The sequence below is a fragment of the Sphingobacterium kitahiroshimense genome, assembly GCF_025961315.1.
GTDB lineage: Bacteria > Bacteroidota > Bacteroidia > Sphingobacteriales > Sphingobacteriaceae > Sphingobacterium > Sphingobacterium anhuiense.
This window is the reverse complement of sequence record NZ_JAOQNK010000001.1, coordinates 5,248,108-5,305,778: the sequence shown is the minus strand read 5'-3', so window position 1 is coordinate 5,305,778 and position 57,671 is coordinate 5,248,108. Positions and strand designations below refer to the sequence as shown.

General features: G+C 37.0%; 49 protein-coding genes (2 of these 49 only partly in view). 13 read left to right on the top strand and 36 right to left on the bottom strand.

Translation table 11 applies throughout. The features are described 5' to 3' along the window. Positions 1–1,417: the 5' portion of a hypothetical protein gene (locus M2265_RS22800; RefSeq protein WP_132770421.1), read on the bottom strand. Its footprint begins 92 nt before the window's first position; only the first 1,417 of its 1,509 coding nucleotides appear in the window; it begins with the start codon at positions 1,415–1,417; its stop codon lies beyond the left edge, outside the window. Between the two features lie 133 nt (positions 1,418–1,550). Between M2265_RS22800 and yiaA the strand changes: the two genes are divergently transcribed. From yiaA to M2265_RS22785, 3 genes are all read left to right on the top strand, one after another. After that, positions 1,551–2,018: an inner membrane protein YiaA gene (yiaA, locus tag M2265_RS22795; RefSeq protein WP_132770422.1), complete on the top strand. Its 468-nt coding sequence runs from the start codon at positions 1,551–1,553 to the stop codon at positions 2,016–2,018. 67 nt (positions 2,019–2,085) lie between these two features. Then, complete coding sequence (locus tag M2265_RS22790) at positions 2,086–2,556, top strand: hypothetical protein (protein WP_132770424.1); 471 nt, start codon at positions 2,086–2,088, stop codon at positions 2,554–2,556. A gap of 245 nt (positions 2,557–2,801) precedes the next feature. Next, positions 2,802–4,601 (top strand): mechanosensitive ion channel family protein, encoded by a 1,800-nt coding sequence (locus M2265_RS22785; RefSeq protein ID WP_132770425.1) that lies wholly within the window; start codon positions 2,802–2,804, stop codon positions 4,599–4,601. Between the two features lie 95 nt (positions 4,602–4,696). Here M2265_RS22785 and M2265_RS22780 read toward each other — a convergent pair whose 3' ends face one another. From M2265_RS22780 to M2265_RS22770, 3 genes are all read right to left on the bottom strand, one after another. After that, positions 4,697–5,221 carry a GNAT family N-acetyltransferase gene (locus M2265_RS22780; protein ID WP_132770427.1) on the bottom strand — a complete coding sequence of 175 codons (525 nt, stop codon included), beginning with the start codon at positions 5,219–5,221 and terminating at the stop codon, positions 4,697–4,699. A gap of 117 nt (positions 5,222–5,338) precedes the next feature. Next, positions 5,339–5,761: a DUF3995 domain-containing protein gene (locus M2265_RS22775; protein ID WP_132770429.1), complete on the bottom strand. Its 423-nt coding sequence runs from the start codon at positions 5,759–5,761 to the stop codon at positions 5,339–5,341. A 37-nt stretch (positions 5,762–5,798) separates the two neighbouring features. Next, a complete protein-coding gene (locus M2265_RS22770; RefSeq protein WP_243655424.1) occupies positions 5,799–7,247 on the bottom strand; it encodes an exonuclease domain-containing protein in 1,449 nt (482 codons plus the stop codon). Positions 7,248–7,449: 202 nt separating this feature from the next. Here M2265_RS22770 and M2265_RS22765 point away from each other — a divergent pair, with 202 nt between their 5' ends. After that, positions 7,450–8,256, top strand: a complete 807-nt coding sequence (locus tag M2265_RS22765; RefSeq protein WP_132770431.1) for an XRE family transcriptional regulator — start codon at positions 7,450–7,452, stop codon at positions 8,254–8,256. On the opposite strand, the gene M2265_RS22760 is transcribed toward M2265_RS22765, so the two are convergent. Both M2265_RS22760 and M2265_RS22755 read right to left on the bottom strand, forming a co-directional pair. Further along, on the bottom strand, positions 8,253–9,026 hold the full coding sequence (locus M2265_RS22760) for a glucose 1-dehydrogenase (protein ID WP_132770433.1): 774 nt from the start codon (positions 9,024–9,026) through the stop codon (positions 8,253–8,255). The two genes, M2265_RS22765 and M2265_RS22760, sit on opposite strands and share 4 nt — an antisense overlap. 123 nt (positions 9,027–9,149) lie before the next feature. Next, positions 9,150–10,397 (bottom strand): PQQ-binding-like beta-propeller repeat protein, encoded by a 1,248-nt coding sequence (locus M2265_RS22755; RefSeq protein WP_132770435.1) that lies wholly within the window; start codon positions 10,395–10,397, stop codon positions 9,150–9,152. Between the two features lie 255 nt (positions 10,398–10,652). On the opposite strand from M2265_RS22755, the gene M2265_RS27060 reads away from it, so the two are divergent. Continuing rightward, positions 10,653–10,886 carry a PLDc N-terminal domain-containing protein gene (locus tag M2265_RS27060; RefSeq protein WP_132770437.1) on the top strand — a complete coding sequence of 78 codons (234 nt, stop codon included), beginning with the start codon at positions 10,653–10,655 and terminating at the stop codon, positions 10,884–10,886. Positions 10,887–10,960: 74 nt separating this feature from the next. Here the strand turns inward: M2265_RS27060 and M2265_RS22750 are convergent, their stop codons facing one another. From M2265_RS22750 to M2265_RS22735, 4 genes are read right to left on the bottom strand one after another with little or no spacing between them, the layout of a single operon-like run. After that, the gene (locus tag M2265_RS22750) at positions 10,961–12,307 is read right to left on the bottom strand and encodes an anaerobic C4-dicarboxylate transporter family protein (RefSeq protein ID WP_132770439.1); all 1,347 of its coding nucleotides are present in this window, start codon (positions 12,305–12,307) and stop codon (positions 10,961–10,963) included. Then, positions 12,304–13,716: an aspartate ammonia-lyase gene (gene aspA, locus M2265_RS22745; RefSeq protein WP_410528392.1), complete on the bottom strand. Its 1,413-nt coding sequence runs from the start codon at positions 13,714–13,716 to the stop codon at positions 12,304–12,306. The genes M2265_RS22750 and aspA overlap by 4 nt, the downstream gene beginning before the upstream one ends. Positions 13,717–13,752: 36 nt before the next feature. Then, the gene (locus M2265_RS22740; protein WP_031287148.1) at positions 13,753–14,799 is read right to left on the bottom strand and encodes a type II asparaginase; all 1,047 of its coding nucleotides are present in this window, start codon (positions 14,797–14,799) and stop codon (positions 13,753–13,755) included. A gap of 19 nt (positions 14,800–14,818) precedes the next feature. Then, a complete protein-coding gene (locus M2265_RS22735) occupies positions 14,819–16,072 on the bottom strand; it encodes a hypothetical protein (RefSeq protein WP_132770443.1) in 1,254 nt (417 codons plus the stop codon). 394 nt (positions 16,073–16,466) lie between these two features. Between M2265_RS22735 and M2265_RS22730 the strand changes: the two genes are divergently transcribed. The 5 genes from M2265_RS22730 to M2265_RS22710 all read left to right on the top strand — a co-directional run bounded on the left by M2265_RS22730 (position 16,467) and on the right by M2265_RS22710 (position 21,859). Further along, a complete protein-coding gene (locus tag M2265_RS22730) occupies positions 16,467–16,904 on the top strand; it encodes a MarR family winged helix-turn-helix transcriptional regulator (RefSeq protein WP_132770445.1) in 438 nt (145 codons plus the stop codon). A gap of 95 nt (positions 16,905–16,999) precedes the next feature. Next, entirely contained in the window at positions 17,000–17,632 is a 633-nt protein-coding gene (locus M2265_RS22725) for an NAD(P)H-dependent oxidoreductase (protein WP_132770447.1), read from the top strand. 198 nt (positions 17,633–17,830) lie between these two features. Further along, positions 17,831–18,775, top strand: coding sequence for a helix-turn-helix domain-containing protein (locus M2265_RS22720; protein ID WP_207902434.1), 945 nt, complete (start codon positions 17,831–17,833; stop codon positions 18,773–18,775). Positions 18,776–19,080: 305 nt separating this feature from the next. Next, entirely contained in the window at positions 19,081–20,577 is a 1,497-nt protein-coding gene (locus M2265_RS22715; RefSeq protein ID WP_132770449.1) for an acyl-CoA dehydrogenase family protein, read from the top strand. 559 nt (positions 20,578–21,136) lie between these two features. Continuing rightward, positions 21,137–21,859, top strand: coding sequence for an outer membrane beta-barrel protein (locus M2265_RS22710; protein WP_132770451.1), 723 nt, complete (start codon positions 21,137–21,139; stop codon positions 21,857–21,859). A gap of 96 nt (positions 21,860–21,955) precedes the next feature. Here the strand turns inward: M2265_RS22710 and M2265_RS22705 are convergent, their stop codons facing one another. The 3 genes from M2265_RS22705 to M2265_RS22695 all read right to left on the bottom strand — a co-directional run bounded on the left by M2265_RS22705 (position 21,956) and on the right by M2265_RS22695 (position 24,568). Next, positions 21,956–22,621 (bottom strand): response regulator, encoded by a 666-nt coding sequence (locus tag M2265_RS22705; protein ID WP_021188241.1) that lies wholly within the window; start codon positions 22,619–22,621, stop codon positions 21,956–21,958. Positions 22,622–22,635: 14 nt separating this feature from the next. Next, positions 22,636–24,321 carry a tetratricopeptide repeat-containing sensor histidine kinase gene (locus tag M2265_RS22700; RefSeq protein WP_132770453.1) on the bottom strand — a complete coding sequence of 562 codons (1,686 nt, stop codon included), beginning with the start codon at positions 24,319–24,321 and terminating at the stop codon, positions 22,636–22,638. Between the two features lie 115 nt (positions 24,322–24,436). Further along, entirely contained in the window at positions 24,437–24,568 is a 132-nt protein-coding gene (locus M2265_RS22695) for a hypothetical protein (protein WP_021188240.1), read from the bottom strand. A gap of 414 nt (positions 24,569–24,982) precedes the next feature. Here M2265_RS22695 and M2265_RS22690 point away from each other — a divergent pair, with 414 nt between their 5' ends. Beyond that, on the top strand, positions 24,983–26,044 hold the full coding sequence (locus tag M2265_RS22690) for a hypothetical protein (RefSeq protein ID WP_132770455.1): 1,062 nt from the start codon (positions 24,983–24,985) through the stop codon (positions 26,042–26,044). A gap of 8 nt (positions 26,045–26,052) precedes the next feature. Here M2265_RS22690 and punC read toward each other — a convergent pair whose 3' ends face one another. From punC to M2265_RS22635, 12 genes are all read right to left on the bottom strand, one after another. Beyond that, the gene (gene punC, locus M2265_RS22685) at positions 26,053–27,261 is read right to left on the bottom strand and encodes a purine nucleoside transporter PunC (protein WP_207902435.1); all 1,209 of its coding nucleotides are present in this window, start codon (positions 27,259–27,261) and stop codon (positions 26,053–26,055) included. A gap of 438 nt (positions 27,262–27,699) precedes the next feature. Continuing rightward, a complete protein-coding gene (locus M2265_RS22680) occupies positions 27,700–28,281 on the bottom strand; it encodes a DUF3267 domain-containing protein (RefSeq protein ID WP_021188237.1) in 582 nt (193 codons plus the stop codon). Positions 28,282–29,218: 937 nt separating this feature from the next. Further along, entirely contained in the window at positions 29,219–32,863 is a 3,645-nt protein-coding gene (locus tag M2265_RS22675) for a M1 family aminopeptidase (protein ID WP_132770457.1), read from the bottom strand. Beyond that, the gene (locus M2265_RS22670; RefSeq protein WP_132770459.1) at positions 32,856–33,740 is read right to left on the bottom strand and encodes an ABC transporter ATP-binding protein; all 885 of its coding nucleotides are present in this window, start codon (positions 33,738–33,740) and stop codon (positions 32,856–32,858) included. Before M2265_RS22670 ends, M2265_RS22675 begins: the two co-directional genes overlap by 8 nt. 537 nt (positions 33,741–34,277) lie before the next feature. Further along, complete coding sequence (locus M2265_RS27055; protein ID WP_413716349.1) at positions 34,278–34,595, bottom strand: type II CAAX prenyl endopeptidase Rce1 family protein; 318 nt, start codon at positions 34,593–34,595, stop codon at positions 34,278–34,280. A gap of 299 nt (positions 34,596–34,894) precedes the next feature. Continuing rightward, positions 34,895–35,521, bottom strand: coding sequence for a CPBP family intramembrane glutamic endopeptidase (locus tag M2265_RS22665; protein ID WP_165905897.1), 627 nt, complete (start codon positions 35,519–35,521; stop codon positions 34,895–34,897). A 70-nt stretch (positions 35,522–35,591) separates the two neighbouring features. Next, positions 35,592–35,765, bottom strand: coding sequence for a hypothetical protein (locus M2265_RS22660; protein ID WP_165905898.1), 174 nt, complete (start codon positions 35,763–35,765; stop codon positions 35,592–35,594). A 20-nt stretch (positions 35,766–35,785) separates the two neighbouring features. Then, positions 35,786–35,959: a hypothetical protein gene (locus M2265_RS22655; protein WP_165905899.1), complete on the bottom strand. Its 174-nt coding sequence runs from the start codon at positions 35,957–35,959 to the stop codon at positions 35,786–35,788. A gap of 91 nt (positions 35,960–36,050) precedes the next feature. Then, on the bottom strand, positions 36,051–36,368 hold the full coding sequence (locus M2265_RS22650) for a hypothetical protein (protein WP_132770465.1): 318 nt from the start codon (positions 36,366–36,368) through the stop codon (positions 36,051–36,053). A 226-nt stretch (positions 36,369–36,594) separates the two neighbouring features. Then, entirely contained in the window at positions 36,595–37,722 is a 1,128-nt protein-coding gene (locus tag M2265_RS22645) for a TolC family protein (protein WP_132770467.1), read from the bottom strand. Further along, positions 37,722–39,884, bottom strand: coding sequence for a peptidase domain-containing ABC transporter (locus M2265_RS22640; protein WP_132770469.1), 2,163 nt, complete (start codon positions 39,882–39,884; stop codon positions 37,722–37,724). Before M2265_RS22640 ends, M2265_RS22645 begins: the two co-directional genes overlap by 1 nt. A gap of 206 nt (positions 39,885–40,090) precedes the next feature. After that, on the bottom strand, positions 40,091–41,185 hold the full coding sequence (locus M2265_RS22635) for an HlyD family secretion protein (protein WP_132770471.1): 1,095 nt from the start codon (positions 41,183–41,185) through the stop codon (positions 40,091–40,093). A 110-nt stretch (positions 41,186–41,295) separates the two neighbouring features. Between M2265_RS22635 and M2265_RS22630 the strand changes: the two genes are divergently transcribed. Further along, entirely contained in the window at positions 41,296–41,946 is a 651-nt protein-coding gene (locus M2265_RS22630) for a rhomboid family intramembrane serine protease (protein WP_132770473.1), read from the top strand. A 4-nt stretch (positions 41,947–41,950) separates the two neighbouring features. On the opposite strand, the gene M2265_RS22625 is transcribed toward M2265_RS22630, so the two are convergent. Then, entirely contained in the window at positions 41,951–42,088 is a 138-nt protein-coding gene (locus M2265_RS22625; protein ID WP_165905900.1) for a hypothetical protein, read from the bottom strand. Between the two features lie 155 nt (positions 42,089–42,243). On the opposite strand from M2265_RS22625, the gene M2265_RS22620 reads away from it, so the two are divergent. Next, on the top strand, positions 42,244–42,552 hold the full coding sequence (locus tag M2265_RS22620; protein WP_132770475.1) for a helix-turn-helix domain-containing protein: 309 nt from the start codon (positions 42,244–42,246) through the stop codon (positions 42,550–42,552). A 707-nt stretch (positions 42,553–43,259) separates the two neighbouring features. On the opposite strand, the gene M2265_RS22615 is transcribed toward M2265_RS22620, so the two are convergent. From M2265_RS22615 to M2265_RS22570, 10 genes are all read right to left on the bottom strand, one after another. After that, a complete protein-coding gene (locus tag M2265_RS22615; RefSeq protein ID WP_132770477.1) occupies positions 43,260–44,546 on the bottom strand; it encodes a hypothetical protein in 1,287 nt (428 codons plus the stop codon). Between the two features lie 96 nt (positions 44,547–44,642). Further along, positions 44,643–45,785 (bottom strand): TlpA disulfide reductase family protein, encoded by a 1,143-nt coding sequence (locus M2265_RS22610; RefSeq protein WP_132770479.1) that lies wholly within the window; start codon positions 45,783–45,785, stop codon positions 44,643–44,645. Between the two features lies 1 nt (position 45,786). Further along, positions 45,787–47,403 carry a S41 family peptidase gene (locus tag M2265_RS22605; RefSeq protein WP_165905901.1) on the bottom strand — a complete coding sequence of 539 codons (1,617 nt, stop codon included), beginning with the start codon at positions 47,401–47,403 and terminating at the stop codon, positions 45,787–45,789. Positions 47,404–47,431: 28 nt separating this feature from the next. Beyond that, positions 47,432–49,435 (bottom strand): TlpA family protein disulfide reductase, encoded by a 2,004-nt coding sequence (locus tag M2265_RS22600; RefSeq protein WP_132770483.1) that lies wholly within the window; start codon positions 49,433–49,435, stop codon positions 47,432–47,434. A 93-nt stretch (positions 49,436–49,528) separates the two neighbouring features. Next, positions 49,529–50,899: a RagB/SusD family nutrient uptake outer membrane protein gene (locus M2265_RS22595; protein WP_132770485.1), complete on the bottom strand. Its 1,371-nt coding sequence runs from the start codon at positions 50,897–50,899 to the stop codon at positions 49,529–49,531. A 10-nt stretch (positions 50,900–50,909) separates the two neighbouring features. Then, entirely contained in the window at positions 50,910–54,476 is a 3,567-nt protein-coding gene (locus tag M2265_RS22590; RefSeq protein ID WP_132770487.1) for a SusC/RagA family TonB-linked outer membrane protein, read from the bottom strand. A gap of 71 nt (positions 54,477–54,547) precedes the next feature. After that, positions 54,548–55,573 (bottom strand): FecR family protein, encoded by a 1,026-nt coding sequence (locus M2265_RS22585; RefSeq protein WP_165905902.1) that lies wholly within the window; start codon positions 55,571–55,573, stop codon positions 54,548–54,550. 197 nt (positions 55,574–55,770) lie between these two features. Further along, positions 55,771–56,364, bottom strand: coding sequence for an RNA polymerase sigma factor (locus tag M2265_RS22580; protein WP_132770491.1), 594 nt, complete (start codon positions 56,362–56,364; stop codon positions 55,771–55,773). A 231-nt stretch (positions 56,365–56,595) separates the two neighbouring features. Further along, positions 56,596–57,003 carry a response regulator transcription factor gene (locus tag M2265_RS22575; protein ID WP_132770493.1) on the bottom strand — a complete coding sequence of 136 codons (408 nt, stop codon included), beginning with the start codon at positions 57,001–57,003 and terminating at the stop codon, positions 56,596–56,598. 175 nt (positions 57,004–57,178) lie between these two features. Then, positions 57,179–57,671, bottom strand: partial view of a Crp/Fnr family transcriptional regulator gene (locus M2265_RS22570; protein ID WP_132770495.1) — the 3' portion only. The gene runs 86 nt beyond the window's last position; only the last 493 of its 579 coding nucleotides appear in the window; the start codon falls outside the window, past its right edge; it ends in the stop codon at positions 57,179–57,181.

Genomic DNA, 57,671 nt, shown 5'->3' with positions numbered 1-57,671 from the left:
TAAAACAAATATGAAAAATATCCGCATGATCTTTATTCTTTAACAGATCGACCGCAGTTTTTTGAAATACAGGATTAAACACGATATCAGGCTTATTGAAATATTTCTCCACAAGACTCGCAAAATGTAATACCCTTTCTTCATGAGTTTCTGTAAGAAAATCACTGTATCGACGTTTGAAACTACTTAACCTTGAAACAGCAAGTTCGATATGCCCGAACTGTGCATGAACCAAAACCTCCATCAGATTTTTACGAATGGTCCAAAGCATACCCATTTTTTTCTCGTACCATTGATCAGTATGCTGAAATAAGGCAAGATGGCGTAAGCAAGATCTGTCATCCTGCAACGATAAAAACATCGTTAAACATATCCTTAAATCTTCTATGTCCTCCTGTTTTGTCTTTTTTGTTGTCATTTCCAAAGCCTTCATCAATACAGCTGTTCCTTCTCCACCCATTCCATTAAAATATAGATTCAGAGCCGATAACAACTGATGCCGTGGATAAAATTGAGATTCATGAAAACGGTGCTGTTCCATTTGGTTCTTCATCTCAGAAAGATACTCCGCACTCTTGTCAAAGCTTCTGTTGCGTAAATGAAAGTTTGCCAAAAAATAAAGGACATGCAACTGATAAAATAAGTGCGATTCATCCGCTTTCTTCTTTCCCTGAATAAAATGTTGGATGCGCTGGATATAACGTTCTATAAAACTATAATCCTGATGAATAGCCGCATATTCATTGGCTATAAAAAGTATCTGATAAATAGACTTATAATTCATTAAATCTTTGACTGCAATCTGATATTTTCGTATGGTCCCGAGCATCAGTGCGGCCAAGTTGACCACTTTACCTTTCAGATTTACCTCACGCATTTCCTGGCGGAGAAAAGCATATGCCAGATTCAATTTTGCCTCCCGTTGCATATGTTGCTGGTTGACCATAAAACGTGTTGTTAAGTCTTCTAAATTTTCTGAAGCTTCACTATGCGCATAATTTATTTTAAGAAGCAATATATCGTTCAATAAATTGTACTGTTCCAGTTTTGTTGCGATTTGCTCGGCCTTCACCAAGCACTTGAAAGCAGTTTTATCCACATCATTTTCCAAAAGAAAACGGCTTACAACGATTAAACGCATCACTTCCGAAGCCTGACTGTTATTGCTTTCAAATGTCTTCTGAGATAGAAATAAAAGTAAGTTATCGTGCAGTCTTTTACGCAAAGCATGGTAAGAATCCCTGCTTTTTGTTTTTTTTAACAGCTTTTCTAAGCCATTTATATCGTCAGTATTTAGCAATTCAAACAATAGAATATTTTTAACATCATGTCGCTTATTCTTCTTGCGCATAAATGCCTTAAAATTCTTTTTATCCTGATCACCAAGTAAATTTATTAATGTCGCAAGCGCATCCATAATAGGTTAATTTTAAAAACAAACCTACTAAAAAATTAATTTATATCATCAGTATTTATAAATATCTCATTTGTGCATCTAGCGACAACAGCGGACATTTGCTTCCATAATAACACATAAAAAAACAAAAATTATGGAACCGCTAAAACACAAAACAGAGGAGAACACTCCACTTACAAAAAACGAAGAAAAAACAAAAAATCCATTTAAACCCACAGGTGCATTCATCGGCGCATCCTGGTTTGCTTTACTAACCGGCTCCATGGGATACTGCATCGGGCTTTGGAACGCTACCATGGAGCTCAATGAAAAAGGATATTATTTCACGATCCTATTATTCGGTTTATTTGCCGTAATCTCCGTACAGAAAAGTGTTCGAGACAGAGCAGAAGGCATTGCCGTAACCGATCTTTATTATGGCCTTAGCTGGTTTGCAACAATTGCTGCAATGGTACTGCTTACCGTAGGGCTCTGGAACGCCGATCTGCTGCTTAGTGAAAAAGGATTTTATGCCATGTCATTCTGCTTAAGTATATTTTCAGCCATCGCTGTACAAAAAAATACCCGCGACGCCAAGATGTTTGAGGAAAACGAATTGTAACTTAGCGGTTGCCACCCGCAGTGACTTGCACAGCAAGCCTGCGGGTTTATTTAATAAATACTGATAAATGAAAAAAAGTAAACTTAAATTATTGAGCAGTACAGCTTTTGTTGCGATGACACTATTTGCATTTACTTTTATTCAAACATATTGGTCGATGGGAAAATTAGCAAATCAAACATCAAGTGGCTGTCTAGACTGTAGTTTCATATACGATGCATGCTTGATTTCTTTATGCAACGCCATTATCCTAACCCTACTATTTCTTTTAATAGCGAAGATCAAGAAAAACCGATATCAAATCGCAGTAGAATTCGTGCTATTGACCAGCTTTTGGTTCTTTTGGAATTACAGTATTTTTGTAGATCGAGAATCCTCCTGGAGTACCTATAGTTTCGATGAAGAAATCTATTATACGGTTTATTTATCCCTATTACCAGTATTGGTAACAGCAACTCTTACCCTCATGACCATCCATCATCAGGTCATTCGTTCAAAATTTAGAGGGCAAAAAAAAGTGACCAGCACCACTCCATAAAAGGTAAATCACTTATTTCGCTTCTATGATCATTAACAAATAATCCGAACGCCCCATGGAACTTAATCATATTCTGGGGCTTCTTTTTTTAAGAAAAGATGCCCAGATCGTACAATGTATCGTTTCATAGCAGAATATCTAAGAGCCGCATTGTGTAATACAAGCAAAATTATCTATGTTTGGTCTACTAAATCTACTATAAGTACATTCGTTATATGGCTTAGAATCAAAAAATAGCTTGCAATATGAAAAGACTTTACATTTGTTTCCTTACTGCTTTATTATGCTTTTCAGCCGTCCTTCAGCTCCCGGCTCAGGAGACAGATTCAGTTAATACAAAAGAACTTGGACTGAGTTCCCTATTAAATGGGATCAGGCAGCAACAGATTAACGACTCTTTAGAACGTGTTAAGCTTCAAAATGAAATCACAAATCTAAAGACACAAAATAGCGCAAAGAAAGAAGACCTAAAACAACAGCTCACTAACTTTGATGAAGAAAATATCATCCGAAATCAGCAGTTAAAAATAAAAGTTGATTCAATCAAAAAAAACACCAAACGTTATGCTGTCGCTCCATTTAACGATACGCTGTTTTACATATACAATAAACTCGGTTCATCTTTAGCAAAAGACCGAGCTGACAATGTCGTCACCCGCATTCAAAACTTATACGAAGATGATTTTGTAAAGGTCGATTCCTTCAAAATTGAAAACAATGAAATCAGTTCAGACATTGTATATAAAGACCTCATTATCACTTCAGTTACTGAGTTAGACGCACTGCTTGAAGGAAAAAGTAAAGAAGAAATCGCAAAACAATATCTAAAAAGTATTCAGGAAACCATTAACCGAGAAAAAGAAGAAAACAGTATTTCAAAATTATTGATCCGCATCGGGCTTATCGCGCTCATCTTTATTGTTTTTTACTTATTGATACTATTGATCAATAAAATTAAAGATTACAGTGTACAGCGGATCATGACCGAACGCACACAGCTGATCAAAGATGTTAAAATCAAGAATTATGTTTTAGTCAGTTCCGTTCAAAAAACCCGCATCCTGATCAATAGCATCAACATGTTACGCTGGGCACTTATCATATTAATGGCCTTTATCATGTTGCCTATTGTATTCAGTGTCTTCCCCTTTACACAAAGTTGGGCCAATAGTTTGATCGGCCTATTTACCAAACCTCTAAAAAAGGCATTTTTAGCGATCTGGGATTATATTCCCAACCTCATCACCGTATTTGTTATCCTATTTGTAATGCGTTATGCCGTCCGATTGGTAAAATACATCTTTACGGAGATTGACAAAGGAAAACTAGAAGTGAATGGTTTCCATCGTGAATTTGCGATGCCGACATTTACCATTGTCCGCTTTCTATTGCAAGCATTTACACTCGTCCTGATATTCCCTTATCTACCAGGATCTAACTCGGATATTTTCAAAGGTATATCCGTATTTATTGGGGTGCTATTCTCATTAGGTTCATCTTCAGCAATATCCAACATTATTGCAGGCCTTGTGATTACCTATATGCGGCCTTTCCGAATCGGAGACCGCATCACGATAGCTGATAAAACTGGCGTCGTGATTGAAAAATCACCGCTTGTAACAAGACTGAGGACCATTAAAAATGAGGAGATAACCATCCCTAATTCATCCATCTTGTCAGGTAACACCGTGAACTATTCCACCTTTTCAGATCAGGGAATTTGTTTTCAGGTCGAATTAACAGTAGGCTATGAAGAACCTTGGGAACGCATCCATGAAATGCTCTTAAACATACCTCCGCGGGTAGCACGGGTCAATACCACACCAGCACCTTTTGTCTTGCAGAAGAAACTGGATGACTTTTATGTCCTCTATGAACTAAATGTTTACATTTCGCAGTCTGCTGAAATCGCACTGGCACAGTCCGAGATCTTTCAGTTGATTCTGAACGATTTTCTAGCCGCAGGCATTGAAATGAATGCCCCTCATATTTTCGCTAAAGTGGACCATACTCCACAATATAAAGCAGGAATAGATCACATCTAAAAGTACGTCAAAACACGTTAATTACACCAAAAAATTACGACCAACTTGGTTTCTCCGAGTTGGTCGCAATCAATATCTATTTTGAGCTTAAGCTTCTATTTTTTATCCTCATCTGCTGCAGGCAAATAAGCAAGTACGTCAAAAACGGTATCCCTAAATACAAAACTGCCAACTTTTGCAATACCCATTTTTTCATGAGCACGTAAAGATGGTATGTTGTCTCTTCTAATAAATAAAATCCCTTCTCGATTTGGCACCTGCTTTATAAGTTCGCTGAACATCAATTGTGACACCCCTTTTCCGCGCAGATCCTGATTTACACAAATTGGACCATACACGTACGAATCTAAAGCGCCACTGTAAGCACTAAACATAGCATCAAGAATCGGTACAGGATGCTTTTTATAGACCATTTTAGATGTAGATAATAAATATCCAACAACTTGATCTTCCGAGATAGCCACTACTTGAGGCATATCTTGCATCATGGCTACAATTTGTTCCCGTCCAAGTCCACCTGACAATGTACCACCTTGTGCAGGCTGGTTTTCAAATTGTAACGCAAGTATTCCATCCAGATCCGCTCCGGATGCGATTTTAATTTTAATATCCACTTTCATCTTATAAAAATGACTACACCTATTCTAACAGACACTTTACTTATATCGTTGCAAAAGTATCCCCAAACCCTTTTACTCAAATATTGAATCCCTTACCTCAAATACTTCTAGCATGTACTAGTCAATGACAAGCAAAATATGGGAAACAAATAGAAAAAAGCATAAAGGATTAAAGAAATAAGTGTCTTTCTTAGCAAAAACAGATTTTCGAAATCTTTTACTAATGCCGACGTATTTAAAATCCCCTATAAATCGAAGTAGAAATATAACAGCAATAGTCCACATACCATAAACAACATAGGAGGGTGCTATTGGTACCTGAACAAGACCATCAAAAACCATATTGAGCACCGCAAACAGGAACAACCCAACAGCGACGATAAAGGTTCCAAACCGACTGGGGGTAAAAACTCTCTTCCCATTCAACTTTGTCGGGATCGTGGCCGCAATTCCTAACTGTCCATTGCATACCCAATACATATGCATCACGGCAAGAAACAAGAAAACAACAATATTTATTTTTGAAAGTATAAACTCCATTCGTTTATTTTTTATTTTAATTCAATAATAAGGATACTTAAAACAAGATCAAAGATTCTTCATCCGAATCTCCAGTTAATTCAGGTAATACGACAGCTTTCTGACAATCGTTCAGATAAGTTACCTTTCTTGGATACTTCGTCATATAGGCATTGATCAGTTGTATCATGTAGTGATTGCCGGGATATCGCTGTAAACTAGAACGGATATCTTCCATCGACTCGAATTGTACGTATTCATCCAGATAGCCCATGGCATAAAAATTCCCTTGCTCTACCCAGACATAACTTTTCTCATCTGGTGTTCTTCCTTTATCAACGATTACAAAGGTAGGTTGCTGCTCCAAAAGATGATCGACAGCCAATTCCACTTGCGCATTATGTTTTTCAACTTCCGGCAAATCCGGTTCATCCGGAAAACACCTACTTGCATAAGGTATTTCTGTAGCACCAAATGTACACATACGATGATCGAGCTCAAAGTTAACCATCAACTGCCGCAAGACCTGTACCCCATCATATTCCAGATTAAATACCTGAATACATTGACAGTGCTTTTTCAATTTACCGACCGCAAGATACAGATAGCCATTCTGTGCTTCATATTTAAACAAACCAAATTTAGGCTCAAAACGTTTCAATGCACGATTATAGGCCGGCCATAGTTTCTTTATTTCTGTACATTCCAGTAATAGCGCCATGAGTTCCGTCGCGCACACCTCAAATGTGATATGATAGATCTCCCTTAAAAAATGCTGTCTTTGTTTATTGATATTATGTCCCGTAAAATGAGATGCAACACGCTTCTTTAGGTTTATGGCTTTTCCAACATAGATAACCTTTCCGTATTGGTTCATAAAATAATAGACGCCCGGATGCTGCGGTAAGGCTTCAAAATCCTCTGGTGCCAAATTAGGCGGGAGTCGTTGATCCGGAGCCGCTTTCTTCAGCATTTCATCCACCACACCTTCAGTATCCCACTGCAGTAAAGAAGAAAACAATATGGCCGTTGCTTCTGCATCTCCGCCGGCACGATGACGATTTGAAATAGGAATAGCTAAACTGTCGCAAAGCTTTCCTAAACTGTAAGATCGAAAACCCGGTTTTATTTTACGGCTCAGTCGTACTGTACATAGTTTTCGTGCCGTCCATTTATACCCCTGTTCTTCCAGTTGATGACGAATAAATGAATAATCAAAGTTGACATTATGAGCAACAAAAATACGCCCATCCAGCATATCGAAAACCTTTTGCGCAATATCACCAAATACAGGCGCATCTGCCACCAGCTCGTTATCAATTCCCGTCAGTGCAAAAATAGCCAATGGAATATGCTGTTCCGGATTAATCAACGATTCCCATCGATCAATGACTTTCTCTCCGTCATGAATCACAATCGCAATTTCTGTCATACGGCTGCCCCGGGCATTTCCACCCGTAGTTTCAATATCCACGATGGCATACGTTATGTTTTTCAACTTGTTCACCTCAATCAATTTAACAAAGTTTGCAACTCATTATTCTATATCTTACAGGAACTAACTAACTTCCGATCAACTTTGCGTAATTTTTCTATTTACAAAAATAAATCCAAATCGTCAGGTGTCACCATAATGCCCTATAAAAAATCAATACTTTACACTACATTTGTTTCCAATAGAAACAATTCAATGTTTCTAATAATAGCAAATGGAAAATAAAGAACCAAAAATATTTTTTACCAATAACCTAAAGTTCCTCCGGGAGCGTAAAAAAGTCAGTCAGGCAGTACTCTCCGAAGCCATCAATGTAACACGGGTAAAACTTGCACTTATTGAAATTGGCAAAACAAAAGCAATGGAACCACATTTTATGTTATCCATCTCCAATTATTTTAAGATCAGTTTAGATACCTTAATGACCGTTGACATCAGTAAGCTAGGTGAGTTAAAGATTCGCGATCTAGAAGCTGGGAACGATATTTATATCAAAGGCGGAAATCTTAGAGTTCTGGCCATCAGTGTTGACAAATCCGATCAGGAACATGTTGACTATGTGCCCATAATAGGACGAGCTGGCTATGTATCTGGAGGGTATGCTGATCCGGACTATATTTCAGAGCTACCGAAATATCATATTCCCAATCTTTCTAAGCACCGAACCTATCGTACCTTTCCTGTAGTTGGAGACTCCATGTTGCCCTTTCCTCAAAATATGGATATAACAGGAAAATTTATTGAAGACTGGAGCCAAATAAAACCCGAATCACTCGCGCTTGTAGTCTTAAAGGGGCAGGATATTATATTCAAAGCCATCACACTGCTTCGAGACGGAGTATTACAGTGTCGTTCTTTAAATCCTATTTACGAATTGTATACCGTTCCACTTGAAGAAATTTTAGAAATATGGGAGTTTCATAGTTACCATACAACAGAATTGCCCGAAACAACAGCAACTATTGCAACAGTACTCCAAAGTTTAGATGACATAAAAAAAATGATTATTCAGAAACCCTAATCCAGGGTCTGCACCCCGCCCCCATTTACAAATAGTACCTGTCCGCTTGTCCAGCTGGAAATCGGAGCCGCAAAATAAAGCACCGCACCAGCAATATCTTCTGGCTCCCCCAAGCGTTGCAAGGGTGTATGCTTCAGCATACTGCGTTCTATTTCCGGCGTCAGCACTGTACTCAGTGCATGCGTTCGAACCGCTCCAGGACCCACCGCATTCACGCGGATTTCCGGTCCGTAATCGAATGCCAAATTTTTAGTCATATGATTTACCGCAGCCTTAGAAGAAGCGTAAGCACTAATTGCAGGACTGGTATTGATAGAAGCCATAGATGACATGTTGATTATGCTCCCATAACCTGCCGATTTCATATGGGGAGCTACCAATTGACATAGCCGCCACATACTAAAAACATTCATTTCAAATACCTTGGCAAATTGTGAAACAGCGATCTGATCAGGACTTTCTTTCCCTGCTCCACCTCCACCCACATTATTTACTAAAATATGTATTCCACCATACTTTGAAACGGTAGCATCTACCAGATTAACCAACGCTTCATCCTTCGTTACATCACATTCAATTGCTAGTGCATTTCCACCATCTTGATTAATTTCAGATGCTGTTTGCTGCGCTGCAGAAAAGTTATAATCGGCGACCACGACATACGCGCCATGAGCAGCCAGCATCTGGCAACAAGCCCTGCCTATACCTGCTGCTCCGCCAGTAATAATAGCCGTTTTACCGCTTAAATCAAATAATTTAGAAATATCCATGCCTGTTCTGTTGTAATCAATAATAAAAGCAAACAAGAACCTTCAAGACATCATTGCTCGCAATTTTTAAACAAACAAGGAGCATAATAGTTTCTCTAAAAACAAATCACATATCTTACAAAACTATTCAAGTGCATACACAGCGCCATCTGTAGAACCAAAATACAATGATTGACCATCGATCCAGACCGTAGAAAAAATACTGCCCATCTGCAGGTATCCCGTAAACAATTTATGGATATCATGTGCATATTTTTCATCCAGTCCAGTTCGTAACTTATCTTTTTCATCAAAAAAATTTGACCGGTTCAGTTTACTGGATGCCGTTTGAAAAACACTTGAAACCGTACCTTTCGAAAGATCTAACTTATAAAGCACACCATCCAACGCACCAAAATAAGCCGCAGAATCTGTGATCGAAGCACTGCTAAACGTATTTAATGGAATTCGTGGTTCATAAAGTTTCCCTCCATAAACCTTATCCAAAGCGAGCACACTATAAGAATCCGACATGGTCAGCAGCAGCTGCTTTCCAGCAAGACTAGGTACACTGATCCAGCTTCCGGGCTGATGATAAACCCAATGTCCAGTACCATCTTTAATTTTTAAAGCATAGCTATTAAAATCCCGGGCTCCAAAATAAATAGAACTATCCGCCGCAACCGCATGAAACTGCACCTCCCCCTTCGGAAAATAGTGCTCACCAATCGTTTTAAATTTCCAGCGTAAATCACCATTTTTCTCTAAACAGTAAAAATAACCATCAAAACTACCGATCAAGATTTCATTGGCTGTCACAGTAGGCGAAGCATGTACAATACCTGCTGTTTTATATTTCCAGATTTCTTTTCCATTTTTGGCATCAAGCGCATAAATATGTCCATCTCCAGATCCAAAATACACGATTCCCGACTCTACAGCTGCCGAAGATTGAAAATAATCCCAGATATCATAAGTCTTTTCACCTTCCGTTTTAAAAGTCCACAATTGCTTTCCGGTATGCACATCTAGCGCATAAAAATGACCATCAGCACTTAAAAAATAAACAACCTGTTGATCCACCGCCGCAGTAGCCCATACCTCTCCACCTGTCTTATATTTCCAAAGTACGCTTCCATCAGCTTTATTTAGAGCATAAAGATTACTGTCACAGGATCCAATAATAACTTTGTCGGCATATAAAACAGGAGAAGAATAAACCTGCCCTTTGGTTTGAAAACGCCACTTAACCTGAAGCTTGTCCTGAATCAATGCACCGGAAGTATAATTGTGACGGTCGGCAGTTCTAGCTAACTGTTGTGCTTGCACAACCATACCTAAAAAAAAGAAGGCAAACACAGTATAGTAAAAATATTTTTTTAAATGGGGCATACGGTTTCCAGCGTTTTAAAATTGGTCAATCAATTATTTATTAGGTCATTATATAGTACCAATAGAACATTGGCACCTATCAAATGTAATAATAATTGGACAAAAACTATATAATTTTCATTATGGCACAACCCTTAGTTATCCTAAATGATAAAACTTATAGAGACTATGACAGCCTTTTTTGTCAATTCATTAAAAATCACTACATTAGTTCAACTATTAATTTCAAAATGATTAATATATAAACTTAAATATATGGACCTCTTATTCATAAATCTTGGCACTTCTGAGATAATTGCTCTTAGTATATTCATCCTACCGGTGCTGTTTGCTTATTTATACTGTTTATTTCACGCCGCGACAAATAGAACAATACCAGGCGTACACCGCCTTCTCTGGTTTTTCATAATTCTTAGCATCCCGGTATTAGGCAGTTTTGCTTATTATTTTATCGTATTAAAGAACAAATGGTCTATCAGCAAAAATTAAACAGTTAGGTAACATACAAAAAGACATCCTTTCTTCTGGAAAAGATGTCTCTTAAAAACTTTCAGAACCTTTAGCTAAAGCAGTATACCACTTAAGATAAAACCAACAAAAATAGTGACTGCTATGGCAACCAGACCCGGAATCATAAAACTATGGTTGACGACAAATTTACCAATTTTAGTACTGCCCGTTCGATCAAAATCTATTGCAGCCACCAATGTAGGGTAACCAGGAAGCAAGAAATCACCATTTACAGCCGGAAACATCGCTAGTAAATGTGGACTAGTAATACCAAGTGCCAAACCCATTGGCATAATAGTCCGTGTGGTCGCCGCCTGACTAAAAGTCAGCGCTCCCATCAAAAATAAAGCAATCGCAAACGTCCAGGGATATACCGTTACGATATCCTTAAAAGTATGTTCAATAACCGCCTCATTAGCCAGCATAAAAGTAGCACTCATCCACACCACACCCAACACAGAAACAACAGCAGTTGCCATCGATGTAAATAAACTCATCTTCGCGACTTTTACCGCAGAAGTTTTTGTTATCAGCATGATAAATGCTGAAGCGGACAAGGTGATCATGATGATCAAACTGGTCAGATTGATCGTTCCATTTGCATTTACACTGAAACTAGGTCCTCCACCCACATGAGGAACAAAAGCAGGAAAAGCTCCAAAAAATATAATCAACAGAATTGCAAATCCAAATATGGCAACCGCAATTTTAGCCCCTGGCTCAGGTTGGTATTGAGTAGTCCCATTTTCCATCTGACTAGGATCCATCGATTTTGCAAATTCAGGATCCTTCATCTTCTCGAGAAATATCGGATCCTTATCCAGTTCCAATCCCTTCTTTCGTACAGCTAAGATACTGGCAAATATACCACAGAGTGCCGCTGGAATACATATTTTCATGATATCGATAGAAGCCGAAGAATAAGCCAGTATAGCAACTAAAGAGGCACTGGCTGCACTCATCGGGCTACCGGTGATCGCTAGATGCGAAGCAATGACCGATACCGAAAGTGGTCTTTCCGGACGAATACGCTGTTTGGCCGAAACCTCTGCGATAATCGGCAAAAGCGAGTAAACAATATGTGCCGTCCCAGCAAATAAGCAAAGAAAGTATGTCGTAAAAGGAGCAATAAAGGTGATCTGACTCGGATTCTTCCGGATGATACGTTCCGCTATACTCACCAGGTAATCAAGACCACCTGCGGCCTGAAGAGTCGCCGCCGTAGTTACGATAGCAAAGATAATCAGTAAGACCGATATCGGTGGATCCGCCGGTGTCATCTTAAAAAACAGCACAAAGATAAACAGACCGATCATCCCCATCACCCCCAGGCCAATACCTTTCATACGGGATCCGATTAAGATCATTGCCAACAGGATCACAAATTGCACGAATATCATTGCGATATAAATTTAGGATGAATCAAATTTTCGATCGAATAAATCTCATCCCACTTCGCTTGTGTGATCAATTTACGTTCCGTCACTACAATTTCATGAATAGATTTACCTGTTTTTAAAGCTTCTTTTGCGATAGAAGCAGATTCTTCATATCCTAAGATCGGATTCAATTGTGTTACGATCCCGATACTCTGCATCACCAGATTTTTACTATGTTCGACATTTGCGGTAATACCGACGATACATTTATCTTTCAAGGTACCGCAAGCTTTGGTCAAGTATTGCAAAGAAGTAAACAGAGCCATGCCGATGACAGGCTCCATCACATTTAACTGCAACTGACCAGCTTCTGCCGCCATCGTAATCGTAAGATCGGCCCCGATAACATAAAAACAAGTTTGGTTGACCACTTCTGGAATAACCGGATTGACCTTTCCAGGCATGATCGAAGAACCCGGTTGCATTGCCGGCAGATTGATTTCATTAAGACCGCAACGAGGACCACTGCTCAACAGACGAAGATCATTACAGATCTTACTCAATTTTATCGCATTACGTTTCAACGTTCCGCTCAACTGAACCAAAGCGCCAGTATCATATGTTGCTTCGATCAGATCCGCAGCAAGCGTAACGGGCACCTGACTTATCTCAGCTAGATATTGAACACATAACTGTGCATATCCCTCAGGCGCATTCACGCCGGTACCAATTGCTGTAGCTCCCATGTTCACCTCTGTAATTAACTGTGAAGCCTCCCGAATGCGTAGCACATCTTCACCAAGCGTGGTTGCAAAAGCATTAAACTCCTGTCCCAAAGTCATCGGCACAGCGTCCTGCAACTGCGTACGCCCCATTTTTAAAATGCCGTCAAATTCCTTCCCTTTATTAAAAAATGCGCCTTGCAGATCCTCCAAAGCGTGGGAGAAAGCCCCAATTTTAAGATAAACTGCAATTCGAAAAGCAGAAGGATAAGCATCGTTTGTACTCTGCGACAAGTTAACATCGTTATTCGGGTGCAAATATTTATATTCTCCTTTTTGGTGCCCCAGATATTCAAGTCCCAGGTTGGCAATCACTTCATTGGCATTCATGTTACAAGAAGTACCAGCACCGCCCTGAATCAGATCGCTGATAAATTGATCCGTAAACTCACCTGCAATCAAACGGTCACAGGCATACGCGATCGCTTCGGCTTTCTTTGCATCCAGAATACCCAGATCTCTATTCGCCAATGCTGCCGCTTTTTTCACAAAACCAAATGCCTTTATAAAAAGAGGCTCACTACCGATCGGAATTCCAGTAATATCAAAATTTTCCTTCGCGCGTAACGTCTGTACACCGTAATAGCAGTCGTTGCTAATTTCTTTTTCACCTAAAAAATCGTGTTCAATTCGAGAAGATGTCATAATCTTTATTATTTAAAATGATAATCGTTTATAATGCTATTAATAACGCAAGAAATAACCTTGCAATGTTTCTTTATCATGTGTATTTAACAAGCCCAGCATCAGCAGTATCCGGGCTTTCTGTGGATTTAGATCATCGGATACCAACGTTCCTAATTCATCATCATTCACTTCTCCATCTTCGACGACCCGACCCGATACACATCTGCTTCCACGACACACCATGATGCCTGTTTTTACAGCCTGTTTTACCTGTTCAGTAAAAGCTTTCGAAAAATTTCCATTCCCTACCCCCGCGATTACAATACCCGCGGCCTTTTCTTTTACCAGCAGGTTGAGGTAAGCTGGTGAAGCATCGGCATACATATATGCAATTTCAACCTTTGGGAAGACCGTATTAGCATCTATTTTAAAAGGAGCCAAAGGTTTCACCTGACGGTCTGAAGATTTGTAGAATTCCACTTTTCCGTCAAAAACCTGACCGATTGCACCACTATTAGGTGAACCAAATGCATTGACTTTCGTTGTACTCAATTTGGTCACATCCCTTGAATTAAAAATGGATTCATTAAAAGACACCAGCACACCTCTGCCCTTGCTTTTCACATCAGCCGCCAAGGTTATGGCATCAAATAAATTCTTAGGGCCATCAGCACTGATAGCGGTAGAGGCACGCATGGCGCCGGTCAAGACAACAGGACTATCGTAAGCCACCACCAGATCCAGAAAATAAGCCGTTTCCTCCTGCGTATCGGTACCGTGTGTAATCACAATTCCGTCAGCTTCCTTTTTACTGAAAATCTCATTAATGCGAACCGCTAACTTTTTCCAGATATCCAAACTCATATCCTGGCTACCAACAGAAGAAATCTGTTCACCGCTCACCTCCGCGATTTCGTTGATCGATGGAATACTCCCGATCAATTCAGATACCGGAATCTTTCCTGCAGTATACCCTGCACGATTTGCTGAAGCCCCCTGTCCAGCTATGGTTCCACCCGTGGCCAATATGATGATCTTAGGCTTTTGTCCATAGGCCAACTGCAGAAACAGCAGCAGGGTTAGAGATATCAGTAGTCTTTTCATTGTATTATAATTTGATTGGTTAAAAATTAAATAGCATTCCAAAATTCATCCGCATTGCATTTTTCCCTTTTGTAAGCCCCTCATCAAATTCTAGCTGTTTATAACCGAACTGTGGTTCTAATCCCAGCATCAGATTTTCTAGAACATTGTATGAAAGATTTAAGGTAAACTGATAATTATTCATTTTATTCCAAGGACTTAGCGTATTTTCTCCGCCCGAAAAATGATTATAGGAAGTCATAAGCATCGTATGGAATTTAGGTGTCCAAAAGCGCTGATACGATATAAATCCCGCAGTTACATCCAATAAATTGAGCACCCCGGGCTGTTCTTCATGAGCGAAGCCATCCAGTCCCGAACCTCCGATAGCCAAAAAATAATCAGCGATACCCCGCCCCATATTCCATTGTGCCTGCAGGTTGTTGACCAATCCTGATTTTTTATTAAAAAAAATACTGGCCATCCCTGTCAGCCCCCAGCCATTGGCTGTCCTGTACCTGTAGTCCGTATCCCCAGTCAATACTTCTTTCGAATCGTAAGCAATATTGCGGTAAACCCCTGCTACCTTCAAGAAGCTTCCTCCATCGTAATCATAGCGCAGTGCACCGATGACGTCAGGAATACGTCGGGGTGCATAATCTACCCCACGATCTATATTGATGGTATAATCATACAATCTACGGGGTTCCATTTGCTCTATCGCAAGTTCATAACCAGCACCGCCCTTTTCCGTAAATTTGTTTTTATAATTCAATTGGATGCGGCGACTCAGAACCATCCCGGTCGGCCCATCCCAGTCCAGCAAACTTGCCGGCCACAGATCCGGATCTCCAAAGGTGGACCAATTCTGTCCCAAAGTAAAGTGATCATACTTAATCCAGGCATGGCGCAGTCTGAACAGTGAAGTCCGGTTAGGTCCACCCTCGAAATCACCTTCCAACATCGCACTGATCTCCTTGCCATTCTTCAGCTGCGTTGTGGAGGCAAAACGTATTTGACTCTGACGCATATCAACCCAGAATGCCGGTCTATCACGGCCATAAACATCATTTTCGTGGATTAAAAAAGAACTGTTGCCATGCAGGTTACCCTTGATATCGTAGATTCCGTTTAATTTCAAACGGCCGATTAAGAAAGAAGTCATTTTAGGTTTCCCATTCAGCGAATCCTTTGTCTCATAACGTATGAGTTGCGCACAAAGGGGTTGCACAAACAGTAAACAACAAGACATTAATATTGCTAATCGGTATTTAGTAGTAATTGGTCTATTCATAAAGACTCTAATCTAAGCCAACAGTAAGTAATCAGTACCCTTTACTCTCAGTTAAACCAATGCCTTCGTTAAAATGTTTTGCAAATTTTCAAATAAACCACAACACACTTAAAAACAATTAATTACCAACAGCAATCATAAATACAATTTATTTAGATCATATTTCAGTTAATTCTAACCTAATTCAATCACACTGTATTTTATATATTTTCTTAAGACACAAGTCTAGCAGGAAAATTATTAAAAAAGGATAGCAAGACAACTTTTTAAAGAATATTGCTCTCCCGATCTATGCCATATCATTGTCAACAAACACATTAAAAAGTCCTATTTTTAAATTGCGCACAACTTAATTGCAAATAATATTTATATTTGTACCGCAAACAAAATTGACATGAAAGATCTTTTAAAGTTGGACAATCAGCTCTGTTTTCCCCTCTATGCACTGAGCCGGGAAATCATTCAGCGCTACCGCCCTCATCTCGATGAGATCGGACTGACCTATCCACAGTACCTGGTATTGATGGTTCTTTGGGAAAAAGACCAACAGACCGTCAATCAGATTGGTCATAAACTGTTTTTAGATAGCGGTACACTGACACCGTTACTGAAGCGTCTCGAACAAAAACATCTGCTCGTGCGACAACGGAGTACGATTGATGAGCGGGTTGTCGAAATCTTCCTGACAACAGCTGGAAAAGACCTGAAAAAAGAGGCCAAGTGCATACCGCAGAAATTAATAGAAGAACTGGAGATCAGTGCTGAAGAGATTGAAAGTATGCGCAACATTGCCAATAAAATATTAAAAAGTAAAATAGTAACAGAAGTATAACCTTAATATCAGGAGTATCTGACAATTGAAAAGAACAAATCTTTTAATATCAAAATTGCACGCTCCGTTATCAACATATCATTAAAATTAAAACAATGGCATTAATTGAAGATTTACAGTGGCGCCATGCTACAAAAGCATACGATCCCACAAAAAAAGTAAGTAAAGAAGACATCGAAAAAATTGTAGAAGCGGCACGTTTAGCGCCCACTTCTTCAGGATTGCAACCTTTTAGAATCATCGTTGTCGAAAGTCAAGAAGTACGCGAAAGATTAGTTGCTGGAGCTTTAAATCCTGAGTGTATGCGCGACTGTTCTCATTTATTGGTATTTGCTGCATGGGACAAGTATACCGAAGAACGCATCGATACCATCTACAACCGTACAACAGAAGAGCGTGAATTGCCTGAAGGACGATTCAATAGTTATACAGATATGATCAAAAAGCTATACGCTTCTCAGACTGAAGAACAGCATTTTGTACATACCGCAAAACAATCTTATATTGGTTTAGGGCTGGCATTGGCACAGGCAGCGGAATTGCGTGTTGACACTACTCCTGCTGAAGGCTTTAACAATCAGATTGTAGATGAAGTACTTGACTTAGCAAGTTTAGGTTTAAAAAGCGTATCATTAATGTACGTGGGCTACCGTGATGCTGAAAAAGATTGGTTAGCACCAATGAAGAAAGTAAGAAATCCGATTGAAGAATTTGCTATCTACAAATAATAAAAAGCAGGATTTGTAAGATAATACCATATTCTGCAATCTAGTGGCTAATAATAAAGAAAGGGTTATGTTTTACACATAGCCCTTTTCTGTATAAAAATATTGCCATGCCACGGCAGTCTCGGCCTCAATATGATGGAGAAAGATGTATAAAGGTGATTACTGGCACAAGATTAGTATAAAATTGATATCATTTCAATGCGTAACTTTGCTACAGAAAAGAAACATCTTTTAGCTTTGGCAGTAAGTACCAGAAATATTATATTAGGATCAAGAATGGAAAAACAAGTCAATGCGAACGAATTTGTCGAACGGTTTATGTCCGGCAGTCTGGAACATCTAAAATACATGCAATCGTCAGTCAAAATATTTCGATTGAGCGAAATTGCGCCCTATATTAAATTTCCGACACCGCCTATTTTTCTAGGTTACAATTTACTTGTTCATATAACCGAAGGCTATTTTAAACACCAGATCGGCCCCAAAGAATATGTGGTTCAGGCGCCGGCGATCCTGATGAGCAACTATGGTAATATATCGGTGATCAGATCAGTTGATAAATCAGCCAAAGGACATTGTATTCTGGTCAATGATGCAGCCATGACCTCCATTTTCAGAGAGCAGGAAATTTTAAATATTTTCACCATATCACCGCTTCACAATCTCTCTGCAGCAGATGATCACGATCTCCACCAGCTATTTAGATTGCTTTACAAAGAGTTGCATACGGCATCTCCCTATAAAGAATTGTTTGAAAGCTTGCTTAAATCAGCGCTATTAAAAATCATCAAGCTTTCCAACACCAACAACATGCTCAACCGCAGTCAGGAGATTGCGATGATGTTTAAACAACTTGTGCACAAAAATTACCTGAAACAGAAGGAAATCGGCTTCTATGCCGATAAATTAGCCGTATCGCCCAATTATCTCAATAGATGTGTCTCCGCTGTTTTTAAAAAATCATCAAAGGAACTTATTCTGGAAGTTCTGGTTATGCACAGTCAGCTCCTGCTGTTCGAATCCAACAAAAGCATTGCCGACATATGTTATGAATTGGATTTCTCCGATCCGTCCTATTTCTCACGCATCTTTAAGAAAATTGTAGGCATGTCACCAACCTCTTATCGAAATAAAGCGAGGTAGTTTCGTGCCACACATGCACGATTTGTCCTAATCTTTATACTAAATAAAACAAAGAGATTGCGTTTTTAGGTTTATTTTTGTACAAAGCGATGGTGAATATGCAATCACTTTTATAAAACTCATGTTAAACCAGAAAAAAATGTATTTTTTGATAACAAGTTTTTTGTTACCTTACTTCAGTACTCACTTCTCATCAGAAAAGTTAGGAGACACTGAACAAGAATGGTATCTGCATAAACCCCTTCGTTATTGTTCATCATTTAATCCTACATTTTAAGATGCTTAACTTTTTAGAACAATCAACCATGACGCAAGATTTTGATATTTACATTTCCTCATTTAAGGAAAGATTATCCAGCTTATTTAATCAGGAATATGACTATAATAACCTTAGTCTATCGCGCGATTTACCGCCTGATTTTTTAAGCAAAATCATGGACATGACACCGCTTGCGGTTGCTATTCCAGAAAGCCATGGTGGTCGTGGAGTACATGTTAAAGAGTGTCTGGGAGTACTAGCTGCCGCTTCTTACGAATCGTTATCGCTGTCCCTTATCTTCGGAATCAACATTGCCCTTTTTCTAGAACCATTAGCGAAGTATGGCAATATCACCGTTCAGGAAAAAGTATTCAAAAAGTTTTTGGAAAACCAGGCAATGGGTGGCTTGATGATCACAGAGCCTGACTTTGGCAGCGATGCGCTCAATATGCGTACTTCTTATGAGCAGGTAGGAGATCATTACAGCATACAGGGCCAGAAACATTGGCAAGGTCTTACAGGAGCAGCCGATTACTGGTTAGTGACTGCACGTAAAAGAAATGAAAACGGCGATCTGACCCGTGATATTGATTTCTTTTTAACGGAAGACGCAGCCACAGAACAAAAAATTGAAGTTGAAAGACGTTACAACAGTCTTGGTTTATATGCTATTCCTTATGGAATCAATAATATTGACATCAAAGTACCCGCAGCACAGCGATTGGTTCCAGAAAGTACCGGGATAAAATTAATGCTGGATACACTGCACCGTAGCAGACTGCAGTTTCCGGGTATGGGTATGGGCTTTATCAAGCGTATGCTAGATGAAGCGATGCAACATTGTCATGAAAGACGTGTTACAGGCATCCGCCTTAATGAAATGGACTCCGTTAAATTTCAGTTATCACGTTTACAGGCAGCCTTTACCCTATGTTCGGCAATGTGTGCATACAGCACCACAGTAAGCTCAATCAGCAATGACTTATCTAGTCATGGTGTAGATGCCAATAGTGTAAAAGCATTCGTGACAGATCTGATGCAAGAAGCATCGCAGATATGCTTGCAATTGTCAGGAGCAAATGGTTACCGCTTAGACCATATTGCCGGCAGAGGTGTTGTAGATAGTAGACCATTTCAGATTTTTGAAGGATCTAATGAAATGTTATATACACAGATTGCTGAAGCAATTGCCAAACTGATGCGCAAAAGCAAAGAAAACAATCTTCTGGCATTCTTAAAACAATATAAAGGGACAGAACTTGCAGCACCATTCTTCAGTGAAATTTTAAATTTCAATCTTCCAGATCAGCCAAAACAACGCGAAATGATGACTTTGGGAAGAATGATCGCACGCGTTGTTTGTTATCAATATGTATTGTTGATCAACAATGCAGGGTTTAACGATAAGATGACCGAAATAACACGTCAGCATATCAAGATGGATCTGGCGATGTTTGCTGGTCAGTTGCATAGCAACAACACAGCAGATCCATTAATGGATTATGAAGAAAATGCGGACTGGATGAAATTCGCATCGTTATAATAAATTAAGACTGCAGTTTCAAAGCATATAGAAAAGACACATCGTCGTACGATGTGTCTTTTTCTGTTTAGGACTAATTTTAATCGGGTTCATCATCGCAAACAGTCACAATTAGCTCCCCTACCGAGCACGTTCCCAAATGATTAAGAGTAGTGAAATACATTTTATTAAAATTATTTTTTTAAAAAAAATAGGCCTCTATTGGCTTTAAAAACGATAATTAAATTAAAAATGTCATAAAATCGAAATTTTACGGTTTCCCGTAAAATCCCATTAACAGGAATTTTAACTTTGTATCATTCACATTAAAGGTAGGTGCGAATTTTTATTTACAACGTTTGCAATCGCATCCAGTTTATCCCTAAAATGCTGGATCGACTGCAAACAAAGTGATTAATTAGTAATTTTTTACAGATGGTTAACGTACAGGTCCTACGTTAACCATTTTTTATTTAAAATAAAATTCTTAATGGGGTTTATTGCTATGATTTACCTAAATTTAAACATAATATAAGGAGCAACTGTTTCTTTGTTATGAAATAATTTAAAAATTCCATTTATGTTGAAGAAAATCATTCTAGCAAGCTTATTCACATGCAGTATTCCGATTCTTGCATTTTCCCAATCACATGAATTGCGGGTAGGTATTACTTCAGGTTCTTCCAATTTTACAGGACCAGGAAGCGATTCTAGATCAAACCTGAACGGTTCTAGCCCACAGGACTATTATACCAACAATCCTTTTGGAGTAAAGTATGGTATTAACCTGGGCGGAGCGATCAACTACCGCTACGTATTTGGCAACAATTTCCTATTAGGTGTAGAAGGTGCATTTGAACGTCTACAGACTAAAATATATCTTCAGAGCTCAGAAAACACGAATAACACCATAGGCATGACCAAGCTAAATCAGCAGTTTTTAAATTTCAATCCGTTCATTGGCTATCGTTTTTCATTTGAACCTATTACTTTGGATATGCAGTTGGGCGTTGATATCGCCAACACACTTCAGATCAAAGAAAAAGGAAGTATTGAAGACAACAAAGGCAATGAAACCGAATTTGAGAATGACAGAGGCAAAGATATCATGAAAATGGATCTTAGACCGCGCCTACAGTTCAACGTCAATTATGACCGTTATACGGTATTTGCCGGTTACTCCTGGGGTACTAAAAATTATAAAGGGGAGAGGGATGGCGCGTCCTCATCAGATGCGACCCGTTTAAATGTCTTTCGTTTAGGGTTGCAGTTTCAACTCTTAAGACCTTCTTCTTTACAATAATAAAAAGTACGTGCTAAATAGACAGGGATTCGCTTTCTGAATATAAATTCAGAAGCCCTGTATAACGGGTTCGGCAAGGATAGAATATCGGTTTATTTAAATTAAACCGATATCTTTTGAATAAGCAATAAGCTGTTCATTCTTCGAAAATTCTAGCACCTCTTTCATCAGGTTCAATCTTTTCTCGACACTGCTCAGTCCTGATGGCTTTATCTGTTGTTGTTGCAGATGTTGTGGAATATCCTTCTGCAGTATTCCTTTTGCCAATAGGGCAATGATATGAATATCGAGCGTAGTAAATTCATGTGAATTCTTTTCCCGGATAGACTGTTTAATTTCAGGGGACTGATAAAGTTTATCCTGATGTGCGGCCTGTAAAGCCTCTTTCAGGTATTGCGCATCGCGTCTTGCTTTACGCACATAACCATCGATGGCTCTGCTTTTAAACAGTTCATCAATAACAGCAGTCCGACTTTCCGCAGATAACACAATGATTTTTAGTTGGGATTGGATCTCTTTAACTGCCTGAATAAGTGCCAGACCTCCCGATAAACGTTGCGGATTATGATCTTCTTCGAAAGTCAGATCGGTAATCAGCAGATCGTAGGGCTCACCGTCCCGCTGTGCATTTTTAACCCAGGTAAATGCATCATCACAATAATAGACATATTTTGCTGTCTGGATCCCCAGCTCCTGAAGTGTTTTCTGAACCGAAATATTGGCAATTTCATGATCTTCGGCTATAAGTACTTTTTTAAACATATAATAAGATCTTTTTAAAAAATAGGGATGGACACTTCAACCTTTAGCCCTTTCCCTGCATTATTGACAAAGGTAATCTTACCGTCCAAATTAGAAATACGGTTTCCCGTACTGGTAAGACCATTACCGTTTACCTGCGATTCGGGCATCCCGACACCGTTATCACTGTAAAAGATGCGCAATAGCCCAGGAGACCAGTCAAAACGGATCACCACATCGCTTGCTTGGCTATGCTTACGCATATTAACCATCAGCTCCTGCAGTACATGATGGACTTCATGCTTGATATGTGCCGTAACCCCCTCCCATTGCTCAGCATCATTTCCGGCAATAATGACCTTTCTATTTTCAGTCACAAAAGATTTCAAAAGTTCAGCAATTTGTTTCTGACAATCCGGCTCCGCATCTGGTGTTATTTCGGTTTCGTAAGAAATATCACGAGATTTCTCATACATCATTTCCAGGCGGTCGAGGATCCCTTCCCTGTCAATATCTTCCCTATTCTCGATTTCTGTCATGACGCGGTAAAGGCCATTGGCTACCACATCGTGAATCTTACGTGAGATAGTGAGCTGATTGGCTTTGATTCTATTTTGTGCCTCAAACTGCATACGTTCTTTGCGTCTCTTATACCATAAAGTACCGCCTACAATAACCGTAACACATAATAAGGAAACGCAGAATGTCCAGATGCGCTGCCTTACGATATTGAATTCTTTCTCCGCATTATCCTTCTGCAGGCTCAGGTTATCTGCCTTATTTTTTTCCACCTCATAGCGAATCATAGTAAACTGATTTTTTGCAACGAGACGTGCTTCCTGAATACTATCGTTCAGAACATTATAAATTTTAAAATAATATTTTGAGGAGTCACTTGGGCTCAATTGAATCAATGTTTTCAGTGCTTTAATTTGATCGTCTGGACTAGCAATTTTTTTAGCAATATCATAACGTTTTTTAGCATAAAACAAAGCTGAATCAGGTTTTTGATCCTCATAATATTCTGTTATATGCAGTAAACTAGAATTTTGCCCACGAAGATCATGCTCTTGTTGCCTAATTTTTAATGCTTTTTGGTAGTCATTTATTGCAGGGTAAGTTGGATCCTGCTTCCATTTCACTCTTGTCAGATTGGACAGCACACGCGCATATTCAACAGCATTTTTATGTGTACCACCGATGATACCATCATATATCTCACGAGCTTTTTTATAATCCCTATTATAAAGATAGGCATTCGCTAAATTATTCCGGTAGATCAGTGTATTTTGCGCATCGTCAGAATATTTAATTGCTAATTCATAGAAGAGAATAGCCTTTGGATAATCATAAAGTTCATCTGTAGAAAGTCCAAGAGCATTGAAATTCATACTCAGAAAACTATGATGTTCAGGTTTATTTTCATCCAGAAAAGGAACAGCCTGCAATGCTGTTTCCTGAGATCCAAAATAGTCTCCCTGCTCCTTTTGGGTAATCGCCATATTGATTAAACACTTGGCTACTTGCAGACTATCTCCTTTTTCCAAAAAGATCTGTTTTGCCGCATTAAAATAGAAGAAAGAACTATCTGCTTTCCCCATTTCGAGATACTCGAATGCCTTATCATAAGCCGGATTATCAATAGGAATTTCCTTTTGAATAACTGCTTGTTGACAGGAATAAAAAAAGACAATAAGTATGTATAAGCTAAAGCGTTTCAATAAGGAACTTATTTTGTTCGAATTTATCGAAATTTTACTGGAAAAACAACCAGACGCTTAAAAACAAAATAAGGCAACCTTGTGTTGCCTTATTTTAACTGATATTTATTTATCCTTATTTACCAGGACGAACAGGACCAGTATTTCCTTCATTGTCCACATCCTGCACAGAGGATAATGCTTGAGGGTGATTTGTATCTGTATTTGAAGGATTGCCAAATAAAAGTGCTAAAATGAAATACCACATTTTTCAAAAAATTAAAAGTCAAAAACCTGGTAGTCCCGCGGGCCTCATGCCCGGGGTTACTACAATGTTTTCAGAAGGCCTTCTGAATTTTTTGGGAAGTGAGTGAGCTTCAATCGCGGGAACCAATAACTGCTTCCCAAACCGGTTAAAAACGACCGCGATATCCACTCCTTATGAAATCTTTTCGTCGCTTTCCTAGAAAGAACTAGTCGATTGATCAACTGATTTCAAATCAAAATTAACGCAGATAAAAAGCTAAACATCAAAGGATTCCGATCTTTCCAACCTTTCCGTTATTATTCCAGAAATTCCGATAGAATTCCGAAAATTCCAGTGCAAAAAAGTGCGTAAAGAGTCTATTATTTTACGGTTTTCCGTAAAATCGGGTGCTAGGGTTACTTTAATTTTGGGACAATGTTTGAGTTTGAAGAATTTAAAAAAGAGGTGATAAGTAACTTTAGGGAGTTGCTTTCCCAACATGAGTTAGATCTAAAACTTGAGAATCCCACACCCGGGAATCTAAGAGATTTGAGTTTAAAATTATTTGCAAATGGACTATCGAAAGAAGATACACAGGTATTTCAGGATTTCTTTAATCCGATCAAACGATATGATGATCTGGAGACCAGCATCCGTCGATTTCCGTTAGATAAACTGAAACCGCTTAAAAATTTTATAACGGCTAAAACGAGCAATCCCGACGAAAACATCGTCAAACTACTAGCCATACTCACACAGTTTGGTCCAAGACCATTCCATAAATGGCGGGAATTGCGCCATTTAAAAAAGCGAACACCTGAATTTTGCGATCCTGATGATCATGAAAAAACGATCGTACCTGAAGCAAGTACAACAGCAATTGGTCACGAGAGTCAAGAACAGGAAAATCACATAGCGGAAGAGGAAATACTCGAAAATAAAGAAGTGGAAATAGCTTCTGCGGATAATTCTAGCGACAAGGAGGTTATCGTAAAAAATAAAGACAAAAAAAAAGGGCGGCTTTCCCGGGAGGAAACCCCCAGGGAAAAACCGCCCTCAAAAAGAACGTCTATGAAAGTTCATGTTACTTTCTCCAATTTTCAGTTGAAGCAACTGATTTATTTTATGGGTATGATCGCTGGTCTGTTCTTCCTGTATGCTGTATCCCATTTCTTGATCGCAAAACAACGGATGTGCTTGATCGAGGTACAATATGTTTCTGGAGATGATACAACGCAACAACCATACTCAGAGATTATTAAGCTAGATCCTGATCATCCAAATTATATCAAAATAAAAACATATCCTGATACCTTAACAGAAAAAACAATCTACCCCATACAGATCTCTAAAACAAACAATCATGTTCAATTTTCAACTGCCCCAGACGCATCAGCTTTACAGGATCTCAAATTATTAAAGGATCCCAATCATTATATCATACTGCTCTACCCGGGAGAATTTTCCGTCGGAGAAAGCATGAGGCGGGGACCGTAAAATGATTTTTATTTACCTTTTAAAGTCAATCTATAAGCGATTAACATAAATGGAATTGTCCCTACCATAACGATTGCCGTAGCCAATAGTGCATCTTTTGAAAAAACCGAAACGATAGCACTCGCTATAAAACAGATTCCAAGCTGAATTGCATTTTGTAAGCCCGCGGCTTTACCCAGATTATTTGGAAAAACACGTAGTGCTTGCGCAACTACAATCGGGTAACATGCACCGTTTGCTAATGCCATACCGCAGAACGGAATCAGTAATAATGTCAATGTAGGTGTCGTCATCACACTCATAGCATATATCGCTAGAAGAGACACGGAATATAAAATCAGTAAAACCGGCATCAGTTTTTTGGTCTCAATACGGTTTGCCAGCGCCCTATAGCCATATCCGCCCATCATAAATGCAATGGTCTGCGGAACAAAGCTCAATCCGATCTGGCTTTCGTCATAACCCAGTTCTTTGAGAAAAAATGGAGAGCCCGTTAACCAGGCAAAAAATGAACCCGAGCAGAATGCATAGAGCAGCACATTGCCCACATACACGTTGGATTTTAAAAGTGAAAAATAGGACTGTTTCGTTTTTTCACCTGCTTTTGTATCAACTGGAGTATCCAACTTTTGCTTGCGCATTAAAGTGAAGGTATACAGCATCAGGAGCACGGCGATACCAGCTAGGGTGATAAAGATGGATCTCCATCCAAAATGTTGCAACAGATATACACCCAGCAAAGGAGCCAGAGCCGGAGATAAAGCCACCATGGGCATGATCGTCGCGAAAATTTTATTGGTCTGAGATGCCGGATAATATTCAACAACCAGAGCCTGCCAGCTTACCGCAGCAGCACAGACACCGATTGCCTGCAGCAAACGTAAAACAAGTAACGAAAGGACATCGTTGGTAAAAAAGATACACAAAGAAGCGAGCGTAAACAATGATAGTCCGATGAGGATGGTTTTGGGTTTCCCGATCTTATCGGCTATTGGCCCCCAGACCAGCTGTGCAAGAGCATAACCAGCTAAAAATAAACTTAAACTCGCGCTGATACTACTCTTATCTGTCGAAAGATCCAGTCGCATCATATCAAATGCCGGCAGATACATATCCGTTGCCAAAAAACCAATAATACTCAGTCCAACCAAGTAAATCAAAAACAAAAAACTATTCTTTTTCCTATCCAACATATCGTTTTCACTAAATTTCTGCAAAGGTAACAATTTTAATGAAACGTTTAGCAGGAGATGGTCACTGTTTAATTTTGTGAAAAATTAAGTAATTTAAAAAGCCCCACTGCATTCCGATGTAACATTGGAACACCGGACTGATTATATATAGGAATAACCTTCCCCTAAAAAAAGATGGTAGAAAGCTCTTTCTAATTTTTATCAGTCCGAATCCTAATTTTTTGTTCCCAGGTATATGCTAGTAGGTTTTTGTAGCAAGAACAATCACTAGTCTATTTTGGAAATATTATTTGAAAAGTTTTAGAGGAATTAATAAAGTAATTTAAATGGCGCAGAAGCTTATCAAGAAAAAGTATATCATGTATCCTTTTTCGATATACATTTTTTTATTACTACAGCTATTGGAAGTGTTTGTTCTGGCGCATTCTTATAAATTCTGACAAGCGTAGGGTGAGGTGTTGATTATATTTTTTTGAAAATAAAACAGCCTGCCTCTGATGGATGATCTAAGACCATCGTATCTTTATCTTCTTTCCATATCAGGTTGATGATCATAAAATCACCAGCTGCGGCTCCCGTAAAAAATATAGCAAATATTAACAAGAACACATTACCTATAAAAATTGCAATAATGCCTGGCAATAATCCTAAAATAATGGCTGGCATAATAGCTCCTACTATATATTCTTTAACTCTTAAAGGTTCTTTACAATGGCAATAGGGAGTTAACATCTTTAATAAGATTCCAAACTTTATGGATTTAAAACCATGCTTAGCGAAAAGGGCAAAAGTAGCTCCGTGAATTAATTCATGTACAACTATACCGGCAAGTAGAACGATTACAATAGCTATTGAAAAGAGCGGGTTTTCTTTAAAGCTCTCCACAAATAATCCAATAAAATCCAGTTCACCCCATATCAAATAAAAGGGAAGACCATATACTAAAATGATGGGTATGAATAAGAGCAGAGAAAAAATATTTGCCTTGGCTAGATCAATAGTTCGAATCTCCTTTATATAATTTTCTAATAAATTTTGTTCCATATACTTACTCAATAACGTAATTTCATTTATAGAAGTTTAAATAAAAGTCCACCACAGTAATACCCAATTTTATAAATTGCAAATACTGAAATTGTTGCTATTATAATGAATCTTTTATTCTTTACGTATAGCTGTAAAATATTATTTAATCCCATAAATGTGTCCTATTATTTATTTTGCAATCAACTACATCCCATTTCATCTTTTACTCCTTAGAAAGTTAATGCTATTGAACGAACTGAAATACGTAAGTAATGATAAAATAAATTAATATTCCTACTATTGCTGCTAGCAAATAATAAATCTTTTTATTCATAAATTTAAATTGACATAAATAAAGCGATTATTCAGAGAATTCGACCATCAATTTGAGTGATCTCATAAGTATCCAATTCTTGAACATCGATTGATTTTAATTCTAAGTTATTCATTTTTATCTTTATAAAAAAATTATTCATACTCTATTTCTAAGGTTATTTTCGTAATTATTGTTTTCCTGGGGGTCGAAACTATCCTCTCTTTGTGCTAGATGGTTGGCTAACTGCTTTGTTGATTGGCAATACTAAATTACAATTGCTCAATGCTCAAAAAAAGCATTGGCGATATTTTCTGAAAGTTAACATTGTTCTGCCGAAATATGTCTGATCTTTCCTTTCCAGCATACCTGAAGTCTTGACCTTTCCATGTTCTTTACCAAAGATTATATTCTTAACAATATGTGTTGGCAATATTATGGGTATTTACATTTTGGAAAAACTCATGTTATCATAACTCATGAGAAATAACACGGAGCTATATGATCACAAATAAGTAAAGCCACATCTCTCAACGTGGCTTTACTGCACATATATAATAATTAAACAGTAAACAGTTCTTTTCAGATTAAAATCTATTGCAAGCTCATGTGCTGATTGTAATCCTTGTTATTTTTTGTTGATCAGATATCCTTCCGGTTATCATCCGAATCCATATCAATCAACTTATTATACGGATCGATTCCAACCTGAAGAGGCAACTCGTCGACCACAAGTGTTATTTTATTATTGATCTGATCGATCCTATGTTTTTTCAGATACAATTCCTGTGTTGAACGTCCACCTTTCTTATTTGTTTTTGCAAACACACCGATCTCAATGTAATCCCTTAAGGGCAATGACTCCACAGTTTCTTTATCCGATTTCTTAAATGAAATGGGATTGTTGCCTTTATCATGATAACTTTTCGTTCCGTTTTCATCCACACGATATTTGGCAACCTCAAATTCAATATCGACCTGATACTTACCATTTTTCATTTTTTTAGCAGTAACTTTTTCAACCTTATTGTTATATAAAGTGATAGTCTCAAACATATCCTTAATCAGATACTGCAATGAATCGGGTGTCGCTTGTTTAAAGTGCTCCACAAACTCCAATGATGTTGTATAGGGTGGATTTTGAAAAGCCGTATGTTCCAGATAGGTTTTAGCAGTCTTATTAAAAACATCCTCACCCAGATAATCACTTAAAGCATACAGTACCAGGGAACCTTTCTGGTAGTGGATATACATTTGATTCTCATTGAACATGAGCGGCCTCTCCCCCAATTTCTCAGCACTTCGCCCTGTTAGATAACCGTCCAATGCATCTTTTAGAAATTTGCGCATCTGCCCCTTACCATAACGTTTTTCCAACACTTTCAACGAAGAATACTCCGACATACTTTCCGATAGCAATGTAGCTCCCTGTACATTCGCTCCTACGACTTGATGAGCCCACCATTGATGTGCGATCTCATGTGCGGTGACTGCATAAGGATAATCCACGGCATCTTCATTTTTCTCCTTTACATCGGCTATAAACCCGATAGCTTCTGAAAAAGGAATGGTATTGGCAAATGATTGAGCAAAAGTTCCATCGGTACGTGGAAATTCGACAATACGCAACTGACGGTGCGGATAAGCACTGTATTCTTGGCTATAATAAGCCAGAGATGCCTTACTGGATGCCATCATGCGGTCCAGATTGAACGTATGTCCTTTATGATAATATACTTCTAGATTCACGCCATTCCAGTTGCCTTTCTTTACTTCATATCGCGCAGAATTAAAAGCGTAGAAATTGAGAATTTCCGTATCCATCTTGTAGTGGTAATATTTACGTCCCCCCTTTTCCCATTCCTTAGTCAAGTAACCTGGTGCAATGGCCAACTGATCCAAATCTGTACTCACGATAGCCTCAAAACGAATCCAATCGGCATCATTCGAAATATAATTGTTTTGCAACGCTTTCTGATCTGTTGGTGGTGCCATCCGATTTCGATATGGCAGTCCGTATTTCTTTCGGATATCGTTCTCGACCAATTCCCCCCTATCCAAATATCCAATATTTGGGAATTGCATATTGTTGATAAAAGTACCATTGCCTTTGACTGGAGATCGTTCATTCACCCAAGTATTGCGCGGGCTTTGGGTACTGAAATTCAAAGTAATGGAATCACCTGGAGCAAGTGGCTGTTGTAATTTATAGATGTTAAAATTGTACTTATCATCTTCCGAAACCAAAGTATTGGGCACACTAAACGAGAACTTGTAATCGTAATCATTATAATTGACAAAAATCGAATCAATGGCTACCCCGGTCTTATTTTTCAATACATAAGCTACCTGTGCCTTAAAGCTTCGCTCTTTTGGGAAGATATCCATATTGAATTTAACATCCACAACCCTAGGCTGTGGCTGGTATTGATATTTTTTGTATTTCTTTTCCCATTCAACAGCCTGTTTTTCATGATCTAAACTGGTATAATACGGTTTTTTAATATTATTTTCATAATATATACCAGCTCCCATAGCAATAAATCCGACAAGACTGATCGTGATTATCGCGACAATAGTGGGATTTAAATTACTTTTTAGGATCAGCCATCTTTCCTTGATTCCTGAGAACAGACCTCTTCGCCATAGTAATAACGAAATGGTCAAAAAGAAAACGGAAAATAAAAGCCAATATACCCTATAGGTTATGAACGGCAACACATACCCGAACCCATCCATATCCGAATAATCAAGCCCAGGTCCCTGATTAAATTTGTAAATATTCTGTTCCACTCCCATTGCTGAAAGAAAGGGCAATGCGATAAACAAGAGCAAGAGCACAAAAAATCCCGTCAGATAATTTTTGAACAAAGTATGGACAAACACAGAGATTAACAGCCAAGCTATATTGGAGAGCATGCCATATACCATAAGATTCATCACATATTGTCCGATCTCAAAAGTATAATACCCATGATATACCTGAAAGGCCATACAAGTCACGATAACAACCAGTAACAAGGCCAGTTGCATTTTGACAATAGCAATTAAAGTTGATAAAAGTAAAACCCAGTTCGGGACAGGACTCGCATCAATCAATCCCCCCATACGGGTAATGCTCCCCCGGTGAATTAGCAAACCTGTAAACAGGAAAGTCAATATCAACAGAAAAAACTTAAATGTGGATCCAGGTATCATCAACATTTTCCAAGTAACAGGATAAGTCGATGTTCCCGAAATAGAACCGATGGTACTTGCCATTAAGATAACAAAGAGGATCCCTACCAATGTCAAAATCATAAATACAGGATTTTTGACAATGTAACTGAAGTTGTATCTCGCCAATGCCCATGAAGTTTTAAAATAGTGAAAAGCTGAAAAATTATATTTCACCACCGGAAGATCCATTCTAAAAATACTTTCAAAATTATTTTTAGTCACGCGTTTACCAATTTTACTCGTCTTAAACGTAAAAGCTTGTTGAGAAAATGAAAAGAACAAGTAAAAACCACCAATAAAAAGTGCAGATACGGCTAGCCAGATCAATCTGTTATAGATCACTGCTCCAGTAAAAGGAAGATTTCTGATATCTTTTTCTGCTGGAGACCAATATTGTGTATAGTAGGAAATAGCACTATCCCCAAATGGATCGATCAATGCACCGAGGTAACGGTTATCCATATCAGCTGTAGTACTGTGAACCACCGCTTGCAGCAGGAGTAAAATCAGTACCGCAACAAAACCCACATATACATTTCTAGTCAGTGTCACCAATACAAAAATAATGGAACTGAAAATTATCAGGTTGGGTATGACCTGAATAAGATAGGTCTGAAAATAGGCAAATACATCCACCGGCCCCAATAAACTTTGGTTAATACCGGGAACATACTGCGCAACTATAATCCCTAGTGTAGAAGCCAATACGATGATTAAGACTAATGAAAGCGAACCGAAAAACTTACCCAGTAAATAATCAGTCTTGGTAAAGGGATAGCTAAAAAGAATGCTATGCACATTGTATTGAAAGTCCCGATAGACAGAGGCCCCCACAATGGTTGGGATCAGAAAATAAATAAGATTAGACATCCCGTTGATCATTTCGCTAATCGCCAGAGGTGAGTTCATGATTGTATTGGAAGATTTCGTCGCGGTAATACCATCAAAGATACCAAGTGCAGACAGCATGATGAACAATGCTAGCACAAAGAACAGCAACATGTAGATATAGATGGTACTATTCTTAAACCAGCGGGTGAACTCAAATTTAAAAATAGTGCTAAACATGGTGTTGATCTTTTTTAAGGGCGACAAAATAAACATCTTCCAGTTGCCCATCAGCAGGAACAAAAGAATCATCAGGACATAAATCGCTATACACGCGGATATTTAAGGTATTATCCTGATTATAGTTGGTTGATATCACATTATATTTTTGGGTGTACTTATCCAGTTGTTCCCGGGTGATGATACGTACCCAAATCTTACCGGACAGTTCATCTATGGTTTCTTTCGGAGTTCCCCTTAATAAAATCTTACCCCCATTCAGGATGGCCATTTCATGACACAGTTCACGTACATCATCTACAATATGCGTAGAAAATATAACCGTATGATCCGTGCCGATCTCGCGCAGTACATTGAGAAAACGGTGTCTTTCTGCCGGGTCAAGTCCAGCAGTAGGTTCATCCACAATAATCAATTTGGGATCGTTCAATAGCAGTTGAGCAATACCAAAGCGCTGTTTCATCCCTCCAGAATATCCACTGACACTTTTATGGCGCACATCCCACAGATTGGTTACTTCAAGAACACGGTTGATGATTTTTTGGCGATCAGCACCTGAAGAAATACCTTTAAGACGAGCAAAATATTGTAATAGATCTACAGCCGAAAGTTTGGGATAGACTCCAAATTCTTGAGGGAGGTAGCCCAGTACTTTTCTCAAGTCCATCTGATTTTTCAGCACATCAATCTGGTCAAAAGTAATTGTACCACTATCCGGTCTTTGAAGTGTCGCGATAGTTCGCATTAAAGAAGATTTACCAGCTCCATTTGGCCCTAAGAGACCAAACATGCCTGGTTTAATTTCAAGAGTGACATCATCTAAGGCTTTTACACCATTCGGATAGATTTTACTGAGGTTTGTTATAGATAAATTCATAAATAAGTTAACTGATAATAATCGATTAGTCGATTGAATAAAAAAATTGTTACAACAATATAAAAAGAATATCTCAAATTAAGTTTTCGACGAACCTTCAGAAAGACTTATTTAATACTCTTTTAACTCAATAAAACCTATTGGATCTGACTTAATAGCTCATACCTGATCCTATTTTATAAATTATGTATCAAGAAAATGGACAATAAGATTGATTTTTGAAGTTTATTGTAAAAAGCAAAAATTTGACAGGTATTCATAAACAACTAAATTACAGTTGCTCAATGCTCAAAAAAAGCACGGGAGATATTATTTATTACATAATACTTCCCTGCAGAAATAGGTCTAATCTATTTCAGATCAAGTTTTGGGTATCGATCCTTATTTGCCATCAGTATGATTTTAAGCACTTTAATCAAAATTATTGAGTTTTTATCATCATCAAGAACTTATGATATCTGATGTAAAGTCCACCAATAATGCTTATGATTATTTAAACCTAAGTTCAAAATGATCATAAGTTAAGTATACTAGGAATTACAAGTTAAAAATATGATTATGAATGAATACAACCAGATTAATCAGAGCATGTAAAATGGTGACAAACAGAATTTTGTTAATCTTCCCCTGTTCCCTCAAACTGGCATAATAATATGCTAATACGAATCCCGTTCCAATTGCCAAAAGAATATAAATAAAACTGTACGAATGGGACAGCCCAAATAATAGTGCGGAAATGACTATCGCACCTTTCATTCCAATTTTAAATTTTAAAAGGATTTCAATAACTGCTGTTTGATAAATTAAAGTTTCAAAAATTGGAGCTACCACAACTAACATAAAAAACACGAACATTAAATTCTTTTCTTTACTCATAGAAGTCTCCAATAGAGACGGATCAAACAAATTAGAAATTGAAGAAGTGGTAACTGTATAAATAAATAGAATAAAGAAAAATAAAATTAAAAATTTAAAATTCTTTTTTTTTGGTATCTGAATTAGCGAAATCATTAAAGTAAAAAGATAAAATCCCAGAAAATTATAATTAAAAATAAACCTTAAAATATATAAAAAAAACCTCGCCGTACCATGTTAAATCTATTAAATATGATATAAGAGATTAACTAAATAAATTCATTGAAGCTGCCAAAAGATTAATGAAAACGACGTGATTCACGCTGTCTATATTGATAGTAAAAAAAAATCAATGATATCAATATAAATCTAAGAATGAGACTATATAAACCAGCTTCTAAACCGTAATTAGCTCCAAATAAAAATGGATTTTCAGGAAGAGAAACATAAAAAAAACTCTGTTTAACAACGCCACTCATTGGTTGGGAATATAATATTTGAAGATAATTCCACCCAAAATGCAATCCTATACATAAAAAAATATTTTTACTTTTGATAAAAGCAAAAATATACACCCAACTTCCTATTAAATGAGATATAAAAGAAAGATAAGTAGCATGATCATTTCCTAAATGAAGGGTTGTAAAAATTATACTTGTAATAGAAATTGACAAGCCTAATTTAAAATATCTTGAGAAAAATCTAAATAAAAAGTAACTAAAAAATAATTCTTCAAATATTGCTCCAAAAAGGCAAACGAATAGGAGGTTAACTTGTGGTAAGATTGCGACATCATTAAAATTTCGAAATGTTGAAAATATTTCGAAAAATATAGTTAGTACAACAGCCGATAATACACTTCCAAAAATGAAATTCTTTACGTTTTCTTTGAAATAATGATACTTTAGATCTATTTTACTGTACACAAGGAAATTTGTTATATATAATAGGTCATAACCAAATCAACTTTGATTATGACCTATTAAAAATTTATATTTATCCGTGATTAGCTGTTGGACCTCCAATTGATCCATCTAAATCCCGTTGTTGAGCATGAAAAAATCTACCAAGGTAATAAAAAAAACCTCTTGTTAAATCATCGCCACCAGTAATTTCTATCTCTTCTGCTTTATTAAGAGCAGAAACATTTAATTTATTTAACTCTTCCATTGTCATCATGATTTAAAAAATTAATTTCCGTTAAATCCTTCTTTAAATGCTTCAACATTTTCGTTCCAATCTCCAACAATATTATATAAAAATGTTGCAGCTGCTGCGGGCCAAAACCATCCACCATCAAGATTTACCATCTCATTAGTATCCAACTCTTGAACACCGATTGATTTTAATTCTAAGTTATTCATTTTTATGTTTATAAAAAAATTATTCCTACTCTAATTGCTAAGCCTTTTCGGATAACTGCTTCGTTGATCAACAATACTAAATTACAATTGCTCAATGCTCAAAAAAAGCATTGGAGATATTTTTTGAAAAATAATAAGTTCCTGCTGAAATATGTCTGATCTGTTGATAATTGAGCTGCTGAATATCAACCTTGATTTGAATCGAATATTCTTCTTCATAATAATATGTGTGTCGCGATCGATCGTATTCAAGAGGAGCTCCAATTTCCTTCAGGTACTCAATAATACGTGCAAGCCGTGAGACGGAAAGTCCTAGACGATTTGCAAATTCGGTTTGAGTACCTGTTCTTCCTTGACGGATCAGTTGATCCATCAAGTTGATCCGTTCAATATATTTAAATAGTTGCATAAACTGTGATTTAATGTATATGATTAGAAAATTTAATATCTCCTGACACATGATAGTGCAGCATCAGAAGGCTGAATAAAGTGCTATAACGAGCCCGAATCATATCGGTCTCCGATTTAATTAAATTATTTTTACTCGTATTAATGTCATAAATGGATGCTTTACCCGCCATAAAACTCAGTCTGGAATATTCCAATGATTCCTTTGTCGCGGCAAATGCTTCAGTCTAAATATCATATTGCTGTTTGCTTTCAATCCAGTCGAGATTCAGTTTTTCTAAAATTTGTACCTGCTGCAATTTTTCATAATCACTTAATAACTCGATTTCCTGTTTACGAAATGTAATCTGTTGCAATTGTCTTTTCGTTTTCCCTTTATTAAAAATGGGAACTGTGACGGCTATAGCGAGTTGTTGAGCAAAATTATCTTTGCTCTGAACAAATACAGGACGTTCACCAGGAGATTTAAAAGCATTAAAATAAGTAGTTCCCAAGCTCGCCGAACCTTTAACCAAGGGATAGTCTGTCGCCTTGATCAGCTTGGTTTCTACATCCAATCCGAGAAGCTGATTTTCAAGTTTTGCAAGAATGGGATTGTTATCAAAGGCGGTTTGAATAAGATCCGATTGATTTTTATCTATACCCGTTTTAAAAATTTCAGTTTCTAAAAGTGGATCGTATATGATCAAACTTTGATAATCCGTAAAATTCATATATTGAGCTAAAGCTAATTTTGCCTGTTGCGCTTCTTTATGATATTGTTGGAATTGCTGTTTCTCCCGGGCTAAGTTCGCCTTAGCCTCAAAAACTACCGCTGGTGCAGTTGCTCCGATTGCAGTACTTTTCTCCGCTTTATCAAGCAATTGCAAAGAAAAGTTTATTGCAGAATCCTGTGCATGTACTAGCGCTTGGGAAAGCAATACTTCCAAATAGCTTTGTACTACTTTAAGTGTTAAATCTCTTCTTAAAATTCCTTTTTCCAACTCCTCCTGCTCAGCTTGCAACGTTGCCTTCTTAGCCTGATTGCGCAGGTAGTTGTATTGGTAAAGCGTTACCTCAGCATTGATACCGACATTGCTATTGAAGTTATCATTGCGACGAATTGTCCCAAAGACATCTTGAGAATGACCAAATGTGCTGTATCCATTAAAATACCCACCTACTGAAGGTAACCGATCTCGTTGAGCCATTTCCTGATCAAGATTTTTGATAGTCACCAAAATGTCTTGGCGTTTTATAGGCAAATTATGATCGGTTGCATAGATTACACAATCTGCCAAAGACCATTGATTCTGAGCCACCGTCATTTGTATTCCTAAAATGAACACAAGAGTGATAAGTATTATATTTTTCATTATCCTAACACTACAGATTGTTTTTTCCACATCTCTTTATAAGCAGACTCCATCGATAGCAGCTGCTCATGACTTCCCTGCTCTATAATTTGTCCATCTTTCATCACGATAATGGAATCAGCCCCAGCTATCGTGCTCAAACGGTGAGCAATGACAAGCATTGTCTTTCCTGCATCCCGAAATCGGTCGAATGCACGCTGTATGATCAGCTCCGTTTGGGTATCCAGAGCAGAAGTCGCTTCATCCAGAATCAAGATGTCAGGATCCCGGTATAATGCCCGTGCAATAGCGATACGCTGCCGTTGTCCACCAGAAAGCATAGAGCCGTTCTCTCCCAGATAAGTTTCAAAACCCGAAGGCAACTTTTCAATGAAAGACATCATATCCAATTGTTTCACAACCTCCATCATCCGTTGAAAATTAGGAACCTGCTCTCCCACGGCTATATTGTCGATCACATTTCCAGAGAAAAGATCTATCTGCTGTGGCACGACAGCAATGCGTTCGCGAAGGGATTGCTTAGAGATATACTGAAGATCGTATTGACCGATATGGATCTTTCCCGATTGGACAGGATATAATTGCTGTATAAGAGCCCCTAATGTTGTTTTACCACTTCCGCTTTCACCTATAATGGCAGTCATCTTGCCTTTTTCAAATCTGCAACTAAAATCTTTGAACACCTCAATCCGGGAGCCGTAGGAAAAACGGATGTTCTCAAAAACAATATCACCAACCTGACTGCTCGGTAAGTCCAATTTTCCTTGATTTTCTTCTCTTTCAAGATCCATTATTTCAAACAAACGATCTGCAGCAATCAGTGCATTTTGTAATGTTTTGTTCATACCTATCAACTGGCTTACAGGCCCCGTTAAATAACCGATCAATGCATAGAAAGATAGTAGCTCTCCTGGCGTGATCGTTCGGTCAATGACATAATAGGATCCAGCCCATAGCAAGATAATGGTAAACAGGCGCGAAAGAAACTCACTTGATGTCGCTGAGAAAAGACCATTCAAAACTGATGAATAAATTGTTTTCAACAAGTGACTAAACTTCTGATCTGTACCACTATTGAAATATGTCTCCATACCAAACTGTTTGATCGTCTTAACAGAATTGAGCGATTCAACCAGATGCGATTCCAGTTCAGCTCCTTCCTCCATAAGCCGACGCTCCACTTTTTTATTTAATTTATTTGTTAACCAATAGACAAAGAAATAAAATGGTATCACCAGTAAAATAATCAGCGCCAGTTTCCAGAAATAGGAAAACATCAATGCAAATGAGAATACCACAATTAAAACATTGACAACAGCCTGGATGGCCACATCATTGATAAATGCCCGGATCTTGACGGCATCATTGACTCTAGAGATAATCTCACCAACTTTCATCGTATCAAAAAAACGCTGTGGAAGACTCAGCAAATGCTGATAATAGCCTAAGATTAAATAGCGGTCTATACGTTGCCCAGTTTGTAGCACCATGACACTTTTGAGCGTGCCGATGATCAATTGAATTAATAAAATCACCAACATGGCTACAGATAGTAAATTAAGCAAACGCACATTACCATCCACTAATACATAATCAGTTATTTTCTGAATGTACAATGAAGATGACAATCCAAGTAAAGTATAAATAACAGCACCTACCAAAGCCTGCAGTACAATTGATTTATGAGGCTTAATCAAGTTCCAGAATCGATTATAAACGCCTGTCTTTTCATTCCGCTGTTTAAAATACTCATTAGGTTCTAAAAGGATTAACACCCCTGTCCAGATCTTCTGAAACTCCTCCATACTGTATTCTTGCACTTTTCCTGGACCAGGATCCATTACGGTAATCTGATTTTTCTGAACTTTATAGATCACAATATAGTGCTGCAACTGATTATTTAATACAACATGTGCGATCGCAGGAAGTGGAATCTGGGGGATAGCGTCTATAGCGCCCTTCACCCCCTTGGCTGTAAATCCCAATTCTTGTAATCCCTGGATCATACCCAATACATTTGTGCCTCGGGTATCTGTATGACAATGCTGTCTTATTTTTGCAATTGGAATATCTAATCCATAGTAACTTGCAACAGACGCCAGACATGCAGCCCCGCAATCGCGAATATCATGTTGTTTAACACGGACAGGAGATTTTTTCATTTTTATTTAATCTATTTTATCATATGAAAGAGTTCCAATAACTATTAATAGGCACCCTTTATTTGATTTAGTATGTTATTATTTAGTGAATTGGAGTAGTTGACACTATGCTCTTGAGTTTATGACCATAAAGTAAGCTGAAGCCACTATCCGTTTTTAGACCTTACCAGATCACAACTCCTGTCGATACAATCGAACAAAAAATGCTATGACTCTTTACTACCCAAATTGGGATTAAAAAGATCATCTGCGCGATCGAACAATAATTGCCATAGCGTACGGTCTACGAGATAAAAACGGGCATTAAAAGTATTTCCTTTACCTACTGTCACTTTGTTACCATTTGGCAAACTCAGAAAATTAGCATCCATTTGGCAGCGCACTTTAAAAAATGCAGCATTTTTCTGATCGGAAACCAGATTATAATCGATGTCTTTAACAGATCCCGTTAAGAAACCCCATTGATTATAATTATAAGTATCCATCTGAAATTTGACAACTTGCTTATCTTTGATATAACCAATAGCATTTGCCGGCACCATACATTCTGCTATCAAGTTATCTTCTGGTGAGATTTCTAAGATATCTTGGCCCTGTATAATTTGACTACCTTTTTGAAAACCTTTTAGATTGATCACTGTACCCGTTAATGGCGCTCTGACGATATAATTTTCACCATCGATTTGAATAGCATTTCGCTCAGAAGACGTAGATTGATGTTTTTGCTTCAATTCAATCAACTTAGCACTCCATTGCGCCATCTGCTGTTTTTCAATAGATGAAACTTGATTTTCCAATTGCTCATAAGAATACCTACTTTTATCAAATTCAGCCTGTGCTATTATTCCTTGATTAAACAGAAGTTCATTACGATCCAATTCACGTTTTGCTAGTGTCAATTGCGATTGCACCTCAGACATCCTGTGTTGCATGGAGACGAGCTCCATGTAATACAACCCACTTTGCAGACCCTTATAATTGCGGGATAATAGGAGCGTCAAATCTGCGATCTGTTGCGCATACTCCGATCCTAGGTGCTGATTTAGTTCCAATTTATTTTGCAAATCTTTCGAAACAATAACAAATAAAGTATCCCCAGCCATCACTTTCTGATTGTTCCCAAGTATTCGGCTCTCGACTACACGGCCACTGACAAGCGATATGATTTTACTATTTTCTGTTTGTGGTCTAATCACTCCAGGAGCAGAGATTGAAATCGGGACTTGTATAAATGGTAAAGCAGTAAGCGTGCAAACAATCGCTATAAGCAATAAAATATAGATAATATTAGTTTTTCGCATAATGACAATTAATTACTCAAATTTGTCAAATAAGAACTTATCACACCACAACTACAGGTTGTATTTTATTTTTTTTTACTATCTTGAAATAAAAATAATTTTAATTGTAGATGCAATTTTTCGACGTATTCCCAACTTTTAAAGAGGCACCATACTCGTACATTGTCGTTCCCATTATACTAATTAGCAGTATCATTGGCTTTTACAACAAATCCTATTTTCACGCCTTGATCTTACATCCTTACGAAATAATGAGAGCTAAGCGTATCCATAGTCTACTTACCTCCGCATTTATTCATAGAAATTGGTTGCATTTATTATTTAATGCACTAATCATTTATGGGTTGGGGTATGATATGTTCGGAAACATCCAACAGATATACGGGACTTTAACAACATATATACTAACACCTCTATTCTTTGTATTACTAATTTCTATGCCCAATCTGATCCAGACCTACCAGAAAAGAAAAGATTTCTTTTTCACTTCTATAGGAGCATCTGGTCTAAGTTTTGGCCTCTATGGTTTCTCTGCATTATTTTTCCCTTTACAACCCATGAAAAGTAGTATTTTTCAATTCATAAGTAATGCCATGCACAGTTGGATTTGTGGATTATTAATCTTATTACTTTTAGCTCAATTGAAAAAAAGTTATATCAATAAATATTTGCATGTATCTGCGTATGTTACTGGAGGTATATTAGCCCTACTAACTAGACCCAAATCTGTATTAGAAATCTTTAATTATATCTTTAATTAAACAATTACCCTTGAAACAAATTCCATAACTTCTCAAACAGCTCACTACGTTTATCTTGATTTCTTTCACTGCCCGCATTTATTTGTATTTTCTCTTCCAAGCTTAATTCAATGACATTGCTATTGTTTAATTTTTCTTCCATGGTTTCTGTTTTATTTATTTTCAAAATTCCTGAAATACAAAAAACTACACCACAACCCTAGGTTATAAATCACAACCTAGAGTTTTAACATTTATAAATTTTATAACCTCAGGTTATATTGTTAAATTTGTCGAGCAATAAATTAAGAGTTAGTTATGTCAAAAGCGGAGATTGGAACTTTTATTCGACAGAAAAGAGAAAATCTAAAAATATCACAAGAAGCAGTTGCTTATCATCTAGAAATGTCTCAAGCTGCATATTCAAAAATTGAGCGCAATGAAACAAAAGTAAAAGTTGATCAGGTCTACAAAATTGCCGAGTATTTTGGTGTAAGTATATATGAGCTTTTACCTCCATCACTAGCGAGTGATATTATGGGAGAAAACGTATTTGGTTTAACTTATCACTATATTATTGTTGGAATAAAAAAAATCAAATCCATATTTAGGAAATTAGATAAATAACATCACTTAATAAATATGCAAATTCCCTTATGATGTTTTACCGCACTACTTTGCCTTTTCTTTTTTCACAGCACGTAACACGGGTGATCGCTTCTTTTAAATCAAATATATTTTAGATTATGTTGGAAGGAGTTTCCGCGATATGAATAACAACAAAAAAGCTTCCAATTATTTTATCATAGTTTTTAATTATTACTGAGATACAAAACACTTTATAATTGAAAAGTCAAAAACAAACTTTCTGTCCATTGAAAGGAATTTTGTGCTCCATGATATCCTTAAAAGGTATTTTTTCTTATTAAAGATTAAAGAACAAAGGTTAGTTCAGAACAAGCACTAAAGAATTAATTTATCTGAGTATATGAAACATATCAAAAAAATTTGATGATACCAATACAAAATTGGTGTGTCGATATCACGACCATATATTAAATTTATGAAACATCAATTATAATAAGCCCTTTCTTATAAATTTAAGCATCTACTAATTCTACTTCATTTATGAAACTATAAAAATATTTCATCTTTATAAGAAAATTAAAGAATCCCCTCAAACGCCTGGAAGGATTCTTTAATTTTGGAAAGGTAATAAATTGACGGAGGCTTCTACTTTCCTTTCTTATATACTTAAGCTCATGCTCTTCACTCTTATTTGTGAGAAACTTTTTCGGAAAACTATATTTTAGATAAATTAACAGTATTTTCATTTAATACAGATATAAATATCCATTTTGAAAATTAAACACCGATTTAAACTGTTTTAAAAATGGTGTACCAAGTAAACCTACCATTGGTAATTGTTGTTCTCCTACTCCAGCACCAATAGCTTGATCTGTAATCACTGTTGACATGGGCTGTAAATTCAAAGATTTAACTTGTGCTTCTTCAAGCTGCGCCATTTCACTAATAATTTTACTATCACCAACCCCCAACAAGCTTGTAGTTTGTCCCTCAAATCTTAGAAAAGACTTTAGGTCATTGACAACTTCTTGCTTTAATAAATTAGTATTTGCTCCGCAATCTATACCCATAGCATAACTACCTTCTCCAATATTTATATCAATAATCGGAATATGACGTCTCATTCTTATCGGAATAACTGCTAGGGGTTTACCATGTGTAAATTTTAATCCTACTAATTGTCCAGCCTGATCCACCCGTTCTAAAAGTAGTTCTTTTCGATCATAATCAAACGCGAGTTGAAAACCGCTGAAGATACCGAATCCCATCAAACCAAAAAGTGGTCCAATCATTAATTCTTCTTGATCCATTTCTTCAAGTCCTACTGCTGGGGCATCTAACGATTTTATGTTCAAGTCTCCCCAGATCAAATGATTGCCAGTAGACCAATTTACATCAGACATGTTACCGCCCATCCCCGTAAAATCTAAATTAACATCCTTATTTATAGAACGCTCGGAAATATATTTTTTTCTAAGCATCACGTTTGGAGCTCCGGAATCAAACATAAAAAAACCCTTAATGCCATTTAATATTGCAGGAACGTAAATCAAACCATTAATAAACTCAAATTTTACACGCATGGTATCTGGCAAAGTCGTATTTACCAAAGCCGCAGCCAGCGCTTTTCCTGGATTGGCAGTTAGTCTAATCTTTATAATACCCAGTTCAATGACTTTCCCATCTCTATTAAAAGTAAATGTAGGTTTACCACGACCTTTATTTTTATAATTCACAAGTAACGATACGAAATGATCTCCATTTGGTAACAGCTTATCTGTTACCCAGTCATAAGAATCAATACCTTGGAAATTACTAAGAATATCTGGAAGTACTTTATTTTTTTCTATTGTTGTTGGCAGATTTCCAATTTTACAAGAATCGGCCATAATTTCTAATAATCCCTTACTATTTTTGTTATTGAGTAATACGATGATTTTTTGAACATTAGCACTTATAGCTTTCTCTTGTCCGTGACAAAAACCGACCAGAGTAGTATATAGAGCCAAGACCACGACTATTTTCTTTATCATATCAAACAGCATAAATTGACAATTTATTAAAAAAAGAAGAGCCGCTTGAGAGGCGGCTCTTTCCTTTCCAATTAGATGTATATTAAGGTTATTATATTACTTTCCAAATATCTCAGCAAGTTTTAAATCCAACTCTTCACCGCGTAAATATTTAGCGATAATCTTTCCATTAGGATCTACCAAAAAGTTCATAGGAATTGCTTTCACATCATACATTACACCAGCTTCATTATCCCACCCCTTTAGATCACCTACTTGCTTCCAAGTCAAACCATCATCTTGGATCGCTTTTAACCATTTTGCTTTATCTGTAGCTTTATCCATAGATACACCTAATATTTCAAAACCCTCTTTTTGGTATTTAGCATAAGATTTTACAAGATTAGGGTTTTCACGACGACAAGGCGCACACCAAGATGCCCAGAAATCAATCAGAACATATTTACCACGATAATCAGATAGTTTAACCTGCTTACCATCAACATCAGGCTGTGTAAAATCCTGCGCTTCAACACCTTCACTAGTTTTCTTTACCAAAGCAATTCTTGCAGCCAGATCTTTACCAAGGATAGAGTTTTGCAAATTTGGATCTAATTTCAAAAATACTTCTTCAGCTTTAATAGCATCAAATTCAGGAGGTAAAGTTGAATTAAATGCCATCAAAGCCATATAGCTTTTTGGATTTTTAGCTACATAATCCATTTTTGCATCAATAGTCTGTTGCTGTATAGCATTTGCACGTTCTTCCAAAGACTGAATATATTTTGGATCCTGTTGATCAGCTAATGATTTGGATTTGTATTCAGCATTCAAAATCTCGTACTGATCGTATATTGGTTTTAGAAACGCATTTACTTTTTCATTTTCCACATTCAACGGAGAACCGGAAATCTTAGCATTTTTTATGGAGTCAGTCGACACTACTTTTATAGTTACACCTTCAATCAGAAAGGGGAAAATATCTTGCTTAGGGGGTTTTGTAGGATCAAAAGGAGCATCATCGTGGATAATACGCAGATGCGCTTCCATCGGTGAAGGAATAGTACCCTTAAATTCAAACTTACCATTATTCATTTCAACAGAATCAATACGTTCTTTTCCCTCATAATTCAAACGCAAAAATGCCTTTGCAGGTTTATTTAATTTTCCTACTGTTCCCTGTACTGTATAATTTTGCTGCGCAAATCCAAAAGTTGGCAAAGCAAAAGCTAACATTAACATCCATTTCATATTTTTCATCTTATTTTGTTTTTTGTTTTAATTTTTCACCTACTGTATCTGTACTTAACAATTGTTTATAAAGCTTCTTATCTTGTAAAACAATTAGTGCCTGTTTGATACTTTGGTTGGCTTCATTACGTACACGAGTCTTATAATCTCCACCTGTAAATAATAATGAAGCGATCTGTGCTTTTAATTCCACATCAATCGCATCATGTGCAGACATATTCTTTTCTTTTGGCAACTCAATTGAAAACTTATTGGCCATATTTACCAATTGACTATGCAGTTCATTAGACACCTTGAAGTCTTTATTAAAGGTGCTAAAATCAGAATATGCTTTCAATAGAGTTTGACGATTTTGTTGTACAAACTCAAAGCCTACATTTGCTACGACACCTTCATTCATCAATTGCGACATCCATATACTATATTCATTTGTGTCGATTGCGACAAAGCGGTCGGGCATAATTCCGCCTCCACCAAATACAATTCGCTTACTAACAAGAGTTGTATATTTTAACGAATCTGGAAATTGAACATGTCCTTCTTCCAGCAATTCTTTAGATTCCATACGTCGATTAAAGTCCTGAAAATAATCATCCTTACCTTTTGTGTAAGATTTTTGAATAGAACGACCTGAAGGAGTATAATATCGAGCACCCGTAAGTTGCATTTCCGAACCATCTGATAATGGAACAGGTTTTTGCATCAAACCCTTTCCAAAACTTCTTCTTCCGATGATCACGGCACGATCCCAATCTTGCAATGCACCAGTAACAATCTCGCTAGAAGATGCTGTTGATTCGTCAATTAAGACCACCAATTCACCATCATAAAATTGACCAAATCCTCCTGTAAAATAGTAGTCTTTACCCCCTTCATTAGGTACCGAGTAAAACACTATTTTCTCCTTTGTCAAAAATTCATCTACAACACCAATAGCAGATTCTACATACCCACCACCATTACTCTGTAGATCCAATATGAGTTTTTTCATCCCTTTTTCTTTCAGATTTTTCAGTGCTTCATCTATTTCCGGACGTGTAGTACGATTAAAAATTGAAAGTGCTATATACCCTATTTCATTATCTATCATGTAGCTCTCACGAACCGATTTTTCCAAGATATTTTCTCTAACGATTCGAATATTTTTACTTTTAGCATTTCCTGGCGATAAAATCTCCAACTCTACGGGTACATCTTTCTCACCACGTAGCATTTCCATAATCTCCTTATTACCCCATTTTTTATCCGAGATTGATTCACCGTCTATAGTTATAATCTGGTCGCCCACCTGTATTCCTGCACGCATTGCTGGACCATCAGGATTTACGATAGTTACATAAGTTTGATCATTGCTTTTCAAAAACTGAATACCGATCCCGGCAAAACTTCCACTCATTGCTTCGCGCATCGCTTCAGCTTCTTCTCTACTCGTATAACGAGAATGTGGATCAAGATCAGCAATCATCGCTTTAATTGCGGCATCTACCAGATGCTCTTCATTAACCTGATCGACGTAATTCTTTTGAATCAACTTCAATGCCTCCTCAAACTTATACTTCGGATTCATCTGAGCCTGCGATGACAAACTCAAACAAACGATCCCAAGAAGCAAACCTGTTGCTCTCATATTTATTTGGTATCTTTTATAAAACTGTTTATTTTTCATTCCTGAGTATCTCTATTGCAAGTGACAATTCATCCATTAATTTACTTGGGCTACCAGAATATCCACCTGAGCAGTAACGCACACGCCCATTTTTAACCACGATTTTACGTGGAATAGATGAGTCACCAAAAAGTGGCACCAATTGTTTAAATACCAAATCCTGTTCATTTGTCTTTGGATTTACAGAATCATGCAAAAGATTAAATCTGTAACCTTCTCCACGAACATAATTTACCGACTTACTTTTATAATCACCTGTCTGCATCGTGCCCAACATGTAGATCCCTACCTCTTTATCATTTGCATATTTATCTATCAAAAGCTGCATTCCAGGAAATGCCATAATACAAGGACGGCACCACGTAGCCCAAAAATCCACAACAACAATCTTACCCTTCCAGTCTTCCTGTGTTAAAAACAATCCATCTGCATTTTCTAAACGAAAGTTTGGCATAGGATGATTGACCCAGTTATGATCCACATAGGCCTTCATTTCGGCTTTTTCTTCATCCGATTTTAGATTCGCCAAATACATTTCGTATCCTTCTTCCTCATTATTATGATTTTTAAGGTAAATTTCTTTAAGCTTTTCAAACATACGCGGCGTCATCGCATTATATCTTGCGCTCATCTCCATTAATGGTAAAATCTGTTTTTCATCCTTTACCCCTTCCAGTACTTGCAGATTGATTTCATTTAGCTCAGCATTGTTATATTTCCCATTTTCAGAAAGTTCTAAGAAATATTTACGAGCTTCGGCATATTTTTTCAGATCATTTAACAGTGAAATATGAGTAAATAGTCTCTCATCCAGATTTTTTACTACATTAGAATCGGCCTGTGATTTAAGGTCAAAATCTTCTTTATAAGAATTATCACCCCTCTTTGCAATTAGTTTAGGCATAATTGCTTCAGCTACGTTGTACAACGTGTCCTGACCTACCATTTTAAACATATAGGCACGCATAATATTCCAACGCATCAATTCATTTCCAGTGCGAAAATCAAGATCATTGTAAAGCGATATAAACTTATCAAATTGCTTAGACTCAAAATAAGAAGCCCCTAGACCACGATATACGGCATAGTAAATGAAACTTTGTCTATTTGGGTTTTTACGCCATTGTTCTATTGGGAAACGTTTCAAAAAATCTTCATACGAAGTGATTACTTCAGTCTTGTCTGGGCTACTACCTTTAGTCTTATTGTATGCCATAAAACGTGCTGTTGGACCCTGAGGATATTCGGTAGAAATACGTTGTTCTACAAGTTTAGTCAATGCTTCATTTTCCAATCGACTATTTGCATAGCCATACAAAACACCCAATATCTCATCAGACAGACCTTTCGCTGTCAATGTTTTTTTGATTAATTTTTCTGCATAAAAAGGGAAGTTATCTCCTTGAGCCAGTTTTTGCAAATTCATAAATGACTGGAAATAGTCAATATACTGCTTGCCTGACAGAGCCCATTCCTTATCCGCCAAAGATTTGAGATAATTTGGATCAAGTGCACTGGGCTGATTACCATAATACATAAAAATTCCTCCTCCAGCAATACTTGGTATCTGAAAAGCTGCTTCTGCCAAATAAGCTCCATCTACAGGAATTCCTTTTGCATTTACTAACGCAATACCATAGCCCTTATCAGCATTATTATCAATAGCATCAGGTTCTTTAATATCACCCTGATAAAATTTCACTCCAATAAAAGCTGTCTTAGCTGGAACAGTTAAAGGAGCGGTCCATAAACCCTTGGCATCTTTTGTAAGCGCTACTTGTATTTGCCTCCATTCAAAGTTTTCGAATAAAAATACGCTAGCATTGACCTCATCACTAAATTCCAAATCTTTACCTTTCGCATTGTACAGCAGTTGTACAATGGCATTAGTTTTTGGATTTTTAGGACTAAAAACGCTACTGTTATAGCGAGGCTGTGCATATAGCACAACCTGCATAAACAGCAACAGTAAAAAAATTGTCTGTTTTTTCATAAATATATCATTTGTTTTTGATCGGTAAAAAAGCTTTCATGAGCAATATTCATCACTACTTATAAGCATTTACTCATGATGCCCTCATCATTATTATCTAGGATTCTGACCAATTTCAGGATTAAGGTTTAGAATATCTTGATTGATGGGATATACAAAACGAGCACTGCTTGCCTCTAACGTATAATTAACACCTTTATAAGTTCGAGTTACAGATTTATAATAACCTGAATCAAGTGTAAGTCTACGCATATCAAACCATCGTAAATCTGTACCAACAAACTCCCTGCGACGCTCGTTAATCACCGCTTGCAAAGGATCGCCTGAAATATCCACAATTTGTAAAGGAATATAATTAGTCTTTTCAAAGCGATTTATACGCAACTTATTTAAGAACTCTACAGTCTTTTCTAAATTACCTGCCCGCGCATATAGTTCTGCACGGTTTAACAGAATTTCGGGAACTTTTACACCAACATATATACCTTGATAAGTAAAATTGGGACGAACATACTGATATCCTTGAAAAAACACATTTGTTCCCAACCACATCTGAAATCTTAAATCTGTAGCTTGGTACAAGTTTACAAGATCCGGGTTGATAGGTGCCATAAAAGAGCCTGCGGAAGTTTTAGAAAATAACACTTCCGGATCAACAAGTAATCTTGGAAAAGTTGATATATTACCCTTATAGACCTGTAGATCGTTTAATTTTGGTGAAAGTGCAAGTGCTAAATCTGCATAACCCGCGGCCTTTTCAAAATCTCTCATAAAAAGGTAAGTACGCGACATAAGTCCATATATAGCTATTTTAGAAGGATGGTAATTGAAGGTCGGATAGTTAGGCAAATAATCTACGGCAGAAGTTAAGTCACTAATAATTTGATCATACACTTTTTGTAGCGATGCGCGTGCTAAATTTTGAAATAAATCTGGAGTCAGAAGAAGAGGTACTCCCATTTGTGTTGAAGCCTGAGCAGGATTATAAATAGGAGCATATTGATTTACCAACGCTAGGTAGGCAAACGCTCGATGCACTTTTGCTTCAGCTGCAATTCGATTTTTAGCCTCTAGTGTTCCATTTTCGCTTTCAAAAACACCATTAAGAATCGTGTTACTAATCTGTACTTGCTTATAAAGATTATTCCAACCTCCATCTTGCTGCTCTTGTGAAAAAAACTGTGCGCTCCAAATGAAAGCATTTTGGAAGTCAGTACTCCAAGAATTCTGTACCGCCTCAACCTTAGTATCCACATCATCTCCTGTCACTAGCGGTAAGATATAACTTGTTCCAAAGTTGCTAGAATTATTTATCAAAGCCTCATAATCGGTCGTATATTTAAGTGTACGAGATGAGAATGTATCTACCTCAACAAATTTACGACAGGACGTTGTAATCATTGCTGAACACAGAAATAATCCGGCAAATACTATTTTGTAGCTGATTTTTATCTGATTTTTCATTTTAACTAGATTAGAATGATGTATTTATACTAAAGAAAAACTGCTTAGCAGGTGGCAAATTATTATAATTGGAGGTACCAAGATATTGAGGATCCACCCCTGCCTTATTTGCCTTCCATAATAGACCCAAATTTCTTACGCTAGCATTCACATTTAGCGATTTAAACGGTGTCTTCTTTAGAAAATTAGATGGAAATGCATAACCTAGATTAATTTGCTGCAACCGTACATGACTTCCACTTATAACTAATATATCTGCATCACGATAGCGAGAAATACTATTGAACTGATTTGCATCATTCACTATTCCCGGAACGTTAGTTATTGCTTCATCACCTTCTTTTCTCCAACGCAGTCCTAGATCTCTCTGTGATCCAATAACCCCAGTATATGATCCAAAGCTCTGATCAAAACTTGGATAATTTTGTACAGAAAGTCTTCTCATCACATGACCTAATTCATAAGATATACGAAAACCGAATGTAAACTCTTTGTATGTGAAATTATTTAAAACACCTCCAAAATACGGTGCTGTCGTTCGCCCCATGTAGCGGAGATCATCTATCGTTATTGCATTAGAAAATTTATCTGCTGTAATAACTTCACCATCTTTATTATAAACTTGGGATTGACCATTCTTATCTAATCCCGCCCAATTATAGGCATAGAGATAGCCTACAGGCAAACCAACCGTAGGTGTAGATCCAGCGATCCTTGTCTGCACAAGAGTACTTTCTTTAAAACGTGAATCAGTTACCTCATTGGTATTGTATGAAAAATTAAACACCGTATTCCATCCAAAATTTTGTCTACGCATCCATTCTGTCCGAATACCCAAATCTATTCCGTGGGCTTTCATAGAAGCACTATTAAAAGTCAATTGTGACCATCCGTATGTGGCGTTAAATGGCAATGAGTATAAGATATCGCTCGTACGCTTTGTATAGTAATCAAAACCAACAGATAGACGATTGCTCATTGTGGAAAAGTCAAGCCCTAGGTTTGTACTTCTCACCTTCTCCCAACCTATTTGTGTATTAGCAGGTGAAGAGATAGAAGCCGTTTGTTCATTTGTTTCATTGTCCGTACTCATCGTTATCACAGTGTAAGCACCAGAGGTAGATGGCATAGTACCATTGAGACCATAAGTAAGTCTTAAAGATAAACTGTTAATCCAATTAATGTCCTTTAAGAAATCTTCACCTTTAGCATTCCATTTTCCTCCAAGAGACCATAATGGCTTTGCTCTTTGTTCGCGAGAAGCTCCTAAAACAGTCATATCATCAAACCGCAAACTTCCTGAAAGCATATACTTATTCTGAAAAAATGAAGCCGCTGCATTAGAATAATAAGATAATCCTCTTGTAATATTTTTCATAAAACTATTACTTCCGCCAATGGTACTCGACCAACCCTGAACGGTTTCATAAGGAACAGTTGGATTTATTGTGGCTACGCTATACGTATCTTTATTGTATCCATAATAAGTCTGTCCAATCACTCTATATTGATTTTGGCGCATTTCCACTCCCCCTACTACACTCAGGTTATGCGCTTGAGCAGGTCCAAAATCTTTATTAATATTCAGTTGCGATCTTAGGACATACTGCCATCCAGAATAATTAGAACTTTGCAGTTTTCCACCAAGAGGAACACCATAAACCAATTTATTATTAGTTGGATCAATGCTTGTCCCCGTATTGATCAGACTACGCATACTGTAGCTATTAAGTTCGTCAATGTTTTCTGTTTCCTCCAAAGTACGCTGCAATTGACCAGACACAGCGAAATTCATCCATGAATTTAACTTTGTATTGATATCCATATTAAAACGGATATTATTTGACAAACCGTTATAATTCGTTACACTTAATTCATTCATTGGACTGTAAGACCAATCCAAATACCCTTTACTTAAAAAGTCCTGCATCACTTCATCCCGATATAGAATATTTCGAGATATGTTGTTCCCATACTCATCTTTCAAAAGTTCATACGGTCTTAAACCTTGGTTCGTACCCCCAATCGCATTTACTGTAGCTTGATTACTAATACTGTTACCATGATTATAACTTAATCCTGTTAACATTTTCACATTATCATTAAATAAGCTACTAGTCAAATTGCTTACAAAAGAATAACTCGTGCCCTTATTACCTCGGAACACGGGAATATCTTTACTATAGTTGGAAGACACATAGTATGTATTCTTACTGGTACCACCGGAAAGGGATAAATTATATTGCTGAGAAGTTGCATTTTGTAAAAGATTGTCTCTAATCTGATTGGAATTATCAATAGCAGAAAGTCTTGCTAACGCAACGTCACGTTCAGCCACAGAAATAGTTCCTCGATCCGCTTTAAACATCCATTCAAGCGCTTCACTAAAAGGTAGATTATGATTAAAGTTCATCCAAGAATCTTTATTTATATTATCTACGTAAAAACCCTTTTCTTTCAATTCCCTCTCCATATCGATATACTGTGCAGAGCTCATCCTATTTAATCCTTTGTAATCAGCAGGTGCCGAAATACTTAAGTTAGAACCAAAATTAATAGTAGGAACCGTACTACGTCCTCTCTTGGTTTCGATCACGATCACTCCATTGGCCGCCTGGGCGCCCCATATAGAGGCAGCAGCAGCATCCTTTAAAACAGTAATATTTTGGATATCTTCAGGATTAATAGCACTTAATACCGCACCCCCAGCAGATTGTCCCGAAACCTGCTTTGTTAACTTAAAACGGCTATCCACGTTTTCTGTCATAGGAAATCCATCTACAACGATCAAAGGCTCACGAGTAGTAGACCCAAAAGAATTAATTCCTCTTATCCTAATCGTATTATTTTTAACATCCACTTGAACACCCGGAGATAAACCTTCCAAACGTTCAAGGATATTTATTGTCGGCACCTCCTTAAGATCTTTATCTGTTATAAAACTAAATGCACCAGTAGCTCTTTCTTTTGATATTTTCTGATAACCCGTAGAAAGAACCTCGACCTCATCCAATTCATTGATGACAGCCCCCATAGTCACATTGATATGTGTATTATTACCAATCACACGACGTTGAGGTTCCATCCCAACATATGAAAAAATAAGTGCCTCTGCCGGGCCTTGTAGACGCAAAGTGAAACTACCGTCACTACTTGTTGTTACTCCCGAACGCACAGCATAACCATCTGGAAGTACCGTGACACCAACTAAAGGCGCACCTTTACTATCTTTTACATTTCCAGTGATCACCTTCCAAAAACGCTCGTCACCATCATTGTTGTTCTTACCTCGGCCATCACGAATTATGGTAAAATAATTATTTTGCACATAGAGAAATAAAAAATCATTCGGATACAAAAGTTCCTTCAAAACCGTCTCTACGGGCAATTTTCTATTTTTAGGGACCAGTTCAGAATCGACAAAAGCATTTCTAATTAAGCCTTCTTCATAAGAAAATTTTGTCCCATAAATTCGGGTCACTTCACCCAGAGCCTGGGTAAGGCCCATTCTTTTTTGTGCGTAGCCACCTGCATAGGTAAACAGGCAGAAAACAAGCACGAGTAATCTTGGTTTCATAAAAGTTGATTAGTTGTTAAGGTTAGTTTGTTTGTTTATTACATTTTTTTCGCTGTCATTTATTACTATTTTTATTTGTCAGCTTTTATAATTATTTGTTTATTTTTCAAGGTAATATTTACGTTCATTGTATGTTTGATAACGAATAGAACATCCTCAATTCCTTTTGCAGGAATAGTTCCAGTAAATCGTTTATCCAAAAGAGTAGGGTCTTCAACAATGACCTGATAGCCATAGTTATCTTCTAGTACACTTATGATGTTGGCTAAGTTGCTATGTTCGATATTAAGCTCACCACGGGTCCATGACGAAACCTTCACCGGATTTATTTGAACAATCTGATCAACTTTTGCATCCTCATCATAAATAAATGTTTCACCAGGCTCAAGAAGCCTATCTAAACCATTTTTCCCATTTATTTTGATGCTCCCTTCAAAAAGAGTTACTTCGATAAGACCACGACGATCTTTTACATTAAATTTAGTACCTAGCACAGTAAGCGATAAGTCGCCTACATGTACAACAAAAAGATCATTTTCCTGGAGACGATTTTTAACGGCTGTATGTTTGACATCAAACAAACCTTCCCCCTCGAACCATACCTCCCGTGGTTTATCAGTTTTCCAATCACGTACATAGGATAACTTGGAGTTGCTATTCAATTTGATAATCGATGCGTCAGGAAGCAATAACTCAGTTCGCTCTCCATATGCTGTATTGGTAGATTTGGTTCCAAATTGGCTGATATCATAAATTATAAAAACAAATGCAATGATTGCTGCTGCTCGAGCAGTCCATCTGATCATCATTTTGATCAATTGTTGTTTACGTTGTTTTAACACATATGCGGGAACAGCTTTTTGAATATTGTTCCAACGCTCATCACTCGATACCTGACCTTTAACAATTGGTTGTTCTTTAATTAATGTCATCCAAAGTCTGGCATTATCCATTTCGACTGCAAGTTCAGAGTCATAAGATCCCAATCTGACCCAAAAATCATTTGCCGTCGGTTCCAAATTCGATTGAACAAAATTTTCATCAGCAAAAAAATCTGCTGCTTTATAATTTTTATATTTTTCAAATTGAGAGTCCATAACCATTTTCAAATAGATACACTTGCTACTTTAATATAGATACACCTGTTTCCAAAATTTTATCCCAATAAATTTTATTTTTTTTATAAAAATTGAAGAATGTTTAGGAAATCACCAATAATTAAGGTTATTTGTTGCTTACAGCGCAGGGAGCGCCAATTCTTTATATCTAATAGGAAGATATTTTTGTATCAAATTCAAGTTTTGACCTGGTTCAAAAGATGCAAAAGAACCAAAACTCCAAATCTTCCAAAGTGTTTCTTTAAACTATCCAATGCCCGATAATATAATTTATAGGTATCCTTTGTTGATAATTCCATAATATTAGCGATCTCAGCATATGTCAATTCTTCAAAAAAACGGAGGTGAATAATTTCTCTTTGCCTAGCTGACATTTTAGATAAAGCCTGGTCCAACTTGCTTTTTATCTCCATTACACGTTCCTTCCTAATCATACTTACATCGTGAGGAAGTTCTATCGTAAATGGAAGATGTTCAATTGAGGTCGTTGTTACCTGATCGCGTTTTATCATTTGTTCAAGATTTTTGACCAAAATGCGACGGTAAGATTTATACAGATAATTTTTGACAGAGATCTCAGAATTTAAGTTTTCTTTATTACTCCAAAGTTTGACAAACAGTTCTTGTATACTATCTTCGATAACAACATTATCCTGTGTAAATTTAAAGCCATAATTGTACAAAAGCTGATTGTATCGTTCAAAAAGTACTTTAAACGATGCTTCATGTCCAACCTGGAACATCTGCCATATCTGTAAATCGGAATCCATAAGTTAACGCAAGATTTTTCAAGATGAGTTCAATTATGAAAATCTTCGTTTCCAAATGTATAAAAAATGTTTAAAATTTCTAAACCATAAAATATTTATAATGCGCTTAAATTATAGTGAATGGTAAAAAGAAAAATATAAATTAGAAAATTAAAGAATAGAAATGACAACCTATAGTATTGCAAATTGTAAATAAGAATATTCTCAACTAAAGACCGAACATCCTTTCGATCAATTCAGACTACGACATTCTTCATAGATTATATCGAGAAGCTGGGTAATTTTCCATTTATCTCTTTGAAACCCTAAATTACAATGATCTTTGTTAATTCCGTACATATGTGCTCCTTGGCTGTAAGAACTGTATCCAAAAATATTTATTTTCGGATATTTTTCTTTCAAAAATCTGGCAGTTTGAAAACTTCTAAATGTAGGCATCACAATATCTAGCAAACAAACGGAAGGAAAGCAACTAATCTCTTCATCATTGGTAATTAATTCTGTTCCGTTCGCAAAAGCACCGAATAGCTTAAAACGTACATCTCTTTCTACCAATAATGACAGCATTTGTCTAATAATGGAGGAACTATCGACAATTGCTATAGTTATTTTTCTTTTATTAATTAATCTACCATCCATTGTTCAAAATTAGTATCAACAAAAAATAAAAGATGACCAAAAATGTGCAAAAAATATACGTAAAAAACACTATGATTACTAAAAAACTGTAAAGCATACTACTGCAATTTAACATCTTATAGTCGAACATTTAAAGTGGCTTATAAAGTCAAATAAGCACCTTGACAAGTTCTATTTAAATACTGGTCATTACCTTATTAAAGGTATTACGATGTATACCCAAAAATGATGCAATGTAACTGTATGGGAATATTTGAAATATCTGAGGAAAATTATCTTTCAATAATTTTATTTTATCAGTTGCAGTTTTGGCTTGTAATATTCCTACATTTTTTAAAGCCATCACAAGATTTGGTTCCATAATCATAAGTTCCAATTGATAAAACCTTGGAAACTTTTCATATAGACGCTTTACAGCGGCGATATCCAACAAAAGTAGTAGAGCATCATCATAAGCCCTAAAAATCATTTGTGAAGAATTATTTAGTAAATAATCCTCATAATTAAAAACAATTTCTAATAACGAAGAAGGATAATGAAAGCTTGTAATTTGTACAACTCCATCAACATTTAAAATACTGCCATAAACTGAACCTTTAACAATAAGTGCAATAGTATTAACACGTTCACCAGCACAAAACAGTATTTCTTTTCGATGAATCTTTTTA

Bases quoted from the DNA above. Each gene is read 5' to 3' on its own strand.
- yiaA (WP_132770422.1), top strand. From the start codon at position 1,551: ATGGAACCGCTAAAACACAAAACAGAGGAGAACACTCCACTTACAAAA.
- M2265_RS22790 (WP_132770424.1), top strand. From the start codon at position 2,086: ATGAAAAAAAGTAAACTTAAATTATTGAGCAGTACAGCTTTTGTTGCG.
- M2265_RS22785 (WP_132770425.1), top strand. From the start codon at position 2,802: ATGAAAAGACTTTACATTTGTTTCCTTACTGCTTTATTATGCTTTTCA.
- M2265_RS22780 (WP_132770427.1), bottom strand. From the start codon at position 5,221: ATGAAAGTGGATATTAAAATTAAAATCGCATCCGGAGCGGATCTGGAT.
- M2265_RS22775 (WP_132770429.1), bottom strand. From the start codon at position 5,761: ATGGAGTTTATACTTTCAAAAATAAATATTGTTGTTTTCTTGTTTCTT.
- M2265_RS22765 (WP_132770431.1), top strand. From the start codon at position 7,450: ATGGAAAATAAAGAACCAAAAATATTTTTTACCAATAACCTAAAGTTC.
- M2265_RS22760 (WP_132770433.1), bottom strand. From the start codon at position 9,026: ATGGATATTTCTAAATTATTTGATTTAAGCGGTAAAACGGCTATTATT.
- M2265_RS22755 (WP_132770435.1), bottom strand. From the start codon at position 10,397: ATGCCCCATTTAAAAAAATATTTTTACTATACTGTGTTTGCCTTCTTT.
- M2265_RS27060 (WP_132770437.1), top strand. From the start codon at position 10,653: ATGGACCTCTTATTCATAAATCTTGGCACTTCTGAGATAATTGCTCTT.
- M2265_RS22750 (WP_132770439.1), bottom strand. From the start codon at position 12,307: ATGATATTCGTGCAATTTGTGATCCTGTTGGCAATGATCTTAATCGGA.
- M2265_RS22740 (WP_031287148.1), bottom strand. From the start codon at position 14,799: ATGAAAAGACTACTGATATCTCTAACCCTGCTGCTGTTTCTGCAGTTG.
- M2265_RS22735 (WP_132770443.1), bottom strand. From the start codon at position 16,072: ATGAATAGACCAATTACTACTAAATACCGATTAGCAATATTAATGTCT.
- M2265_RS22730 (WP_132770445.1), top strand. From the start codon at position 16,467: ATGAAAGATCTTTTAAAGTTGGACAATCAGCTCTGTTTTCCCCTCTAT.
- M2265_RS22725 (WP_132770447.1), top strand. From the start codon at position 17,000: ATGGCATTAATTGAAGATTTACAGTGGCGCCATGCTACAAAAGCATAC.
- M2265_RS22720 (WP_207902434.1), top strand. From the start codon at position 17,831: ATGCGTAACTTTGCTACAGAAAAGAAACATCTTTTAGCTTTGGCAGTA.
- M2265_RS22715 (WP_132770449.1), top strand. From the start codon at position 19,081: ATGACGCAAGATTTTGATATTTACATTTCCTCATTTAAGGAAAGATTA.
- M2265_RS22710 (WP_132770451.1), top strand. From the start codon at position 21,137: ATGTTGAAGAAAATCATTCTAGCAAGCTTATTCACATGCAGTATTCCG.
- M2265_RS22705 (WP_021188241.1), bottom strand. From the start codon at position 22,621: ATGTTTAAAAAAGTACTTATAGCCGAAGATCATGAAATTGCCAATATT.
- M2265_RS22695 (WP_021188240.1), bottom strand. From the start codon at position 24,568: ATGTGGTATTTCATTTTAGCACTTTTATTTGGCAATCCTTCAAATACA.
- M2265_RS22690 (WP_132770455.1), top strand. From the start codon at position 24,983: ATGTTTGAGTTTGAAGAATTTAAAAAAGAGGTGATAAGTAACTTTAGG.
- M2265_RS22680 (WP_021188237.1), bottom strand. From the start codon at position 28,281: ATGGAACAAAATTTATTAGAAAATTATATAAAGGAGATTCGAACTATT.
- M2265_RS22675 (WP_132770457.1), bottom strand. From the start codon at position 32,863: ATGTTTAGCACTATTTTTAAATTTGAGTTCACCCGCTGGTTTAAGAAT.
- M2265_RS22670 (WP_132770459.1), bottom strand. From the start codon at position 33,740: ATGAATTTATCTATAACAAACCTCAGTAAAATCTATCCGAATGGTGTA.
- M2265_RS27055 (WP_413716349.1), bottom strand. From the start codon at position 34,595: ATGTTCGTGTTTTTTATGTTAGTTGTGGTAGCTCCAATTTTTGAAACT.
- M2265_RS22660 (WP_165905898.1), bottom strand. From the start codon at position 35,765: ATGGAAGAGTTAAATAAATTAAATGTTTCTGCTCTTAATAAAGCAGAA.
- M2265_RS22655 (WP_165905899.1), bottom strand. From the start codon at position 35,959: ATGAATAACTTAGAATTAAAATCAATCGGTGTTCAAGAGTTGGATACT.
- M2265_RS22650 (WP_132770465.1), bottom strand. From the start codon at position 36,368: ATGCAACTATTTAAATATATTGAACGGATCAACTTGATGGATCAACTG.
- M2265_RS22645 (WP_132770467.1), bottom strand. From the start codon at position 37,722: ATGAAAAATATAATACTTATCACTCTTGTGTTCATTTTAGGAATACAA.
- M2265_RS22640 (WP_132770469.1), bottom strand. From the start codon at position 39,884: ATGAAAAAATCTCCTGTCCGTGTTAAACAACATGATATTCGCGATTGC.
- M2265_RS22635 (WP_132770471.1), bottom strand. From the start codon at position 41,185: ATGCGAAAAACTAATATTATCTATATTTTATTGCTTATAGCGATTGTT.
- M2265_RS22630 (WP_132770473.1), top strand. From the start codon at position 41,296: ATGCAATTTTTCGACGTATTCCCAACTTTTAAAGAGGCACCATACTCG.
- M2265_RS22625 (WP_165905900.1), bottom strand. From the start codon at position 42,088: ATGGAAGAAAAATTAAACAATAGCAATGTCATTGAATTAAGCTTGGAA.
- M2265_RS22620 (WP_132770475.1), top strand. From the start codon at position 42,244: ATGTCAAAAGCGGAGATTGGAACTTTTATTCGACAGAAAAGAGAAAAT.
- M2265_RS22615 (WP_132770477.1), bottom strand. From the start codon at position 44,546: ATGATAAAGAAAATAGTCGTGGTCTTGGCTCTATATACTACTCTGGTC.
- M2265_RS22610 (WP_132770479.1), bottom strand. From the start codon at position 45,785: ATGAAAAATATGAAATGGATGTTAATGTTAGCTTTTGCTTTGCCAACT.
- M2265_RS22605 (WP_165905901.1), bottom strand. From the start codon at position 47,403: ATGAGAGCAACAGGTTTGCTTCTTGGGATCGTTTGTTTGAGTTTGTCA.
- M2265_RS22600 (WP_132770483.1), bottom strand. From the start codon at position 49,435: ATGAAAAAACAGACAATTTTTTTACTGTTGCTGTTTATGCAGGTTGTG.
- M2265_RS22595 (WP_132770485.1), bottom strand. From the start codon at position 50,899: ATGAAAAATCAGATAAAAATCAGCTACAAAATAGTATTTGCCGGATTA.
- M2265_RS22590 (WP_132770487.1), bottom strand. From the start codon at position 54,476: ATGAAACCAAGATTACTCGTGCTTGTTTTCTGCCTGTTTACCTATGCA.
- M2265_RS22585 (WP_165905902.1), bottom strand. From the start codon at position 55,573: ATGGACTCTCAATTTGAAAAATATAAAAATTATAAAGCAGCAGATTTT.
- M2265_RS22580 (WP_132770491.1), bottom strand. From the start codon at position 56,364: ATGGATTCCGATTTACAGATATGGCAGATGTTCCAGGTTGGACATGAA.
- M2265_RS22575 (WP_132770493.1), bottom strand. From the start codon at position 57,003: ATGGATGGTAGATTAATTAATAAAAGAAAAATAACTATAGCAATTGTC.